General features: G+C 52.4%; 54 protein-coding genes (2 of these 54 running past the window's edge). 28 read left to right on the top strand and 26 right to left on the bottom strand.

The genetic code is table 11. From position 1 onward, the window contains the following. Window positions 1-569, top strand: the 3' portion of a protein-coding gene (locus tag ACLJQJ_RS10240) for a hypothetical protein (RefSeq protein ID WP_024797764.1). It extends 52 nt beyond the left edge of the window; the window shows 569 of its 621 coding nt (coding positions 53-621); its start codon lies off the left edge, out of view; it ends in the stop codon at window positions 567-569. Window positions 570-677: 108 nt separating this feature from the next. Here the strand turns inward: ACLJQJ_RS10240 and rplY are convergent, their stop codons facing one another. After that, window positions 678-962 (bottom strand): 50S ribosomal protein L25, encoded by a 285-nt coding sequence (gene rplY / locus ACLJQJ_RS10235; RefSeq protein ID WP_000494192.1) that lies wholly within the window; start codon window positions 960-962, stop codon window positions 678-680. 124 nt (window positions 963-1,086) lie between these two features. Beyond that, a complete protein-coding gene (locus ACLJQJ_RS10230) occupies window positions 1,087-2,847 on the bottom strand; it encodes a DEAD/DEAH box helicase (protein ID WP_063809698.1) in 1,761 nt (586 codons plus the stop codon). A 151-nt stretch (window positions 2,848-2,998) separates the two neighbouring features. On the opposite strand from ACLJQJ_RS10230, the gene rsuA reads away from it, so the two are divergent. The 3 genes from rsuA to ACLJQJ_RS10215 all read left to right on the top strand — a co-directional run bounded on the left by rsuA (window position 2,999) and on the right by ACLJQJ_RS10215 (window position 5,647). Further along, window positions 2,999-3,694 (top strand): 16S rRNA pseudouridine(516) synthase RsuA, encoded by a 696-nt coding sequence (gene rsuA, locus ACLJQJ_RS10225; protein WP_001234836.1) that lies wholly within the window; start codon window positions 2,999-3,001, stop codon window positions 3,692-3,694. Between the two features lie 27 nt (window positions 3,695-3,721). Next, a complete protein-coding gene (locus tag ACLJQJ_RS10220) occupies window positions 3,722-4,912 on the top strand; it encodes a Bcr/CflA family multidrug efflux MFS transporter (protein WP_000213349.1) in 1,191 nt (396 codons plus the stop codon). 390 nt (window positions 4,913-5,302) lie between these two features. After that, window positions 5,303-5,647 carry a YejG family protein gene (locus ACLJQJ_RS10215; RefSeq protein ID WP_001094639.1) on the top strand — a complete coding sequence of 115 codons (345 nt, stop codon included), beginning with the start codon at window positions 5,303-5,305 and terminating at the stop codon, window positions 5,645-5,647. A gap of 3 nt (window positions 5,648-5,650) precedes the next feature. On the opposite strand, the gene yejF is transcribed toward ACLJQJ_RS10215, so the two are convergent. The 9 genes from yejF to yeiP form a co-directional block, all read right to left on the bottom strand. After that, the gene (gene yejF / locus ACLJQJ_RS10210) at window positions 5,651-7,240 is read right to left on the bottom strand and encodes a microcin C ABC transporter ATP-binding protein YejF (RefSeq protein WP_000203619.1); all 1,590 of its coding nucleotides are present in this window, start codon (window positions 7,238-7,240) and stop codon (window positions 5,651-5,653) included. Window position 7,241: 1 nt separating this feature from the next. After that, the gene (locus ACLJQJ_RS10205) at window positions 7,242-8,267 is read right to left on the bottom strand and encodes an ABC transporter permease (RefSeq protein ID WP_001137761.1); all 1,026 of its coding nucleotides are present in this window, start codon (window positions 8,265-8,267) and stop codon (window positions 7,242-7,244) included. Next, window positions 8,267-9,361 (bottom strand): microcin C ABC transporter permease YejB, encoded by a 1,095-nt coding sequence (locus tag ACLJQJ_RS10200; protein WP_000501623.1) that lies wholly within the window; start codon window positions 9,359-9,361, stop codon window positions 8,267-8,269. Before ACLJQJ_RS10200 ends, ACLJQJ_RS10205 begins: the two co-directional genes overlap by 1 nt. Before the next feature lie 9 nt (window positions 9,362-9,370). Further along, window positions 9,371-11,176, bottom strand: a complete 1,806-nt coding sequence (locus tag ACLJQJ_RS10195) for an extracellular solute-binding protein (RefSeq protein ID WP_000561742.1) — start codon at window positions 11,174-11,176, stop codon at window positions 9,371-9,373. 106 nt (window positions 11,177-11,282) lie between these two features. Further along, complete coding sequence (locus ACLJQJ_RS10190) at window positions 11,283-12,839, bottom strand: cyclic di-GMP phosphodiesterase (protein ID WP_000957744.1); 1,557 nt, start codon at window positions 12,837-12,839, stop codon at window positions 11,283-11,285. 325 nt (window positions 12,840-13,164) lie between these two features. After that, a complete protein-coding gene (gene mepS / locus ACLJQJ_RS10185) occupies window positions 13,165-13,737 on the bottom strand; it encodes a bifunctional murein DD-endopeptidase/murein LD-carboxypeptidase (protein ID WP_000241015.1) in 573 nt (190 codons plus the stop codon). 413 nt (window positions 13,738-14,150) lie between these two features. Then, window positions 14,151-14,870 carry a phosphatase PAP2 family protein gene (locus ACLJQJ_RS10180; RefSeq protein WP_000178091.1) on the bottom strand — a complete coding sequence of 240 codons (720 nt, stop codon included), beginning with the start codon at window positions 14,868-14,870 and terminating at the stop codon, window positions 14,151-14,153. A gap of 29 nt (window positions 14,871-14,899) precedes the next feature. Then, entirely contained in the window at window positions 14,900-15,886 is a 987-nt protein-coding gene (locus ACLJQJ_RS10175) for a CobW family GTP-binding protein (protein ID WP_000169351.1), read from the bottom strand. Between the two features lie 212 nt (window positions 15,887-16,098). Next, window positions 16,099-16,671 (bottom strand): elongation factor P-like protein YeiP, encoded by a 573-nt coding sequence (yeiP, locus tag ACLJQJ_RS10170; RefSeq protein WP_001136822.1) that lies wholly within the window; start codon window positions 16,669-16,671, stop codon window positions 16,099-16,101. Window positions 16,672-16,994: 323 nt separating this feature from the next. On the opposite strand from yeiP, the gene ACLJQJ_RS10165 reads away from it, so the two are divergent. The 3 genes from ACLJQJ_RS10165 (at window position 16,995) to ACLJQJ_RS10155 (ending at window position 18,426) form a co-directional block, all read left to right on the top strand. Then, entirely contained in the window at window positions 16,995-17,249 is a 255-nt protein-coding gene (locus ACLJQJ_RS10165) for a YkgJ family cysteine cluster protein (RefSeq protein WP_001523448.1), read from the top strand. A gap of 387 nt (window positions 17,250-17,636) precedes the next feature. Beyond that, entirely contained in the window at window positions 17,637-17,759 is a 123-nt protein-coding gene (locus tag ACLJQJ_RS10160) for a membrane protein (RefSeq protein ID WP_001519564.1), read from the top strand. Window position 17,760: 1 nt separating this feature from the next. Further along, window positions 17,761-18,426 (top strand): GNVR domain-containing protein, encoded by a 666-nt coding sequence (locus tag ACLJQJ_RS10155; RefSeq protein ID WP_063809697.1) that lies wholly within the window; start codon window positions 17,761-17,763, stop codon window positions 18,424-18,426. Between the two features lie 64 nt (window positions 18,427-18,490). Here ACLJQJ_RS10155 and setB read toward each other — a convergent pair whose 3' ends face one another. Beyond that, complete coding sequence (gene setB / locus ACLJQJ_RS10150) at window positions 18,491-19,672, bottom strand: sugar efflux transporter SetB (RefSeq protein WP_000551926.1); 1,182 nt, start codon at window positions 19,670-19,672, stop codon at window positions 18,491-18,493. A gap of 369 nt (window positions 19,673-20,041) precedes the next feature. Between setB and fruB the strand changes: the two genes are divergently transcribed. From fruB to fruA, 3 genes are read left to right on the top strand one after another with little or no spacing between them, the layout of a single operon-like run. Then, window positions 20,042-21,172 carry a fused PTS fructose transporter subunit IIA/HPr protein gene (fruB, locus tag ACLJQJ_RS10145; RefSeq protein WP_000487287.1) on the top strand — a complete coding sequence of 377 codons (1,131 nt, stop codon included), beginning with the start codon at window positions 20,042-20,044 and terminating at the stop codon, window positions 21,170-21,172. Further along, window positions 21,172-22,110 (top strand): 1-phosphofructokinase, encoded by a 939-nt coding sequence (gene fruK, locus ACLJQJ_RS10140; protein ID WP_000091249.1) that lies wholly within the window; start codon window positions 21,172-21,174, stop codon window positions 22,108-22,110. Before fruB ends, fruK begins: the two co-directional genes overlap by 1 nt. A gap of 16 nt (window positions 22,111-22,126) precedes the next feature. After that, the gene (fruA, locus tag ACLJQJ_RS10135) at window positions 22,127-23,815 is read left to right on the top strand and encodes a PTS fructose transporter subunit IIBC (protein ID WP_000854408.1); all 1,689 of its coding nucleotides are present in this window, start codon (window positions 22,127-22,129) and stop codon (window positions 23,813-23,815) included. Between the two features lie 64 nt (window positions 23,816-23,879). Here fruA and nfo read toward each other — a convergent pair whose 3' ends face one another. Both nfo and ACLJQJ_RS10125 read right to left on the bottom strand, forming a co-directional pair. Continuing rightward, the gene (gene nfo, locus ACLJQJ_RS10130; RefSeq protein WP_063809696.1) at window positions 23,880-24,737 is read right to left on the bottom strand and encodes a deoxyribonuclease IV; all 858 of its coding nucleotides are present in this window, start codon (window positions 24,735-24,737) and stop codon (window positions 23,880-23,882) included. Between the two features lie 78 nt (window positions 24,738-24,815). After that, window positions 24,816-25,865, bottom strand: a complete 1,050-nt coding sequence (locus ACLJQJ_RS10125; RefSeq protein ID WP_000137966.1) for a YeiH family protein — start codon at window positions 25,863-25,865, stop codon at window positions 24,816-24,818. 120 nt (window positions 25,866-25,985) lie between these two features. Between ACLJQJ_RS10125 and yieE the strand changes: the two genes are divergently transcribed. The 3 genes from yieE to cirA all read left to right on the top strand — a co-directional run bounded on the left by yieE (window position 25,986) and on the right by cirA (window position 30,846). Continuing rightward, window positions 25,986-26,849, top strand: a complete 864-nt coding sequence (gene yieE / locus ACLJQJ_RS10120) for a DNA-binding transcriptional regulator YeiE (RefSeq protein WP_000548316.1) — start codon at window positions 25,986-25,988, stop codon at window positions 26,847-26,849. A 189-nt stretch (window positions 26,850-27,038) separates the two neighbouring features. Next, window positions 27,039-28,508, top strand: a complete 1,470-nt coding sequence (lysP, locus tag ACLJQJ_RS10115) for a lysine-specific permease (RefSeq protein ID WP_000534999.1) — start codon at window positions 27,039-27,041, stop codon at window positions 28,506-28,508. Window positions 28,509-28,854: 346 nt separating this feature from the next. Continuing rightward, window positions 28,855-30,846, top strand: coding sequence for a catecholate siderophore receptor CirA (cirA, locus tag ACLJQJ_RS10110; protein WP_000488252.1), 1,992 nt, complete (start codon window positions 28,855-28,857; stop codon window positions 30,844-30,846). A 43-nt stretch (window positions 30,847-30,889) separates the two neighbouring features. Here cirA and ACLJQJ_RS10105 read toward each other — a convergent pair whose 3' ends face one another. Beyond that, on the bottom strand, window positions 30,890-32,212 hold the full coding sequence (locus tag ACLJQJ_RS10105) for an MFS transporter (RefSeq protein ID WP_000023807.1): 1,323 nt from the start codon (window positions 32,210-32,212) through the stop codon (window positions 30,890-30,892). Window positions 32,213-32,244: 32 nt separating this feature from the next. After that, window positions 32,245-33,132, bottom strand: coding sequence for a phosphoserine phosphatase SerB (gene serB / locus ACLJQJ_RS10100; protein ID WP_000022914.1), 888 nt, complete (start codon window positions 33,130-33,132; stop codon window positions 32,245-32,247). 216 nt (window positions 33,133-33,348) lie between these two features. Between serB and ACLJQJ_RS10095 the strand changes: the two genes are divergently transcribed. Then, window positions 33,349-34,716, top strand: coding sequence for an L-serine ammonia-lyase (locus ACLJQJ_RS10095; RefSeq protein WP_063809695.1), 1,368 nt, complete (start codon window positions 33,349-33,351; stop codon window positions 34,714-34,716). A 4-nt stretch (window positions 34,717-34,720) separates the two neighbouring features. Continuing rightward, the gene (locus ACLJQJ_RS10090) at window positions 34,721-35,110 is read left to right on the top strand and encodes a helix-turn-helix domain-containing protein (protein ID WP_000876817.1); all 390 of its coding nucleotides are present in this window, start codon (window positions 34,721-34,723) and stop codon (window positions 35,108-35,110) included. Here the strand turns inward: ACLJQJ_RS10090 and fghA are convergent. Further along, a complete protein-coding gene (fghA, locus tag ACLJQJ_RS10085) occupies window positions 35,099-35,956 on the bottom strand; it encodes an S-formylglutathione hydrolase (protein ID WP_000425488.1) in 858 nt (285 codons plus the stop codon). The genes ACLJQJ_RS10090 and fghA overlap by 12 nt on opposite strands. Window positions 35,957-36,285: 329 nt before the next feature. Between fghA and folE the strand changes: the two genes are divergently transcribed. From folE to mglC, 6 genes are all read left to right on the top strand, one after another. After that, a complete protein-coding gene (folE, locus tag ACLJQJ_RS10080; RefSeq protein WP_001139611.1) occupies window positions 36,286-36,954 on the top strand; it encodes a GTP cyclohydrolase I FolE in 669 nt (222 codons plus the stop codon). A gap of 14 nt (window positions 36,955-36,968) precedes the next feature. Further along, a complete protein-coding gene (gene yeiB / locus ACLJQJ_RS10075; RefSeq protein ID WP_001518079.1) occupies window positions 36,969-38,111 on the top strand; it encodes a DUF418 domain-containing protein YeiB in 1,143 nt (380 codons plus the stop codon). Between the two features lie 149 nt (window positions 38,112-38,260). Further along, the gene (galS, locus tag ACLJQJ_RS10070) at window positions 38,261-39,283 is read left to right on the top strand and encodes an HTH-type transcriptional regulator GalS (RefSeq protein WP_000628631.1); all 1,023 of its coding nucleotides are present in this window, start codon (window positions 38,261-38,263) and stop codon (window positions 39,281-39,283) included. A gap of 498 nt (window positions 39,284-39,781) precedes the next feature. Further along, a complete protein-coding gene (gene mglB, locus ACLJQJ_RS10065; protein WP_001036937.1) occupies window positions 39,782-40,780 on the top strand; it encodes a galactose/glucose ABC transporter substrate-binding protein MglB in 999 nt (332 codons plus the stop codon). A gap of 133 nt (window positions 40,781-40,913) precedes the next feature. Further along, the gene (mglA, locus tag ACLJQJ_RS10060) at window positions 40,914-42,434 is read left to right on the top strand and encodes a galactose/methyl galactoside ABC transporter ATP-binding protein MglA (RefSeq protein WP_063809090.1); all 1,521 of its coding nucleotides are present in this window, start codon (window positions 40,914-40,916) and stop codon (window positions 42,432-42,434) included. A gap of 15 nt (window positions 42,435-42,449) precedes the next feature. After that, window positions 42,450-43,460, top strand: a complete 1,011-nt coding sequence (mglC, locus tag ACLJQJ_RS10055) for a galactose/methyl galactoside ABC transporter permease MglC (RefSeq protein ID WP_001275101.1) — start codon at window positions 42,450-42,452, stop codon at window positions 43,458-43,460. A gap of 74 nt (window positions 43,461-43,534) precedes the next feature. Here the strand turns inward: mglC and preA are convergent, their stop codons facing one another. From preA to ACLJQJ_RS10015, 8 genes are all read right to left on the bottom strand, one after another. Next, window positions 43,535-44,770, bottom strand: coding sequence for an NAD-dependent dihydropyrimidine dehydrogenase subunit PreA (gene preA / locus ACLJQJ_RS10050; protein ID WP_000956095.1), 1,236 nt, complete (start codon window positions 44,768-44,770; stop codon window positions 43,535-43,537). After that, window positions 44,764-46,005 carry an NAD(P)-dependent oxidoreductase gene (locus ACLJQJ_RS10045; RefSeq protein ID WP_063809091.1) on the bottom strand — a complete coding sequence of 414 codons (1,242 nt, stop codon included), beginning with the start codon at window positions 46,003-46,005 and terminating at the stop codon, window positions 44,764-44,766. Before ACLJQJ_RS10045 ends, preA begins: the two co-directional genes overlap by 7 nt. 204 nt (window positions 46,006-46,209) lie before the next feature. Continuing rightward, window positions 46,210-46,455 (bottom strand): DUF2542 family protein, encoded by a 246-nt coding sequence (locus ACLJQJ_RS10040; RefSeq protein ID WP_000605187.1) that lies wholly within the window; start codon window positions 46,453-46,455, stop codon window positions 46,210-46,212. Further along, window positions 46,452-47,171 carry an outer membrane permeability protein SanA gene (sanA, locus tag ACLJQJ_RS10035; RefSeq protein WP_000920081.1) on the bottom strand — a complete coding sequence of 240 codons (720 nt, stop codon included), beginning with the start codon at window positions 47,169-47,171 and terminating at the stop codon, window positions 46,452-46,454. The genes ACLJQJ_RS10040 and sanA overlap by 4 nt, the downstream gene beginning before the upstream one ends. 176 nt (window positions 47,172-47,347) lie before the next feature. Continuing rightward, the gene (gene cdd / locus ACLJQJ_RS10030; RefSeq protein ID WP_000553526.1) at window positions 47,348-48,232 is read right to left on the bottom strand and encodes a cytidine deaminase; all 885 of its coding nucleotides are present in this window, start codon (window positions 48,230-48,232) and stop codon (window positions 47,348-47,350) included. Window positions 48,233-48,385: 153 nt separating this feature from the next. Beyond that, entirely contained in the window at window positions 48,386-49,081 is a 696-nt protein-coding gene (locus ACLJQJ_RS10025) for a CidB/LrgB family autolysis modulator (RefSeq protein ID WP_000989296.1), read from the bottom strand. After that, window positions 49,078-49,476, bottom strand: coding sequence for a CidA/LrgA family protein (locus ACLJQJ_RS10020; RefSeq protein ID WP_000045719.1), 399 nt, complete (start codon window positions 49,474-49,476; stop codon window positions 49,078-49,080). Before ACLJQJ_RS10020 ends, ACLJQJ_RS10025 begins: the two co-directional genes overlap by 4 nt. Window positions 49,477-49,607: 131 nt before the next feature. Further along, complete coding sequence (locus tag ACLJQJ_RS10015; protein WP_000024658.1) at window positions 49,608-50,516, bottom strand: LysR substrate-binding domain-containing protein; 909 nt, start codon at window positions 50,514-50,516, stop codon at window positions 49,608-49,610. 125 nt (window positions 50,517-50,641) lie between these two features. On the opposite strand from ACLJQJ_RS10015, the gene ACLJQJ_RS10010 reads away from it, so the two are divergent. The 6 genes from ACLJQJ_RS10010 to dusC all read left to right on the top strand — a co-directional run bounded on the left by ACLJQJ_RS10010 (window position 50,642) and on the right by dusC (window position 56,674). Further along, window positions 50,642-52,000, top strand: a complete 1,359-nt coding sequence (locus ACLJQJ_RS10010) for an MFS transporter (RefSeq protein WP_000194218.1) — start codon at window positions 50,642-50,644, stop codon at window positions 51,998-52,000. 11 nt (window positions 52,001-52,011) lie between these two features. Further along, the gene (gene gtdA / locus ACLJQJ_RS10005) at window positions 52,012-53,049 is read left to right on the top strand and encodes a gentisate 1,2-dioxygenase (protein WP_001289857.1); all 1,038 of its coding nucleotides are present in this window, start codon (window positions 52,012-52,014) and stop codon (window positions 53,047-53,049) included. A gap of 15 nt (window positions 53,050-53,064) precedes the next feature. Beyond that, the gene (locus ACLJQJ_RS10000; protein ID WP_000170621.1) at window positions 53,065-53,766 is read left to right on the top strand and encodes a fumarylacetoacetate hydrolase family protein; all 702 of its coding nucleotides are present in this window, start codon (window positions 53,065-53,067) and stop codon (window positions 53,764-53,766) included. An 8-nt stretch (window positions 53,767-53,774) separates the two neighbouring features. Further along, a complete protein-coding gene (gene maiA, locus ACLJQJ_RS09995) occupies window positions 53,775-54,419 on the top strand; it encodes a maleylacetoacetate isomerase (RefSeq protein WP_000781195.1) in 645 nt (214 codons plus the stop codon). A gap of 14 nt (window positions 54,420-54,433) precedes the next feature. Next, complete coding sequence (locus ACLJQJ_RS09990; protein ID WP_000150103.1) at window positions 54,434-55,627, top strand: 3-hydroxybenzoate 6-monooxygenase; 1,194 nt, start codon at window positions 54,434-54,436, stop codon at window positions 55,625-55,627. 108 nt (window positions 55,628-55,735) lie between these two features. After that, on the top strand, window positions 55,736-56,674 hold the full coding sequence (dusC, locus tag ACLJQJ_RS09985; protein ID WP_050067737.1) for a tRNA dihydrouridine(16) synthase DusC: 939 nt from the start codon (window positions 55,736-55,738) through the stop codon (window positions 56,672-56,674). 57 nt (window positions 56,675-56,731) lie between these two features. Here the strand turns inward: dusC and yohP are convergent, their stop codons facing one another. Beyond that, a complete protein-coding gene (yohP, locus tag ACLJQJ_RS09980; protein ID WP_000698460.1) occupies window positions 56,732-56,815 on the bottom strand; it encodes a small membrane protein YohP in 84 nt (27 codons plus the stop codon). A gap of 317 nt (window positions 56,816-57,132) precedes the next feature. Here yohP and mdtQ point away from each other — a divergent pair, with 317 nt between their 5' ends. After that, on the top strand, window positions 57,133-57,483 hold the beginning of the coding sequence (gene mdtQ, locus ACLJQJ_RS09975) for a multidrug resistance outer membrane protein MdtQ (protein ID WP_001081453.1). It continues 1,086 nt past the right edge of the window; 351 of the gene's 1,437 nt are visible here — the first part of the coding sequence; the start codon lies at window positions 57,133-57,135; its stop codon lies beyond the right edge, outside the window.

Here is a 57,483-nt window from a genome sequence, read left to right as displayed (position 1 = left end):
AGGTTTTGTATGCGCACATTGTCGCATTTTTGATGATGTTGGTGCTCGGGATGGTGTTCACCGTTCTCTCGTTGGTACTGTTTTATACTTATGGCGCCAACTGGTTACTGAGCTTGTTCATATGCCCGCTGTTCTTGTTAAGTGGTTTATTCATTACTGGATTTGCTTTTAAATCAACCTGGTCCAGCATACGTTACTATTATGACAAGGGGCAGTTGAAACGGTATGGACTCAATCTTGATGCAACTTTGACGCATAAAGAGAAGGTGGAAATATGCATCGATAATGCAAAGCGTCAAGTGCGTGTAGATGAACTGGAGCTCCATGTCTTATTTGATTTTCAGTTTGATAGCAAGACATGGAGCTGCGGCGACTTACTGACCAATGAAAAGGTATTTGATGCGTTGAATGACGGGCAAACGATACCAATACGAATTTTGCCATGGAAACCAGAAAGTGCCAGCGTTCGTCAACGGGCATTATTCAATCGGCTTAAAGGTATGAATACCGCGGCGGAAACTACAGATCCTCGATTAGGGGAGGCGCTAATTGAATATGGCGAGGTGTAAGAAAGCAGAAAAGCAAAGTGGGTTCTCGTTGCTCTGCATGTCGTCAAATTCAATTACACGCATAAAAAAACCCCGCCGGGGCGGGGTTTTTCTTCAACTTCCAGGCGATTACGCGCGAACGAAGTCGATGTGAGTCAGCTTCGGTTTGTAAGCGTGACGCTGTACAGCCTGAGCTTTAACTTTTACTTCTTTACCGTCAACAACGAGGGTCAGAACTTCGCTGTAGAATTCAGCTTTAGCTTGCATGTTCATCACCTGGTCGTGGTCCAGTTCGATAGCAATCGGGGCTTCAGAACCGCCGTAGATGATTGCCGGGAACTTGTTAGCGGCGCGCAGGCGGCGGCTCGCACCCTTACCCTGCTCTTTACGTACTTCTGCGTTGATAGTAAACATTTAAATCTCTCTTTAATAATTCCTGCTACAGGCGACCCAGCAACAGGTAAGTGATCTGCTTTGCGTATGCAAAGGCGGGCGGGATTCTATACTCAAATCGCCGTTACATCAATGAAAAGTACAATTAACCACGTAATTCGTGCGCCCGGCGGAAGCGGCCTTCATAGTCGAACACTTTTTCACGCACCTGCCAGTACTGGCCTTTCATCCGCGCGACCACAAAATCGGGATGCCGCAACAGCGCCTGCTGCGCGACAATATCCGCCGCCGTGATCCAGCGTAAAGGAACGCCGGGCGTGCGGGTATGCGGGCGAATAAATAGCTGTTCGAAAGCGGTACGCTGGGCGGGCGTGTGCAAGCGGAAGCGCTCACTAACATCCGCGCCGTCCTCGTCATAGTAAGTGATTTTCAGCCATTCGCCTTTCTCATCCTGCCCATGCTGCATCGTCATTCCGCTACAGCGCAGGACTAACGCATCCTTGAGCCTGAGCGCCGCTTTTAACATATCGTCCGGGTCGACCAGAATAGCGTCACATTCCCGGCAGCGTCGGGCGGCAATATCGTTTTCGGCATTACACTGCGGGCAGTTTTTGAAGCGAAAGCGAAAATCGCACTGCTCGCGATGGCCGTCGTCATCCTCAAACCAGCCCTGGCAGCGACGGCCAAAGTGTTCAATCAGCGTGCCGTCGGCAGTGGTTTTCCCCCAGAAGGTGTTGGCAAAGCCGCAGGCCGGGCAAAATACCTGGACAGGGACGTTATCGCTTTTTCCCTTCGGGCTACCGACCTCCGGGGCATACAGGTCGTGCGGGTTGCCTGCGTAATCAAGAATCAGGCAATCGGTCTTTCCCGGCGCAAGGCGCAGACCACGCCCGACAATTTGTTGGTAAAGACTAACTGACTCCGTGGGACGTAGAATCGCGATGAGATCAACGTGTGGGGCGTCAAAGCCGGTGGTCAGCACCGAGACGTTAACCAGATAGCGAAAACGCTGCGCCTTGAAATTATCAATCAGCGCATCGCGCTCGGGCCCTGGCGTATCGCCGGTAATCAGCGCCGCGTCTTCCGCCGGAAGCAGACCGACAATCTCTTTCGCATGTTCGACCGTGGCGGCGAAAATCATCACGCCTTTGCGCGTTTGCGCAAATTCCATAATCTGGCTGATGATGTGCGGCGTAATCCGCTGCTGCTTTTTCAGCTCGCGGTTCAGGTCGGCTTCGCTGAACAGCCCATTGCTTTGGGCCTGCAGGCGGCTGAAATCGTATTGGACCACTGGCATATCAAGCCGCTCAGGCGGCGTCAGATAGCCGTGTTTAATCATATAGCGCAGCGGCAGTTCATAAATACAGTCGCGAAACAGAGCGTTGTCGTCGCCGCGCACCATACCGTGATAATGAAATTGATAAATCCAGCCTTTTCCGAGGCGAAAAGGCGTGGCGGTGAGCCCAAGCAGACGTAAGTGAGGATTAACTTTACTCAGGTGAGTGAGGATTTGCTGATACTGACTGTCTTCATCGTCACCGATGCGGTGGCATTCATCGACAATCAACAGCGAAAACTCCTCCTGGAAGGCGTCAAGATTACGCGCCACCGACTGTACGCTGCCGAACACGACTTTGCCCTGACTCTCTTTACGTTTGAGTCCGGCGGCGAAAATATCCGCTTCCAGCCCCAGCGCGCAATATTTGGCGTGGTTCTGCGCAACCAGCTCTTTCACATGCGCCAGCACCAGTACCCGTCCGCGGGCGACGCGCGCCAGTTCGGCGATCACCAGGCTTTTACCTGCGCCGGTCGGCAGAACAATCACGGCGGGCGTACGGTGGCGGCGAAAGTGGCTGAGCGTGGCGTCTACGGCTTCTTGCTGGTAGGGGCGGAGTGTAAAAATCATGGTCTCACTACGTTAAACGGTTCCGGGAATAGTATGCCATGAATCATTTCCCTTGAGGGATATAGTTAGCCCGCTATACTGAGCGGATAGCAATTCCCTTTTTTCGGGTAGAATGCCCGATTTCCGTATTATTACAGGCTAAATCACACACATGCGACTTGATAAATTTATCGCTCAGCAGCTTGGCGTCAGCCGCGCTATTGCCGGGCGTGAAATCCGTGGTAACCGCGTTACCGTCGATGGCGACATCATTAAAAATGCGGCCTTCAAACTGCTCCCGGAACATGCGGTTGCGTATGACGGCAATCCCTTAGCGCAGCAACACGGGCCACGCTATTTTATGCTTAACAAGCCGCAGGGATACGTTTGTTCAACCGATGATCCCGATCATCCAACGGTGCTGTATTTCCTGGATGAGCCGGTGGCGTATAAGCTGCATGCCGCAGGACGTCTGGATATCGATACTACCGGTCTGGTGTTAATGACAGATGACGGTCAGTGGTCGCACCGCATTACGTCGCCGCGCCATCACTGTGAAAAAACCTATCTGGTGACCCTGGAGTCGCCGGTGGCCGACGATACGGCAGCGCAATTTGCGAAAGGCGTGCAGTTGCATAATGAAAAAGATCTCACTAAACCCGCTACGCTGGAGGTGATAACGCCTGTGCAGGTCCGTCTGACCATCAGCGAAGGCCGTTATCATCAGGTGAAGCGGATGTTTGCCGCAGTAGGCAATCGCGTTGTGGAACTGCACCGCGAACGGATTGGCGCCATTACGCTGGATGAGAATCTGGCTCCCGGCGAGTACCGCCCGTTGACTGAAGAAGAAATCGCCAGCGTCGGCTAACTATCTCGTTAAATTCAGGAGTTCGATGTGACCACCCGGCAGCACTCTTCCTTTGCCATTGTCTTTATCCTTGGCCTGTTGGCCATGTTAATGCCGCTGTCGATTGATATGTATCTTCCAGCGCTGCCGGTGATTTCTGCGCAATTCGGCGTGCCTGCCGGTAGCGCGCAGATGACGCTCAGCACCTATATTCTGGGGTTTGCGCTGGGTCAGCTTATCTATGGACCGATGGCGGATAGCCTCGGGCGTAAGCCGGTCATCCTGGGCGGGACGCTGGTATTTGCTGCTGCGGCGGTCGCCTGTGCGTTGGCGCAGACTATCGATCAACTGATCGTGATGCGTTTCTTTCACGGTTTGGCGGCCGCGGCGGCAAGCGTCGTCATCAATGCGCTGATGCGGGATATTTATCCAAAGGAAGAGTTTTCGCGCATGATGTCATTTGTCATGCTGGTCACTACGATAGCGCCGTTAATGGCGCCCATTGTCGGCGGCTGGGTGTTGGTATGGTTAAGCTGGCACTATATCTTCTGGATACTGGCCATTGCGGCGATTCTGGCGTCAGTCATGATCTTTGCTCTGATTAAAGAGACGCTGCCCGTTGAGCGGCGTCAGCCTTTTCATATTCGTACCACAATAGGTAACTTTGCTGCGTTGTTTCGCCACAAACGCGTACTGAGCTATATGCTGGCGAGCGGGTTTAGTTTTGCCGGTATGTTCTCTTTTTTGAGCGCGGGGCCGTTTGTCTATATCGAAATTAATCATGTTCCGCCGCAGGATTTCGGCTACTACTTCGCGTTGAACATCGTATTTCTGTTTGTGATGACGATTATCAACAGCCGTTTTGTCAGACGGGTAGGGGCGCTAAACATGTTTCGGGCCGGGCTATGGATTCAGTTTGCGATGGCGGTGTGGATGGTTTTCAGCGCGCTGATGGGCATTGGATTCTGGGCGCTGGTGGTCGGCGTTGCGGCGTTTGTCGGCTGTGTGTCGATGGTTTCGTCCAATGCGATGGCGGTCATTTTGGATGAGTTTCCGCATATGGCCGGAACGGCGTCTTCGTTGGCGGGCACTTTCCGCTTTGGTATTGGCGCTATCGTCGGCGCGTTGCTGTCGCTGGCTACCTTTACCAGTGCGTGGCCGATGATTTGGTCGATTGCGCTTTGCGCCGCCTGTTCCATTCTGTTTTATCTCTACGCCAGCCGTCCCAAAAAACGGTGACGGGCGCGCTGTCCCTCAATGGCGCCGAAGAATGCGCAGGCGGCGTTGGGGGACGCTATCCGCTACACGATGGCAAAGCCAAACGGCTTTCATAGTTGATGTATATCAATTACCAATTCATCATTTTCCTCCTTTATGTTTATTTTATGTAAAATCCATTTATGTAAAAAGTCACATCATTGTAGTTAAAAAGGTTGAGTTAGATCGCAGAAACGGGTACATATAGCCCGCCGCTATCTCCGCGTCGGTAAAACTATTTTAACTCCCGCTTGCTGTAGAGCCACTGACGGAGAGAAGGGCGTTAGCAATCTGTTTAAGGACGGATTGTCAATGATGTGTTAATATAAATGTAAGTAAATTGTGAAGTAATTGTGCTTCCGGGGAAAGAAAGTGAATACATTACAGCTCTCAATTGTTCACCGTCTGCCGCAAAACTATCGCTGGTCGGCGGGTTTTGCGGGGTCAAAGGTTGAACCGATTCCGCAAAACGGGCAGAGCACCGAGAATAGTCTGGTGGCGCTTAAACTGTTGAGTCCGGCAGGCGATAGCGCGTGGTCAGTGATGCATAAGCTCAGCCAGGCGCTAAGCGATATTGAAGTTCCTTGCTCCGTGCTGGAGTGCGAAGGGGAACCGTGCCTGTTCGTTAATCGTCAGGATGAGTTTGCCGCCACCTGTCGGCTGAAAAATTTCGGCGTGGCGATAGCGGAACCTTTTTCTAACAATAATCCTTTTTAGGCGTCAGCTTAACGCGAGTAGCTGACGCGTATAGGCCTGTTGCGGTGCGGTAAACACGCGCTCGCATTGCCCCTGTTCAACCACCTCCCCCTGCCGCAGCACGATAACCTGATGGCACAGCGCGCGTACTACATGCAGATCGTGGCTAATGAAGATATAGGCCAGACGGTGCTTTTGCTGTAGCGATTTCAGGAGGGCAAGAATCTGCGCCTGAACGGTTTTATCCAGCGATGAGGTCGGTTCATCCAGAATAATAAGCGACGGTTTTAAAATCAGCGCCCTGGCGACGGCGATACGTTGACGCTGGCCGCCGGAAAACTCAGCGGGGTAACGATGCCGTGTTTCCGGGTCCAGGCCGACTTCCATCATGACCGCTTTCACCTGCTGTTCGCGCTGCGCGCCTGAAAGCGTAGGCTGGTGGACGCGCAGGCCTTCTTCGATAATTTGCAACACGTTTAAACGCGGGTTTAGCGATGAGTTCGGGTCCTGGAATACGACCTGGATACGGTGGCGAACAGGTAAAAGCTGGCGGCGGTTTAACGTATCCAGCGATTGACCGTCAAACACGATGCGGCCTTCGGAGCGGATAAGCCGTAACAGCGCCAGACCGGTGGTGCTTTTTCCCGAGCCTGACTCGCCGACCAGACCCAGCGTTTCGCCTGGATGCAGGGTGAAACTGATATTGTTAACCACCACATTATGATCTACGACGCGCTTCAGAATGCCTTTGCGGATCGGGAAGGCGACGCGCAGCCTGTCCACTTCCAGCAACGGCGTCTGCCCGGCGGGGAGCGGAACCGGATCGCCAGTGGGTTCGCTGTTGAGTAGTTTTTGCGTGTACGGATGGGTCGGCGCGGAGAGCAGCGTGTCGGCGCGTTGGTTCTCTACGCACTTGCCGTGTTGCATTACCGCCACTGAATCCGCCAGTTTTTTTACAATGCTGAGGTTATGGGTGATAAACAGCAATCCCATATTGAGCTCGCGCTGGAGTTCCCGCAGTAGAGATAAAATCTGCGCCTGTACGGAGACGTCGAGGGCGGTGGTCGGCTCATCGGCGATCAGTAATTCCGGCCGTGTTAACAGCGCCATGGCTATCATGACGCGCTGGCGTTCGCCGCCGGAAAGCTGATGCGGATAATCGCGCAGACGCTGGCTCGCCTGGCGGATACCGACCCGATCCAGACAACCGATCATCTCCGCCCTTGCCGCCTCCCGACGCATTCCCCGATGGAGCGACAGCACTTCATAGAGCTGTTTTTCCAGCGTATGCAGCGGGTTAAGTGAAACCATCGGTTCCTGAAAAATCATGGCGATTTTATTGCCGCGCACGCCGCGTAGCGTCTGCTCGCTGGCATGAAGCAATGATTCGCCGTGAAAGCGAATATCGCCGGAGAGGTAGACGGCGGGAGGGGTAGGCAAAAGACGCAGAATGGAAAGCGCCGTCACGCTTTTTCCTGACCCGGACTCGCCGACCAGCGCCAGCGTTTCCCCGGCGTTCACCTGTAACGAAATGGCGTTAACGACAGGACGCACGTGCTGTTGCTGACGGAAACCTACCGATAAATTTTCAATCGCAAGCAATGGAGATGTCATCTTATACCGCCTTAGCAGGATCAAAGGCGTCGCGTACCGCTTCGCCGATAAAAATCAGCAGCGATAGCAGAATGGCGACAGACAGAAAGGCGGCGATCCCCAGCCAGGGAGCCTGTAAGTTGTTTTTCCCCTGTAAAAGAAGTTCGCCGAGAGAAGGGGAGCCAAGCGGCAGACCAAATCCCAGAAAATCCAGCGACGTCAGGGTGGTGATGGAGCTACATAAAATGAACGGTAAAAATGTCAGGGTAGCGACCATCGCATTAGGCAACATATGGCGCAGGATAATGTCACGATCGCTGACGCCAAGCGCCTGCGCGGCGCGGATATAGTCAAAATTGCGGGTCCGTAAAAACTCGGCGCGCACCACGCCCACCAGACTCATCCAGCCAAACAGTACGGTTATGGCCAGCAGCCACCAGAAGTTAGGCTGCACTACGCTGGAAAGTAAAATAATCAGAAACAGGGTCGGCATCCCCGACCAGACTTCGATGAGACGTTGTCCCCATAAATCGACTTTGCCGCCATAATAGCCCTGTAGCGCGCCCGCCAGTACACCCATGACGCTGGAGCAAATTGTTAACATCAGACCGAATAAAATAGAAATGCGGGTGCCGTACAGGATGCGGGCGAAAACGTCGCCGCCATTCGCATCGGTGCCCAGCCAGTTCTTCGCCGAAGGCGGGGAGGGGAAAGGCTGCGTGGTGGCAAAATTAATGGTATTGGCGCCAAAGCGTACGGGGGCCCACAACACCCAGCCCCGATTCTCAAGCTGCCGTTGTAGCCAGGGGTCCTGATAATCTGCCGTTGTCGCCAGCGGGCCGCCGAAATCGCGCTCGCTGTAATTTTTTACCAGCGGAAAATACCACTGGCCTTCATAGCGCACCAGCAATGGCTTATCGTTAGCAATCAGTTCCGCGCATAAGCTCAGGCTGAACACGACCAGGAAAATCCATAGTGACCAGTAGCCCCGGCGATTATGGCGGAAACGCGCCCAGCGGGCCTGATTGACCGGGCTTAATCGCGGCATTATCGTCCCTCAAAATCAATGCGTGGATCGACCAGCGTATAGCTGATATCGCTCAGGATATTCAGTAATAAGCCAATCAGGGTAAAGATATAAAGCGTACCGAACATCACCGGATAGTCGCGCGAAACGGTTGCTTCATAACCCAGCAGCCCCAGGCCGTTGAGCGAGAACATGACTTCAATTAGCAACGAGCCGGTGAAAAACATACTGATAAAAGTGGCGGGAAACCCGGCGATCACCAGCAGCATGGCGTTACGAAAAACATGTTTCCAGAGAATGTTTTTTTCACTCACGCCTTTAGCGCGAGCGGTAACGACATACTGTTTACGCACCTCGTCGAGAAACGAATTTTTCGTCAGCATCGTCAGGGCGGCAAAACCGCCGATGACGGTCGCCAACACCGGTAGCGTAATATGCCACAAATAATCGGTGATTTTTTGGTACCACGGTAATGTGTCAAAGTTGGCGGAGACCAGGCCACGTAGCGGAAAGATATCGTAGTAGCTGCCGCCGGCAAAAAAGACGATTAATAAAATAGCGAACAGAAAGGCGGGGATCGCATAACCGATAATGATAAACGCGCTGCTCCACACATCAAAGCGACTGCCGTTATGGACGGCTTTGCGGATCCCCAGCGGGATAGACACCAGATAAATAATCAGCGTGCTCCATAATCCCAGGGTAATGGAGACGGGAAGGCTATCTTTGATCAGCGTTAGTACGGATGCGCTGCGAAACAGACTGTCGCCGAAGTCAAAAGAGAGATAGTCCCGTAGCATCTTGAAATAACGCTCATGCAGCGGTTTGTCGAAGCCGTAGCGATGGGTGATCTCCGCGATCACCTCCGGATCGAGTCCCCGGCCGCCGCGATAATGGCTGTCGCTGATATTGCCGACGCCGGTTTGCGCATGACTGGCGCGAACGCCTTCGCCGCTGGCACCGGGCAACGCGCCGCCCTGGCCAAATTCAATCGCGGCAATAGCCTGATCAACAGGGCCGCCGGGAGCGATCTGCACGATAAAAAAGTTAATGGTAATAATGGCCCATAGCGTGGGGATCACCAGTAACAGACGGCGGATAAGATAGGCGCCCATTGATTATTACTACCTCCTGGCTGCCGGTAGCTTGGCGGCTTTGTTGACATCATACCACCAGGTATCTAACCCGATGGTATATACCGGGCGAATCGCCGGATGGGAGAATTTATCCCACCAGGCGAGCCTGTCTTGCGCCATATACCACATCGGCAGCATGTAATAGTTCCAGGTCAGCACGCGATCCAGCGCCCGTCCCAGCGGCACCAGTTTCGCTTTATCACCCTGCGCTGCGATAATTTGCGCGATCAGTTTATCCACCACCGGGCTTTGTACGCCGGGAGCGTTATAACTGGAGTCAATGTATTCCGACGCCCATGAGATTTGTAGATCGGAGCTGGGCCAGGGCATCGCCCGCCATAGCCTCGGCATCATGTCATAGTCGCGGCTACGCATCCGGTTGGTGAGTTGAGAATTATCAACCTGACGGATAGTCATCGTAATGCCCAGACGCTGAAGATTATGCTGGAAGGGCAGAACCCACTGGCTATTACTGCTGGCAGGAAGGAGAAGTTCAAACGTCAGAGGCTTACCGGTGACGCTATTGACCCGTTGCTGTCCGTTGATCACCCATCCGGCCTGCGTCAACAAGGCGTCAGCTTTAAGAAGATTTTCGCGATCGTAGCCGTCGCCGTTAGAGACCGGCGGCTGATAGATCTGGGTGAAGACTTCAGGAGGAAGATCTTTTTTCATCGGCGCGAGTAATACCAGCTCATCGGCGTCAGGGTAATTTCTGGCGGCGTACTCGGTATTCTGGAAGTAACTGTTGGTTCGGCTCCAGGCATTATAGAACAGCGCTTTATTCATCCACTCAAAATCGAAGGCCAGGGTGACAGCTTCACGTACCCGCCGGTCTTTAAATACCGGGCGCTGAATATTAAAGGCCAGCCAGCGTGTGTCCTGCGCCGACTCGTTTTTCTGCTCTTCTTTAATGATGTAATGATTATCGAAATTTTTACCGATATAGCGCGTTGCCCAGTTTTTAGCGTCGTTTTCCAGCCGTAGATCAAATGCGCCCGCTTTAAACGCCTCGAAAGCGACATTGTCATCAAGGTAGTAATCGTAGCGGATAGTGTCGAGGTTAAAACGTCCACGATTGACCGGCAGATTAGCCGCCCAGTAGTTTTTGACGCGTGAATAGACAATGTACTGGCCCATTTTCCACTGAGTAATCCGGTATGGCCCGCTGGCTAAGGGCGGCGTTGAAAGTGGATCGCTGAGTTTGTGATTTTTCCAGAATTTTTCGGGCATGATCGGTAGTGAAAACAGACTAAGCATGTCTTCTTTACCAGGCTTCGCCAGCTCAATTCGCACGGTTAAAGGCGCAATCGCCTTCACGGTAGTACCTTTATAGACCAGACGGAACTGCGGTACGCCTTCGGTCATAAACTTATGAAAGGTAAAGGCCACATCGCGGGCGGTAATGGGCGTGCCATCGTGAAAACGAGCGCGGGGATTAATCGAGATTTCCACCCAGGAATAGTCGGCGGCATAGCGGGCATGGTCGGCAATCAGCGGGTAATAGCTTCCGGGTTCATCATCCGAGGTGGTAAAAAGCGTATCGTAAAGGGCTTCGGTACGTACGCCGGGATTGCCGCGCAGCGAATAGCGATTGAAATTATCGAACGTACCAATGGCGGAAAGCGTCATCTGACCGCCTTTCGGCGCAGCAGGATTCACATAATCAAAGTGATCAAAGTTAAAAGCATACTTAGGTTCGCCGAGTACGGCGAAAGCGTAGCTTTCTTTGATTTCCTGGGCCTGGGCGCCAGCGCTAACCAGTGCGACAAGCAGAAGCATTACGCGCGCAATCATCTGAAGGCGGTTTCCTTATCGTATTGCCCGCTGCAAACCGGCAGGCGTTTCGCTGAATAATAAGTGACGTTGCGTCTGATGTGAATCCGTTAAAACCGTAAGGGGACTACCATTCAGGCACGGAAGGCGCCGACATCCACAGCACGAAATCTTTTAGGGGTAAAGGACGGCTAATCCAGTATCCCTGCAAGTAATTAACACCGTGATCGCGTAGCCAACGGGCCTGCTCCGGCGTTTCAACGCCCTCGGCCACCGTCAGCATATTCAGGCGTCTGGAGAGCGTCAGCACGGTATCCAGAACCGGAGACGTGACGGTTTCCGTGCCGATCGCCTGGATAAAGCCGCGATCGATTTTCAGATAATCTAAAGTAAATCGCTCCAGATAAATCAGGGCGCTATGGCCTGTACCGAAATCATCTATAGCGATTTCAAACCCGGCGGAATGCAGCCATTCGAACAGTTTGGCCGCTTCATACTGCTGGAGCATATCGCGTTCAGTGATTTCCAGCACGATATGAAAATGGTGCGCGGGCAGGGCGTCCCTGAGCCGGTGCATATCCTCTTTAAAACTGTCGCTGTGCAGATGTTCCGGCGCGATGTTAATGCCAAATTTGGCACCGACGGGCATCACCTTCTGTAGCGTGGGAGCGTCGCGGGCGATCAGCTCGAACAGATGCTGCGTTAACGGTACGATAAGTTGTTGCGCTTCGGCATAGTGGATAAAGGCATCCGGCGGAATCTCGCCTGCCGTAGGGTGACGCCAGCGCAGTAAGACTTCAAGCCCGGTGACGCTCAGCGTACGAGTATCGACGACGGGCTGATAAACCACATAAAACTGCTCGTGTTTGATCGCCGTTAAAATCTCTTTGCCCGGTCGCGTCCGGAGGGCATAGATAAAGTAACAGATAAACCCTGCTACGATGCCGCTAATGCAGCCCAGCATCAACGCATACCACAAGTCATTGTAGGTCCAGCTATCGGCATAAAGCTGTATTTTAAGCGGCAGGCCGTTGATAGTTGCCTGTCGTGATGGCGCGCCCGGCAGCTCCGCGACGGTCAGCAGACGCGAAGAAAAGGTCGACAGCGCGGTATTGCCGACAATCAGCGCGATGCCGTTAAAATCGTCCTGGCGCGTGGTATAGAGTAAGTAAGGCGTCAGGTTAATATTCAGCGATGTGAATACGCCGCTGTCATTTAATAATGGGTTCCGATACCAAATCACCATTGTCGGTTTGTTGGGCATCATTGGCGTGCCGGGCAGAATCGCCATAGCAACGTCTTTGCGGATATCTATATCCGGTACCAGTTGCTGAAGCGGCATATTCATGGCGCCAGTGGCGGAAGAGCAGAACACTTTTTTATCTTTAATCAATAAGAAGGCGCGGACATTAAGGCTAAAAGCGGCTCTTGAGGTGAGTTCTGCGCCAACCTGCTGACAGGTGTTGATCGTCAACGGCTGAAGAATATCGGTGGTGGCTTTCAGGTCGGCGAAATAGCTGGCCAGGTAATGTTGTACATCAGAAAGGAGCGTATTGTATTTAACATCCCGTTTATGCCACGACAGGAAAAATTGCAGGCTACCAATAAGTAATGCTGCCGCTATCCCCGTAATGATACAGGTAAGCAGGATTTTCCGACCGGAAGAGGAGTCGCGTGTAAGCATAATTCCTGGTGTGACCTGAAAAGGTGGATGCCGGTTAAACTGGTTGATTTATAAGACTATAGCCTGGATTACCCCGGATAGTCATGCTTTTCTGTGATGCGCAGGAAAGCGTATTGTCGCAGTAGGCGTTGGCGGAAACGACCTGAATGTCTGATGGCGCTATGTTTATCAGGCCTATGTTCGTGTGTTGTAGGCTGGATAAGAGGCGACACGTCGCTATTCGGTAAAACGGGTTCAGAAGGGATAATAAGCAAAAGCACTGCCGAAGCAGTGCTTTTTATGTCGTCTCATCAGGTAAGCCAAGGGAGGTGCTGCCTGATGAAGATTAACTGCGGCTCAGAACTCGACGCGCTTCATTGTAGCGTTTTTTCCAGTACGGTTCGTTCATACTGGAGATAATGACGCCGCTACTGGTAGACGCATGGACAAACTGGTTATTGCCGATATAAATACCGACATGACGACCAGTGGAACCGGCGCGGAACAGAACCAGATCGCCCGTACGCAGGTTATTGCGTGAAACCGCTTTGCCCATTTCCTGCTGTTCATAGGTTGAACGCGGAAGCTCTAAACCAAACTGTTCACGAAAGGTGCGCTGTACAAAGCTGGAACAGTCGACGCCTTTCTTAGTGCTGCCGCCCAGGCGGTAACGCACGCCTTTCCAGTCAGCATACTGATCCATAATCCGCGACTTAACGTCGAGGTTACGCACCATATTTTCAAATTCATCCTGAGAGGCTTGCAGTGAAGAGCTATCGCTATTGCCCACAGCATGCGTCTCAGAATGCATATTCTTTGCGGTATTGGTGGTTGTGCTACAAGCAGAAAGCAGAACCGCAACTGCAATCGCAGGAATCCCGCGCAAAATATATCTCAAAATCGGTTGAGATTTGACCATGTTGTTTGTTTTCCCTTGAAGTCCTTAACGATAAATATCGTTATAAAAATGCCAAACGTGATGAGACTAATTACCTGCACAGCTTGAGACAATTCTTTGTGCACAAATCTGTGGCGGAACGCACAAATTTATTCGCAATGAGAATAATTATCTGGCGAGGCAAAACGAGTTTGAGATTACCCGATTGTTGCTGTCATTGCGAGCGATTTCGCGTGATTTTTTATAAGAATTTATGATACGAAAAGTGAACTATCAGCACGGGTCAAATTAAGCGCAAATCGTTTAAAAATCGGGCAAACTGTTCATTTTGCAGAGGAATAATATGACCGAAAAATGATGGGCTGGGGGAATATCATCATAAATTACCTTCAACGATGTAAAACTATCGCTGAAGGTAATGTTAATTACATAGGTTATTTGTTTAAAATTTGTTTATTCCCGCCCGGAAGATAATTCTCAAAAAGCGCTATCGCCCGGTCGCTGAGCGGGGTCATCAGCCACCAGGGGAGGCCAATCAAAATAACCGTGAGTGACCCGACCACAATATCGGTGAACCAGTGAGCGCCAATCATAACGCGCGGAAACGCGAAAACCACAAATATAATAAGGGCGATAATCCCCGCCGTTTTGCCGAAATAACGCAGCATAAAGGCGGAAAATATCAGCAGCATCATACCGTGATCGCCTGGGAAACTGTCTTTTGACGCGTCTTTTGTCGGGATATGCAGCAACTCGCTGACGCGATAAATATGCTCAAAAGAGAGCGTTGGGCTGGCGCGCTTGACGGGGATCAGCGCCTGACCGAGTTGGTTAAGCACCACCGCTGTTAGCAGCATGACCAATCCGATTATCACAATGCGCCGCCGGCCCGACGCGTCTTCTTTTAGCCAGAAACTGAGCATCAGTCCGCCCATCGCCAGCAGCGAACAGCCGTCAAACGCCCGATTATTGGTAATAGCGACCCACCAGAGGAACGCGTGGCTTTCCACCAGTTTCTGGTTAAAGAAGTGGAATATGCCGGAATCAATGGTGAACCAGAAGCCGTGATTGACGGGAAGATACCATGACAAAAACAGCGCCAGACCGGCGGCATTAAGCAGAATTATCAAGGAATAGCGGGTTTTCATCGTCATTTCGCCATAGTTTTTAAACGGTGGCAACCTTACGCGTGCGTCGCTAAACGAAGCTTCAACAAGGCCGTCTGTAACGTATTCCAGTCGGTTTCTGTGCTTGAGATAAGTTCAACCCGGCTATCCGGCGGCGCGACACTCTGTGTTTCGATGTGCAGGTCATCGCCCTGGCGATTGATGCGTACCAGCCCCTCTTGTATGCGCATAACGCCTTTCACCCGGCCCACCGGCGCCAGACGAGCCCATTCGAGGAGACCAATGGTGTCAAACACGGTATCGGCATCGAAAATCCAGCCGCAGGCCTGATGACCTTGTCCGCTATTGAGGCTGCGTCGCCAGCGCTGCTGGGCGGGCAGATTTAGCGCGGCGAGTCCTTTTTTACTGGCATGAGTGTGAGAATGCGCGGCGCTGGCCGGCAGTTCCGCCAGATTTTGTCGTGGTAAATCAAGAAGCTTACCGTCTATCTGTCCATGTTCGGCATGAATCAGTTGACGATCGCCGCCGTACTGTCGCCACCACTGTTGCAGGGCGGCATCGCTCTGCGCCGTGGCGCGATCGGTCTTATTGGCGATGATAATATCGGCTGAGGCGAGCTGATCGCGGAAATTTTCATTGGCGACGCTCTGTTGGTCCAGTAGCAGGCGAGGGTCAAGGATGCAGAGCGTAGCGCGTAAATCAATCCACGGCTCATAAACCGGCGCAGTTAATAAATCCAGAATCTGTTTTGGGTGCCCCAGTCCGGTTGGTTCAATCAGCAACCGGTCAGGTTTGCCCTGGCGTAGCAGCGTGTTGAGCCCCACCTGCATAGGCAATCCATTGACGCAGCACATGCAGCCGCCGGGGATCTCTTTTAGCAGTGCGCCGCTGTCGGCAAGCAGTGCGCCGTCAATACCCACTTCGCCAAATTCATTGACCAGGACGGCCCACTTTTCAGCCGGATCTTTATGGGCTAATAAATGAAGGATAGAGGTGGTTTTTCCGCTACCGAGAAATCCAGTAATAAGATTGGTTTTGGTCACGTCAGCTCCAGAATATTGATACAACATAACAACTTTTAATAATCCTGGCGAATAAACGTGAAAAAGAGAAGCGCTGAGTTGACGAAGTCGTGCTTCTGCCATCTTAAGAGCAGAAAATGTTAAATTTTTAACGTTTCTCTTTCCGGGCGCAGAACAGTCAATAAAGAAAAGGGGCAGACTGCGCCCTGGGGCGCAGCCGAAAAATACGAAACTTAATCCGCGCGCCCCATATAACGGCGCTCTTCGATATGAATGCGGATTTTCTCACCTGCGCTCAGGTATTCGGGAACCTGAATCACCAGACCGGTGCTTAATGTCGCGGGTTTGTTACGTGCGCTGGCGGACGCTCCTTTAATACCCGGCGCGGTTTCGACGATTTCCAGATCCACGGTCTGCGGAAGCTCTAGCGCCAGCAGTTGGCCGTCCCAGGTCAGAACCTGCATATCCGGCATTCCGCCTTCAGGCATAAACAGCAACTCTTCTTCAATCTGATCTTTGGTGAAGGTATACGGCGTATAGTCTTCTTTATCCATGAACACATATTCGTTGCCATCGACATAAGAAAAGTCAACGCCGCGACGGCTCAGGGTGACGGTATCAACGATATCGTCGCCTTTGAAACGTTCTTCCACTTTCAGACCGGTGCGGACATCGGAAAAACGCATTTTATACAGTGTGGCGGCGCCACGGGCGGTAGGTGACTGAATGTCGATATCTTTCACAATCAGCAATTTGCCGTTGTAGTTCAGTACCATACCTTTTTTGATTTCGTTCGCTCTTGGCATCGAGGAGATCCTGTTGTAGAGATTATCTAAAATATCGCGTAAAACTACTCGCGCCGGGCCGTCCAGGCAAGTGGAATTGTCACTTTTGCTGGTGCAAAAAAGGTGATACTGTTCGCCCGCTTTCCGCTCCGCGTTCAACGAGAATAGGCGATGGCATGTCGCCCGGAGGGGGGAAGTGTGCTGTGTTGTCCCTTCTGTTTCCAGCCTTGTCTTCGGAATGTCTGAGGGCAGGTCTGATCATGATGACGTCCACATTTTAAATCTGGATTTTTCTTTGGACAAATTCTGTTATCTTTCATTTGGTTATAAATAGAGGGCTGAGCATGGACTGTCGTAGCGGTTGTGGCGCTTGCTGTATTGCGCCTTCAATTTCGTCGCCGATACCCGGAATGCCGAATGGCAAGCCGATGAATACCAGATGCGTGCAGCTTTCGGAAGATAACTTGTGCCTTATCTTTGGCTCGCCTTTACGCCCAAAAGTGTGCTCTGGTTTGCAACCGACAGGGGATATGTGTTTAACGACCCGGGAAGAGGCCATTATTTATTTGCTGGAACTCGAACAGAAAACCTTACCATGAGCTATGCCGTTTTTGATAAACGTGCAGGGGCTTACGTTATATCCCGAAATAGTCTGCAAAAGCTGCGCATCAAATTACCTCCTTTTACCATTAAATAGCGTAATACATGATTCCCTTATTTCGTGGCTTCTGAAGCGGTAGATGTCGCCGCTCAACCCCGTTGGTGCCTGAACGTGTACCGAATGAACCGTCACATAAAACAAAAACGATCAATTTTATTTATATGATAGTTTTTATCTATTAAAAAGAGGAATTTTGATCGATTTTAATTATTTATAACGATCGATATCATGAATTTGATAGTTTATATCTATCATTGATGTATTTACCGATCGATATAACCAGTGTGAATGTGTTGTTATTTTCCTTTAAAATACTCGAATTCTTATGTGTGGGTTTTATCTTATGAAGAAATATACGTTCGCAGCCAGGGCGTTTATTTTTACGCTGGTGTTGCTTTTTGTTATTTCAGTATTCGGGTTGACTATTAGCGTTTTAAAAGGGATGTGAAATGCGGGGAGAAAATAGTGAAATTGATTTAGTCGACGTTTCCTTATTCCTTATAAGAAAATGGCTAAGTATCATGATCGCTACCTTTATTTTTGTTGCCATTGGCTATGTTTTTGTGAGCGTGCAGCATGATACAAAGGTTGTGAGTATTACGATCAAACCTAATCTGGATACGCCTGCTACCTATGCGTTATGTGGCTATACTAATGATATTCAATGTAAAACAACGGTTATCCTTAACCAGTTTAGCCGTTTCTTGCCTGCGGAATATAAAAATAAAATAAGTTTTGACGCGAAAAAACAGCTTGTCCTTTTTAAGGCGCAGGGGAGGGAAGAAAGTGTCAATAATATTATTTCCACCCTGAAAAATAGTGTCGATAAAATGGCAGCATGGTATATCGATGATGGTGACATTAAACGTTATAGCGTGCATAAAAATATGTTACAAACGGAAACATATGCAAAGCTATCATTGTTGTCGGAGGCGGTTAAAAATAATGCTAACATTGAAGTGATAGATGTTGCTGTTACACCAAAATATAAGATGCGGCTGGTGCTGGCTCTTTGTGGACTGATGGGCGTAATTTTCTCAATAACCGGTCTTTTATGTAGGAGGGCGCTAACAGAATATCGTATTGAGAAAAAGACAATGAATGACCGCGCATGAACATTGCGCAGAGATAAACTCTGCGCTGAAATGTGTCGAAGAGTAAAAGTATCAGGCTTGCAAGTTAAACATCTTTAATACGCGCCAGGCAGAACATGGTGGCGACAATCATGACTAACGCAAACCAGAAGACCGCATGGTAATTCCAGATTTCTGCGGCGATTCCCGCCAGCGAACCGGCAATGATCCAGCCGACGCGAATGGTATTGGTATACAGCGTGGTGGCTGAACCCGCCTGGCCTGGCATGAGATCCTGAAAATAGAGCATGCCAATCCCGCCAAGAATGCCGATGTAAATCGCGTTCAGCAACTGCAAGCCGAGCAACGTCGCCGGCGCGTGCGCCAGCAACATACCCGCATAAAAGCACAGTCCGGCGACAACGGCGATGCACATTAACAGGCGTTTTCCCAGCCGTTTGGCGAAGTAACCTGCAATCAGCATTGTGGGAATCTCCAGCCCGGCGGCGGTGCCCATCATCACGCCTGCAAGTTTTTCCGGAAGATGCAGCTCATTGATGATAAACAGCGGCATATTAATGATATACAGGCTGTTAGTTCCCCACATTAACGTACAGATGACAAACAGCAACAGCGTATCGCGGCGATTACGACGCGGTGCTTCCAGCGTGCCGGTCGCCAGCGGCGCATCTTTGCGCATTGACGGTAAAAAGAACCACACTATGACGCCGCAGACGATAAAAGCTACCGCCGCGCTCAAATACATCACCGTAAAGCTAAAACCCATCGCCAGCGCATAGGCCAGCGGCGGCCCAATGACCCAGGCCAATGAGACCTGGGCGCGGAGGATTGAGCTGAACATCACCGCTTCACGACCTGTACGATCGGCATGTTCACGGGCGAGCGCAAACATCTGCGGGTTGGCGGTAGAGCCGAAGCTACTGAGAAAGACGCCGATAAACAGCAAAATAAAGTAGTTGCGGTTCCAGGCAAACAGCACGCAGGCCAACATGCCCAGCACGCAACAGAAAACGATCAGTTTTTTGCGATCGCCTTTTTTATCTGAGCGACCCGCCAGAAACTGGCTCACGATAATGCCGATAACCGCGCTGCCGGTAAAAAAGAATCCCACCATGCCGGGACGGGCGTGAACCTCATCCGTCAGAAAAATACTGAGCGTCGGCGCCTGTAGCGCACCGGCAATACCGGTGAGAAAAGCGACGATCAAAAAGGCGGTAGACGCCAGGTCAAACGATTTAGGCGCAGCGGCGGCGGGACTGTTGTGCATGTTTCTATATCAGTGGTGTGAAGAGAGGCGGAGTTTACGCTGCCCGTCAGAAAATAAACAGGCGTCTGAATCAAAATCGACACGAAAAATCAAAATAGCATTCCAGTTTGTTACCAGGGGGGTGCTGACGCAAGCTGAAAGAAAAAAGCTGAAGCCTTTTATGCGTCAGCTATTGAGGGTCTGTTGGAGAAAAAATGTGCTTCACCTCAAAAAATTGCTACAAAACCGGTAACTTTTCTTGCGTGCTGAAGCAGAAAGATCCAGACTTCTTGAAACGTTTCAGCGCGATCTGGTTTTTTTGATAACTCAGATTGGCGCTTTTTTTCTCATAGTGGCTGAATCGTTTCAATTCAGCAGGAGAGGAGACACATGTTCCAGTTATCGGTTCAGGACATTCATCCGGGCGAGCAGGCCGGAAATAAAGAAGAGGCCATTCGGCAAATCGCCGCCGCGTTAGCGCAGGCGGGGAATGTGGCGGGCGGCTATGTTGACGGTATGCTGGCGCGCGAACAGCAAACCTCGACCTTTCTTGGCAATGGTATTGCGATTCCCCATGGCACAACAGACACGCGCGATCAGGTGCTGAAAACCGGCGTCCAGGTCTTTCAATTTCCGCAGGGCGTTACCTGGGGAGAAGGCCAGGTCGCCTACGTGGCGATTGGTATTGCCGCCAGTTCGGACGAACACCTTGGCCTGCTGCGTCAGCTGACGCATGTGCTGAGCGATGACTCCGTGGCTGAACAGCTGAAATCCGCGACAACGGCGGAAGAGCTGCGCGCATTGCTGATGGGCGAGAAGCAAAGTGAACAATTAAAACTTGATAACGAGACGATGACGCTGGATGTCATCGCCAGCTCGCTGGTCACATTGCAGGCGCTAAATGCGGCGCGTCTGAAAGAGGCGGGAGCGGTTGATGCGGCGTTCGTCGCAAAAACGATTAACGATAGTCCGATGAATCTGGGACAAGGCATCTGGCTGAACGACAGCGCGGAAGGCAATTTGCGCAGCGCTGTTGCGGTAAGCCGTGCGACCCAGGCGTTTGACGTAGAGGGTGAAAAAGCAGCCTTATTAGTCACTGTCGCGATGAACGACGAGCAGCCGATTGCCGTGCTAAAACGCCTCGGCGACCTGTTGCTGAACAATAAAGCCGATCGTCTGCTGAGCGCCGACGCCGCGACGCTGCTGGCGTTGCTGACCAGTGATGATGCGCTGACGGATGACGTACTGAGCGCGGAATTTGTAGTGCGTAATGAGCATGGTCTCCATGCCCGTCCGGGCACCATGCTGGTGAATACGATTAAACAATTTAACAGTGAAATTACCGTGACAAACCTTGATGGAACCGGCAAACCGGCAAACGGACGTAGTCTGATGAAAGTGGTGGCATTAGGCGTGAAGAAAGGCCATCGTCTGCGCTTTACCGCGCAGGGTGAAGATGCTGAACAGGCGCTGAAAGCGATTGGCGATGCGATCGCCGCCGGTCTCGGGGAGGGCGCATAATGAGCAGGCGTGTCGCCACCATTACCCTTAATCCGGCTTACGATCTGGTTGGGTTTTGCCCTGAAATCGAACGCGGCGAAGTGAACCTGGTGAAAACCACGGGTCTGCACGCGGCGGGCAAAGGCATTAACGTTGCCAAGGTGCTGAAAGACTTAGGCATCGACGTCACCGTCGGCGGTTTTCTCGGTAAAGATAACCAGGACGGTTTTCAGCAATTGTTCAGCGAACTGGGCATCGCTAACCGCTTTCAGGTGGTTCAGGGCCGGACCCGCATCAACGTGAAGCTGACGGAAAAAGATGGCGAAGTGACCGACTTCAACTTTTCCGGCTTTGACGTGACCCCCGCAGACTGGGAACGCTTTGTTAACGACTCCCTGAGCTGGCTGGGCCAGTTTGATATGGTCTGCGTCAGCGGTAGCTTACCGGCTGGCGTGAGTCCGGAAGCGTTCACCGACTGGATGACGCGTCTGCGCAGCCAGTGTCCATGCATTATCTTTGATAGTAGCCGTGAAGCGTTAGTCGCCGGTCTTAAAGCTGCGCCGTGGCTGGTGAAACCGAATCGCCGCGAACTGGAAATTTGGGCGGGTCGTAAGCTCCCGGAAATGAAAGATGTGATTGATGCGGCGCACGCGTTACGCGAACAGGGTATCGCCCATGTGGTGATTTCGCTGGGGGCGGAAGGCGCGCTGTGGGTTAACGCCTCAGGAGAATGGATCGCTAAACCACCGGCAGTTGACGTGGTAAGTACCGTCGGCGCAGGCGATTCCATGGTTGGCGGATTGATTTACGGCCTGCTGATGCGCGAGTCCAGCGAACATACGCTGCGTCTGGCGACGGCGGTTGCCGCGCTGGCGGTCAGCCAGAGCAATGTGGGTATTACCGATCGTCCTCAGTTGGCCGCAATGATGGCGCGTGTCGACTTACAACCGTTTAACTGACAGCAGGAGAGGCATAATGAAAACGCTGCTGATAATTGACGCTAATCTCGGCCAGGCTCGCGCTTACATGGCGAAAACCCTGCTTGGAGCGGCGGCGCATAAAGCAAATCTGGAAATTATCGACAATCCGAATGATGCTGAACTGGCGATCGTGCTGGGCGAATCTCTGCCGAACGACAATGCTCTGAACGGCAAAAAGGTTTGGCTGGGGGATATTGGTCGCGCCGTCGCGCATCCGGAACTGTTTCTGAGTGAAGCCAAAAGCCATGCGACCCCTTACAGCGCCCCTGCTGCGGCTGCTCCTGCGGCGAGCGGCGGTCCGAAACGCGTGGTCGCGGTAACGGCCTGCCCGACCGGCGTCGCCCATACTTTTATGGCGGCTGAAGCCATTGAAACAGAAGCGAAAAAACGCGGCTGGTGGGTAAAAGTCGAAACGCGCGGCTCCGTGGGGGCCGGCAATGCCATCACCCCGGAAGAGGTGGCGGAAGCGGATTTAGTGATTGTGGCGGCGGATATCGAAGTGGATCTGGCGAAGTTTGCCGGTCTCCCGATGTACCGCACGTCGACCGGCCTGGCGCTGAAAAAGACGGCGCAGGAGCTGGATAAAGCCGTAGCGGAAGCGACGCCGTATCAACCGGCGGGTAAGGCATCGCAAGCGGCGACCGAAGGGAAGAAAGAGAGCGCTGGCGCATACCGGCATCTGTTGACGGGCGTTTCTTACATGCTGCCTATGGTAGTTGCCGGGGGACTGTGTATTGCGCTTTCCTTCGCCTTTGGTATTGAAGCCTTTAAGGTGCCGGACACGCTGGCGGCGGCGCTGATGCAGATTGGCGGCGGTTCGGCGTTTGCGCTGATGGTGCCGGTACTGGCGGGTTATATCGCTTTCTCCATCGCGGATCGCCCAGGCCTTACGCCAGGTCTGATTGGCGGTATGCTGGCGGTTAGCACCGGTTCCGGTTTTATCGGCGGGATCATTGCCGGCTTCCTTGCCGGGTATATGGCGAAGCTTATCAGTACCAAATTGAAACTTCCGCAAAGTATGGAAGCGCTGAAGCCAATCCTGATCATCCCGTTAATTTCCAGTCTGGTGGTGGGGCTGGCGATGATTTACCTGATCGGTAAACCGGTTGCCGGGATTCTGGAAGGGCTCACTCACTGGCTGCAAACCATGGGAACCGCAAACGCAGTGCTGTTGGGCGCGATTCTCGGCGGGATGATGTGTACCGACATGGGCGGCCCGGTGAACAAAGCGGCGTATGCGTTTGGCGTTGGTCTGCTGAGTACGCAAACTTACGCGCCGATGGCGGCGATCATGGCCGCAGGTATGGTACCGCCGTTAGCGCTGGGTCTGGCGACGATGGTGGCGCGTCGTAAGTTCGACAAAGCGCAGCAGGAAGGTGGTAAAGCGGCGTTGGTGCTGGGGCTGTGCTTTATCACTGAAGGCGCTATTCCGTTTGCGGCACGCGACCCGATGCGTGTACTGCCGTGCTGTATCGTTGGCGGCGCGTTGACCGGGGCTATTTCTATGGCGGTAGGCGCAAAATTGATGGCGCCGCATGGCGGTCTGTTTGTTCTGCTTATCCCAGGCGCAATTACGCCGGTATTGGGATACCTGCTGGCAATTGTGGCCGGTACGCTGGTGGCAGGACTGGCTTATGCCGTCCTGAAACGTCCGGAGACGGAAGTCGCGGCAAAAGCGGCGTAAGAGAAACACGCTAAAAAAGGCAGAGCGCGCTCTGCCTTTTTTATTGCCTGAAGAACATTGAGCTTCAGGCCATCGCTTCGGCAATTTGCTGGGCTTTTAACCACGCAATCTCTTCCGCCCAGATATCAGGATTGATGGTCTCCAGTATCAGCGGAATACCGTCAAAACGCCCATCCTGCATAATCCAACGAAACGCATCGTGGCCGATATTGCCTTCACCCAGGCTGTGATGACGGTCAACGCGGCTACCGAAGGCGCTTTTGGCGTCGTTAAGATGCATTCCGCGCAAATACTGAAATCCGACAATTTTCCCGAATTCGGCGAACGTTTTTTCGCACGCCTCTGGCGTACGCAGATCGTATCCGGCGGCAAAGGCATGGCAGGTATCGATACAGACGCCAACGCGCGACTTATCTTCCACGCCCTCGATGATGGCGGCTAACTGTTCAAACTCAAACCCCAGATTACTGCCCTGACCGGCTGTATTTTCGATAACCGCCGTAACGCCCTCGGTCTGCGCGAGGGCAATATTGATGGATTCCGCGATCCGCGCCAGGCAATCCTCCTGTGCAATCTGCATCAGATGGCTACCGGGATGAAAATTAAGCAAGGTTAAGCCGAGTTGTTCACAGCGCTGCATTTCATCGAGAAAGGCATCGCGTGATTTTTCCAGCGCTTCACTGACCGGATGGCCCAGATTAATCAGGTAACTATCGTGGGGAAGAATTTGCGCCGCCGAGAAATGATACTTTTCACAGGCGATTTTAAAGTCATCAATGACCTGGGGAGTAAGGGGGGCGGCACGCCACTGACGCTGGTTTTTTGTGAAAAGCGCAAAGGCCGTTGCGCCAATTTCAGCCGCGCGGGCAGGGGCGTTAGCCAGACCGCCAGCAGCGCTGACGTGCGCTCCGATGTATTTCATAAAAGACTCCTGTTAAACCCGCTAACGGTTCATTACGAACGCTATGATAACGGGTTAACAGGCGTGAAACGTAATAATTTATGCGATAAGGCTATGGATTAGGACGTTAATGGCGCCACCGCCAATAATCAGCCAGGCGAATAATGCCAGCGCCATCAGCAGCGGTTTCGCCCCCGCTTTTTTCAATGCGCTAACGTGAGTGGTCAGACCCAACGCCGCCATCGCCATCGCCAGCAGCACCGTGTCCAGCGTCACCAGCATATCCACCACGGCTTTCGGCAGCAGGTGGAAAGAGTTGAAGATCGCCACTACGATGAAGAAAATAGCAAACCACGGAATGGTAATTTTGCTTTTTTCCGCGCCGGTCGCCGGTGAAAGCTGTTTAACACGTGCCGCCAGAATGATCAGGAACGGCGCCAGCATCATGACACGCAGCATCTTAGCGATAACTGCCGCATTTTCCGCATCCGGGCTAACGGCATGACCCGCTGCGACCACTTGCGCGACTTCATGCATGGTTGAGCCGATATAGATGCCGTAAGTTTCCGGGCTGAACCAGTGCGCCAGCAGCGGATACATTGCCGGGTAAAGGAAAATAGCGATGGTGCCGAAAATAACGACAGTCGCGACGGCTACAGTAACCTTACTGGCTTCCGCTTTTACCACCGGTTCTGTCGCCAGTACCGCCGCCGCGCCGCAGATACTGCTACCGGCGCCAATCAGCCAGCTGGTGTGCCTGTCCAGACCAAAGACTTTTTGGCCTAAGAAGCAGGCCAGCATGAACGTGCTGGAAAGCGTTAATACGTCAATCACAATGCCGCTAATGCCCACGTCGGCGATTTGTGAAAAGGTAAGGCGGAAGCCGTAAAGGATAATCCCTAAACGCAGCAGATGTTGTTTTGCAAACAGCACGCCGCCGTCGCATTGTTTCCATATTTGTGGATAGACGGTATTCCCGATAACCATACCCAGCAGGATAGCCAGGGTCAGGGCGCTGAACCCCGCGCCTGCAACGGCAGGGATAGCGCCGCCCCACAGGGCGACTCCTGTAATGACGGCGCTCAGAGCGAGCCCCGGTATAAAATGCCACATTGTACGACGATGATTCTGCAAGGTGAGTTCTGTCATAACCTTCTCCTGTATATGGACAATAAGGTTACGGTGATCTGGTTTAAAAATAAAATTGATTATATATTTATAATTAATCTTTATAAGTGGTAAGTGAAACGCTATCGGTGGGATACGACTATGCATATTACGCTACGACAACTTGAAGTGTTTGCTGAAGTACTGAAAAGCGGTTCAACAACCCAGGCGTCGGTCATGCTGTCATTATCGCAGTCCGCCGTTAGCGCCGCGCTCACCGATCTGGAAGGTCAGCTCGGCGTACAGTTGTTTGATCGGGTGGGGAAACGGCTGGTGGTCAACGAACATGGGCGCTTGTTATATCCGCGCGCGCTGGCATTGCTGGAGCAAGCGGTAGAAATTGAGCAGCTATTTCGTGAAGATAACGGCGCGATACGGGTTTATGCCAGTAGCACCATCGGCAATTACATTTTACCCGCCATGATTGCCCGCTATCGCCAGCATTATCCGGCCTTACCGCTGGAACTCAGCGTGGGAAACAGCCAGGACGTGATTAACGCGGTGCTGGATTTTCGGGTTGATATCGGCCTGATTGAAGGGCCGTGTCACAGTACAGAGATTATCTCTGAGCCGTGGCTGGAAGATGAGCTGGTGGTCTTTGCCGCGCCGTCCTCGCCGCTGACGCAGGGGCCGGTGACGCTGGAACAGCTTGCGGCATCCCCATGGATTTTACGCGAGCGCGGTTCCGGTACGCGGGAAATTGTCGATTATTTGCTGTTGTCGCATTTGCCGCGCTTTCATATGGCGATGGAGTTGGGGAATTCAGAGGCGATCAAACATGCGGTGCGTCATGGACTGGGGATAAGTTGTTTATCGCGCCGGGTGATTGCTGAACAACTCCAGGCGGGAACCCTGGGCGAAGTCGCGGTGCCGTTACCGCGCCTTGTGCGCACGTTGTGGCGTGTTCATCATCGGCAGAAACATCTTTCTAACGCGTTGCAGCGTTTTTTGAGTTACTGTGAATAAAGGTGAAGAGGAGGGCTGCCCGGGCGGCATCGCCATTTTTAGTATCCGCTTACGTATACGTTATTCTCTGCTTTACTTATAATCCGTGGCCGGTCATGAAGGTCTCTTATAACCGCGCATTTGTGTCGGAAGGATAGTATTTCGTCTGTTACAATCGCGCCTCATTTTTTGGATGGATAGCATTTTCACATGGGTTCCAAAACTAAAACCACAGAAGCGCCCGCGCTACGTCGCGAATTAAAGGCGCGTCACCTGACGATGATTGCCATTGGCGGCTCCATCGGGACAGGTCTTTTCGTTGCATCTGGTGCGACAATTTCTCAGGCGGGGCCAGGCGGCGCGCTGTTTTCTTATATTCTGATTGGTTTGATGGTCTACTTCCTGATGACCAGTCTTGGCGAGCTGGCGGCCTATATGCCAGTATCTGGCTCGTTTGCGACATATGGTCAGAACTATGTGGAAGAAGGCTTTGGTTTCGCGCTGGGCTGGAACTACTGGTACAACTGGGCGGTGACTATCGCTGTTGACCTGGTTGCCGCGCAATTGGTGATGGGCTGGTGGTTCCCGGACACGCCGGGCTGGATCTGGAGCGCGCTATTCCTCTGCGTCATTTTCTTGCTGAACTACATTTCCGTGCGCGGTTTTGGCGAAGCGGAGTACTGGTTCTCGTTAATTAAAGTCGCGACCGTTATTATCTTCATCATCGTTGGCGTAGCGATGATTATCGGTATCTTTAAAGGTGTTGAGCCGGTCGGCTGGAGCAACTGGACGACGGGCGATGCGCCTTTTGCTGGCGGTTTTGCGGCAATGATTGGCGTCGCGATGATCGTGGGCTTCTCTTTCCAGGGAACCGAGCTGATTGGTATTGCCGCCGGGGAATCTGAAAACCCGGAGAAGAATATTCCGCGCGCGGTGCGTCAGGTATTCTGGCGTATTCTGCTGTTTTATGTTTTCGCGATTTTGATTATCAGCCTGATCATTCCTTATACCGATCCAAACCTGCTGCGTAACGACGTCAAAGACATTAGCGTCAGTCCGTTTACCTTAGTGTTCCAGCATGCGGGCTTGTTGTCTGCGGCGGCGATAATGAATGCGGTTATCCTGACGGCGGTACTGTCTGCGGGTAACTCCGGGATGTATGCCTCGACCCGTATGCTCTACACCCTGGCCTGTGACGGTAAGGCCCCGCGTATTTTTGCGAAATTGTCCCGTGGCGGCGTACCGCGCAATGCGCTTTATGCCACCACCGTGATTGCCGGTCTTTGCTTTTTGACCTCAATGTTCGGCAACCAGACGGTCTATCTGTGGCTGTTGAACACCTCCGGTATGACGGGCTTCATCGCCTGGCTGGGGATTGCCATTAGCCATTATCGCTTCCGTCGCGGTTACGTGATACAAGGGTATGATGTGAATGATTTGCCGTACCGTTCCGGGTTCTTCCCGCTGGGGCCGATTTTCGCCTTTGTACTGTGCCTGATTATTACGTTGGGGCAGAACTATGAAGCGTTCCTGAAAGATACCATCGACTGGGGCGGCGTCGCGGCGACCTATATCGGTATTCCGCTGTTCCTGCTTATCTGGTTCGGCTACAAGCTGATAAAAGGTACGCATTTCGTGCGCTATAGCGAAATGCACTTCCCGGAACGCGTTAAAAAGTAACGTAGTATTCTCGTCATAGGCCGGATAAGGCTTTATGCCGCCATCCGGCACGGACTGCCTGAACCTGACCCTTCTAACCCTCTCATTCGAGAGGGTTTTTTGTTTTTTCTTTATGATTGGTTCAAATGACATAATTATTAACAATTAAATTGATAATTATTATCGTTTGCTTTATCGTTACGCTCGAAATCAGAAAGGATGAAGATTCGGGCGCGACCGTCACTCATGAGCCCGACTCGCCTGCATAAAAAGAGTTCGCCGTGATAACCGTTATCGCAGGCGAAACGTAATGCGTTGTGAGCGATAACCGATTTTTTTTGTCGTATTTACCTCATGGAGAAATGGAATGTTTAGGTTTAACCCTTTCGTTCGGGTAGGGCTTTGTATGTCCGCAGTTACGTTGGCCTGGCCGGTTGCCGCGGCAACGGATGATGGTGAAACCATGGTCGTTACCGCGTCCGCCATCGAACAAAATCTGAAAGATGCGCCAGCAAGTATCAGCGTCATTACCCAACAAGATTTACAGCGCAGGCCCGTGCAAAACCTGAAAGATGTCCTGAAAGAGGTGCCGGGCGTACAGCTCACTAACGAAGGGGATAACCGTAAAGGCGTGAGTATTCGTGGTCTGGACAGCAGTTATACGCTGATCCTGATCGACGGTAAGCGCGTTAACTCCCGTAACGCGGTCTTCCGCCATAATGATTTTGATCTGAACTGGATACCGGTTGACGCTATCGAACGCATTGAAGTGGTGCGTGGCCCCATGTCCTCGCTGTATGGCTCCGATGCGCTGGGCGGCGTGGTCAACATTATCACCAAAAAAATTGGTCAGAAATGGCACGGCAGCGTCACGGTTGACTCCACTATTCAGGAACATCGCGACCGTGGCGATACTTATAACGGTCAGTTCTTTACCAGCGGTCCGCTGATCGACGGCGTGCTGGGAATGAAAGCCTACGGTAGCCTGGCGAAACGCGAAAAAGACGAGCAGCAGAGTTCCGCCACCACCGCTACGGGTGAAACGCCGCGCATTGAAGGATTTACCAGCCGGGATGGAAACGTCGAGTTTGCCTGGACACCAAACGAAAATCATGACGTTACCGCAGGCTACGGTTTTGATCGCCAGGACCGGGACTCCGACTCGCTGGATAAAAATCGTCTGGAACGGCAAAACTACGCGTTGAGCCATAACGGACGTTGGGATCTCGGCAACAGCGAGCTCAAGTTCTACGGCGAAAAGGTGGAAAACAAAAACCCCGGCAACAGTAGCCCTATCACGTCAGAAAGCAATTCGATTGACGGGAAATACGTTCTGCCGTTAGCGTCTGTCAACCAGTTCCTCACCTTCGGCGGCGAATGGCGTCACGATAAACTGAGCGATGCGGTGAACCTGACCGGCGGTTCCAGTACTAAAACCTCCGCCAGCCAGTATGCTCTGTTCCTTGAAGATGAGTGGCGCATCTTCGAACCGCTGGCGCTGACCACCGGTATTCGTATGGATGACCATGAAACCTATGGCGATCACTGGAGCCCGCGTGCTTATCTGGTCTATAACGCAACGGATACCCTGACGGTGAAAGGTGGGTGGGCCACGGCCTTTAAAGCGCCGTCGCTATTGCAATTAAGTCCGGACTGGGCGACCAACTCCTGCCGTGGCGGATGCCGCATTATCGGTAGCCCGGATCTGAAACCTGAAACCAGTGAAAGCTGGGAGCTCGGCCTTTATTACCGTGGCGAAGAAGGCATACTGGAGGGCGTGGAAGCGAGCGTTACCACGTTCCGTAACGATGTGGACAATCGCATCAGCATTAGTCGTACCCCTGACGTTAACGCCGCGCCCGGCTATTCCAACTTTGTCGGTTTCGAAACCAACAGTCGGGGACAGCGCGTTCCGGTCTTCCGTTATTACAACGTGAATAAAGCGCGTATTCAGGGCGTGGAAACCGAGTTGAAAGTTCCGTTTAACGAGGCGTGGAAACTGTCGTTGAATTACACCTATAACGACGGACGCGACGTCAGTAATGGCGGGAACAAGCCGCTTTCCGATCTGCCGTTCCACACCGCGAACGGTACGCTGGACTGGAAACCGGTGCAGCTCGAAGACTGGTCATTCTACGTATCAGGGAATTATACCGGGCGTAAGCGGGCCGACAGCGCAACGGCGAAAACGCCGGGCGGGTACGTGGTCTGGGATACCGGCGCGGCATGGCAGGCGACGAAAAACGTTAAACTGCGTGCGGGCGTTTTGAACGTGGGCGATAAAGATCTCAAACGCGACGACTACGGTTATACCGAAGACGGACGTCGTTACTTTATGGCGGTGGATTACCGTTTCTGACAGAGACTGGCGACAGCCGCGTTTTGCCGCTGTCGCCAGAATGTTATAACCGATGCAGTCTGGAGAGCAGCGCCAGCGACAGAGTCGTTAGCAGAATGGCGATCACCGCATAGATATAAACGCCCGACCACGCCCAGCTATTTTTCACCATAATTACCGGCACACCGGCCATTGCCGCGCCGACATAGCTGAACAATCCCCGAAAGCCGGTAATCGATCCCGCCGCATCCTTATGGGTCACATCCAGACAGCCGACGGCAAAAAGCATATGCGGTCCGTATAAGGCGAAACCCATGATGGTGAACAGAATCGCGGTGAGGGTGTAAGAGGTATCCTGAACCAGCGGCACCAGCACGATGCATATGCACAGCGCTAACGCGAAGATTAACCCGGTCATCCAGCGGTTACTTTTGAACATAAAGTCAGACAAGTAGCCTGCCAGCAACCCACCTGCCAGTCCGCCCGCCTCAAACCAGGAAATAATCGAGTTCGCTTTTATCAGACTCCAGCCGTGAACCTGCGAATAGTAAATCTGCGGCCAGTCGTTAAGAATAGTGCGCGCAATATAAACCGACATATCACCGATAATAATGATCCATACCAGTGGATTGGTCAGGATATATTTCACAAAAATCTGCCAGAAGCTCAGGTTGACCGGGCTGGCCTTGACCTGGGCCAGTTCCGTCGGGTCGTTACGCCACTGCCCCACGTTGGGCAAACCTAACGTACCGGGACGATCTTTAATGGTAAATAGCGCCACTATCCCCATCAGCAGCGAAATGGCGCCGGGAACATAAAACCCCATTTTCCAGCTACCGCTAAAGGCGATAGCAAAACTGGTCAGCAGCGGCGCGAGGCTGCCGCCGATATTGTGCGCCGCTTCAACGATAGCCCACCAGCGTCCCCGTTCGTTTTTCGAAAACCACGAGGCCATAATTTTCGCCATCGGCGGAAAGCTGGTGCCCTGTAAGATCGCGTTGAGACTGTACAGCACGTAGAATGCCGCCACGCTGTCGGAAAAGCCGAACAGAATATTTACAATCCCCACGCCAATCAGCACCGGGCCGGTCATGGCTTTCGGGTTAATTTTATCGACCAGCATCCCGCCGACAAACTTCATCGCACCATAAAGAATGTAAAAAATAGAAGACATAATGGCGAAGTCTTCTGCGGTCAGCGACGTTTCCGTCAGCATGGCCGGCATCGCGGCGGAGAAGTTTTTACGGGTAAGATAAAAGACGGCATAAGAGATAAAGACCGAGGCGATAATCTCAAAACGAAATTTTTTATAGGTCTGGTCTATCTCTTTTTTCTCTTTTACAATCGGCTTATCGGGCTGGCTGAAAATAAATGTTTTTATACTCATTTTAAAATTCCCTTCCGGCGAGGTGAGTCGCGTTATAATTCATCTTCAATAAGAAAAAGAAGCAATTCGAAACCGTGATAATTAATCTGATGGTGGATTTTTTCTCGTACAACCGGCTTCGCTTTCCAGGCAATACCGGTGCCAGCATGTTCTAACATCGGCAGATCGTTGGCGCCATCACCGCAGGCAATAATATTCTCCGTGGCAATATTTAACCGGGCAGCCAGGTCAACCAGCGTCTGTTTTTTGTTTGCGGCATTCATAATCGGCAAAGTAATGTTATCCGTCAGAACGTTATCGCGTATTTCAACCGTATTCGAAAAGGCATAATCCAGTTGATACCGTTCTTTTAGACGCTGGGTGAATATATCCAGTCCCCCGGAGATAATCGCGGTTTTAAATCCTTTGGCCTTGATGACTGGCAGAATAGTTAACAGGCCTGGCGAAAGGGTCATGCGATCGCATACGGCGTTCAGCACTGCTTTCGGTGTGCCTTTCAACATTCCGATACGTCGGGTAAAACTGGCGTTAAAATCAAGCTTGCCCTCCATCGCCTGTTGGGTAATGGCGGTGATTTGCGTCGACATGCCAAGCTCGCGGGCAATTTCATCCACGCCTTCTTCCGCAATAAATGTCGAGTCCATATCAAACGCGATAATACCGTTAGCAGGCAGTGGCTGCGGCTTAATAAAAAAATCAAACTGCCATTGCAATGAGAGTTCGCGTAAATAGCGATAAAATTCAGGCGTCAGACATTCCGCTGGCAGCGTAAGCTTTAAATAAGCGGTATTGATAAGCGCGGCATAACGTTTATCAAATAATAGCGGAAACGGCATGGTGACGGCATTAAATAACGTTTCCTGTAATTTTTTCTGAAACGTATCGATATCCTGTGTAGTAATAAAATAAATAATGCTCATATGATAACTCCCTTAATTTACGGGTATTATAATGGCTCTTTTGCGGCGTGGAATCTCGTGCTATCACAGATATCACAGCCAGAAAAGGGCTAAAAAAGCGTTGTTTTTGATACCAGGTAAAGTTCAGACACAAAAGGTATCACTTTTGATATGCCAACTGTGCGAGGATGTTATTTATTACTGAACGCGAATGAGACTGAAAGGATTGATATAACGATGGAGAGTTGCCTTGATATATTCAAAATAGTAATAGGTCCATCCAGCTCACGTACCGTAGGGCCGATGCGCGCCGCCTGTCACTTTATTTCATTGCTCAGAGAACAAGAGACGTTGCCGCTAATTCGGGAAATTGAAATCGAGCTGTATGGCGCGTTATCGTTAAGCCGCAAGTGCCACAATGTGGATACCGCCCTGTATCTTGGGCTGCTGGGTTGCCAGCCGGAGAATGTCGATCTCCGTTCGCATATGGCGGTGATTAAGCGTGCGGAAAATGAAAACAAAATCGAACTCGCGCTCTCCGACGCGGGCGGAATCACGATAAAAGTCAAGATTATCGCCAATCACCAGGCGCATCCAGGCCATCCTTATGCCATGACGTTTCGCGCCAGAGATGATTATTTCACGGTGTATGAAGAGACCTGGTTTTCGACCGGCGCCGGGCAGGTCCGCAAACATGGCGAGCCGCTGACGCCATCGCTTCCTTTGCGTACAGTGTCGCCCTTTGAATTTAGTCATGCCGCGCAGTTGCTGGCGCTGTGTCGGCGTAACGGCCTGTCCGTGGCGGCGCTGATGATGAAAAATGAGCTGTGCCGCCACTCGCCACAGACGTTGCAGAATTATCTGGCGCAAATATGGGACGTGATGCAGCAGGCGGTTTATCGCGGCCTGCATACTGAGGGGGTATTACCCGGCCCCTATCAGGTACCGCGGCGCGCCTGTGCGTTACATAAGACGTTACAGGCTAACCGCTCCGCCAGCGATTTTTTAACCGCGCTGAACTGGGTCAATGCCTTCGCGATTGCGGTAAGCGAAGAAAATGCCAGCGGCGGACAGATTGTTACCGCGCCAACCAATGGCGCGTGCGGCATCATTCCGGCAGCGCTCTGCTGGTATGATAAATTTGTCACGCCGCTGGAGCCCGGTGCTCTGACCCGTTTCTTCCTGACCGCCGCCGCTATCGCGATGTTGTTTAAACAAAACGCCTCTATTCTGGGATCTGAAGTTGGCTGTCAGGGGGAAATCGGCGTGGCGTGCTCAATGGCGGCGGCGGGCCTGGCTGAACTGATGGGCGCATCCGTGGAGCAAACGCTGAGCGCCGCTGAAATTGCCATGGAACATCATCTGGGATTGACCTGCGATCCGCTGGGCGGGCAGGTACAAATTCCCTGCATAGAGAGAAACGCCATCTCTGCCGTGAAAGCGATAAACGCGGCGACGATGGCGATGAGTCGCGTAAGCGAACCCTGTATTTCGCTCGATGAGATCATTGCTGCGATGTACGAGACCGGTAAAGACATGAGCGCTAAATACCGTGAAACGTATCATGGTTCGCTGGGGAAAATTCAGCCGCGCAAGAGAGGGTAACAGCGTGAAATACAATACGATGAATAACGACGAGATTATCCTGTCGTTGTGCGCCCGCTTAAAGGAGACGCGCCTGTCTCTTTCGATGACCCAGCAGCAGCTTGCCGATCGCGCGCACGTTGGTATTGCCACCATCAAGCGTATCGAGAAGGGGGGAGGGCTCAATCTTGATACGTTAATTTCTCTCCTGCGGGCGCTGGATAAGTTGCATAATCTTGATGCGGTGCTGTTTGAATCCGAGCTGCGTAATTTTCACGAAAGTTATGAAGGCGGAGAGGGCAGCGGCCGCCTTCAGGTACGCCAGCAGGCCGCGGATTTAAATAATAAATCTTCCGCGCCGCAGTCGGAGGAGGTGAACTACAGCGCGGCGCTGGAAAATTCATTATGTTGGTGACGTCTCACGCTCGTCCCGTAAATACCGGGCATGAAAGCGCAGATGGTCCTCGATGAAGGACGCAATAAAATAATAGCTATGATCGTAGCCAGGCTGGATTCGTAGCGTCATCGGCCAGGCGGTTTGCCGCGCGGCTTCCGCCAGTACGGCGGGCTGAAGCTGATCGGCGAGGAATTGATCGCTGTCGCCCTGATCGATGAGCACAGGAATGGCGTCCTGCGGCTGGCTGGCCAGCATTAATTCGCAGCTATCCCACTCAGTCCAGGCTGATTCATCTTCGCCGAGATAAGCGGTAAGCGCTTTGATTCCCCACGGCACGCGGCTGGGGTTGACGATAGGCGCAAAAGCAGAGACGCTGGTGTATTTGCCCGGATTTTTCAGCGCCATGATTAATGCGCCGTGGCCGCCCATCGAGTGCCCGCTGATGGCGCAACGGTCGCTGACGTTAAACTGTGTCTGGATAAGCGCCGGAAGCTCATCGCGCAGGTAATCGTACATGCGATAATGGCTGGCCCAGGGCGGCTGTGTGGCATTGAGATAAAACCCGGCGCCGTGGCCTAAATCGTATCCGCTATCGTCGGCGACCTGTTCACCGCGTGGACTGGTATCCGGCATCACCAATACAATGCCCAGTTCTGCTGCGATACGCTGCGCGCCTGCTTTGGTGGTAAAATTCTCATCATTGCAGGTCAACCCGGACAACCAGTACAGTACCGGAGGCGGTTCATTATCCTGAGTCGGCGGAAGAAAAATGCTGAATGTCATGGCGCAGTTTAGCGTGGCGGCATGATGACGCCAGCGCTGCTGCCAGCCGCCAAAACATCGGTGCTCTTCGAGCATTTCCATGCGGGGGCTCCTTTTATGGTGAACCTGATAAGGTATGCAGATTCTTCATAATACAGATTACTCACCGCGTTGTGAGTAACTTTCACTTCCGTAATACATAAACATGCTTCATCATTTAAATAACGTTGCGTTAACAAATATGCCCTTTGTCCTGCCAGCATTCTTGCACCGGAAAAGATGTCATGAAAGGCAGCGACAATTTCAACAATTATGGGCGTGAATACTGGATTATGTGCGCTACCTCACGCACAATAATCACACTGTCACAATATTGACAAACTTTGCCCCATGCAGGGCAGAGGCGCCACACCTGCAGGAGAACACGATTAATGCCATCACTCAGTAAAGAAGCGGCCCTGGTTCATGACGCGCTGGTTGCCCGGGGGCTGGAAACGCCGCTGCGCCCGCCTATGGATGAACTGGATAATGAAACGCGAAAAAGCCTTATCGCAGGGCATATGACTGAGATTATGCAGTTGCTGAATCTCGATTTGAGCGATGACAGTCTGATGGAAACGCCGCATCGTATCGCTAAGATGTACGTTGACGAGATTTTCGCCGGCCTCGACTATGCCAATTTCCCGAAAATTACCCTCATTGAAAATAAAATGAAGGTGGATGAAATGGTCACCGTCCGCGATATCACGCTGACCAGCACCTGTGAACATCACTTCGTGACCATTGATGGCAAAGCGACCGTCGCGTATATCCCCAAAGATTCCGTGATCGGCCTGTCGAAAATTAACCGCATCGTGCAATTCTTCGCCCAGCGTCCACAGGTTCAGGAACGTTTGACCCAACAAATTCTGACGGCGCTGCAAACCTTGCTCGGCACCAATAATGTAGCGGTATCGATTGATGCGGTGCATTACTGCGTGAAAGCGCGCGGTATTCGTGACGCAACCAGCGCCACGACGACGACGTCGCTGGGTGGATTGTTTAAGTCCAGCCAGAATACGCGCCAGGAGTTTCTGCGTGCCGTTCGCCATCATCCATGATTAAGGCGGAGACGATGGAGCGTAATGTCACGCTGGATTTTGTACGTGGCGTCGCTATCCTCGGTATCCTGCTTCTTAACATTAGCGCCTTTGGATTGCCGAAGGCGGCTTATCTCAATCCCGCCTGGTACGGCGCGATCGTTCCCGAAGACGCCTGGTCCTGGGCGATTCTCGATATTGTGGCGCAGGCTAAGTTTCTTACGCTGTTCGCGTTGTTGTTTGGCGCGGGGCTACAAATGCTGCTTCCGCGTGGTAAACAGTGGATTCAGTCGCGCTTAACGCTATTGGTACTGTTAGGTTTTATCCATGCGTTATTCTTTTGGGACGGCGACATTCTGCTGGCCTACGGTCTGGTCGGGTTAATTTGCTGGCGACTGGTACGCGACGCGCCTTCGGTAAAAAGCCTGTTCAATACCGGCATACTCCTTTATCTGGTCGGGATTGGCGTGCTACTGCTGCTGGGCGTGGTATCGAGTAGCGAAACCAGCCGCGCCTGGACGCCGGATGCGTCGGCAATATTGTATGAAAAATACTGGAAGCTGAACGGCGGCATGGAGGCTATCAGCAACCGGGCAGAGATGCTGTCGAATAGTTTACTGGCGCTCGGCGCGCAGTATGGCTGGCAACTGGCAGGTATGATGCTGCTGGGCGCCGCGCTAATGCGTAGCGGCTGGCTGAAAGGTCAGTACAGTCTGCGGCACTATCGCCGTACCGGGGTTCTGCTGGTGGCGTTAGGGCTAATGATCAACCTGCCTGCGGTCATTTTACAATGGCGGCTGGACTGGGCGTACCGCTGGTGCGCCTTCTTATTGCAGGCGCCGCGCGAACTGAGCGCGCCGTTGCAAACGCTGGGCTATGCCGCGCTGATGTTTGGCTTCTGGCCGCAGCTTAGCCGATGCAGACTGACGCTTGCCATTGCCTGCGTAGGGCGAATGGCGCTGACCAATTATCTGCTGCAGACGATCATCTGTACCACGCTGTTTTATCAGTTTGGCTTATTTATGAAATTCAATCGACTGGAACTCTTGTTCTTTGTCGTTCCGGTATGGGCAATAAACCTTCTCTTTTCCGTCATCTGGCTACGTTTCTGGCGACAGGGACCGGTCGAGTGGTTATGGCGTCAACTCACGTTGCGCGCGTCAGGATCGCTCAGATAACGATCTGGATCACATTCATTAACAAAATGGCTGTAACCGTTTCCATCCCTGTGATGTTTCTCACGCAGCCCTGGGCAGGGTGCTGACAAAATAGCCGCCTGCTAACGGGGCATTTGTGAGCATTTTTGAACTCAAACAGGGCAGTGAATATGATCACCATTCGTGATGTAGCGCGCCAGGCTGGCGTGTCTGTAGCGACCGTTTCCCGCGTACTGAATAACAGCGCGTTGGTCAGTCCCGACACCCGTGACGCCGTTATGCAGGCCGTCACCCTGCTGGGATATCGGCCAAATGCGAATGCGCAAGCGCTGGCCACCCAGGTGAGCGATACCATCGGCGTCGTGGTCATGGATGTTTCCGATGCCTTTTTCGGCGCTCTGGTGAAAGCCGTAGATCTGGTCGCGCAGCAGCACCAGAAATATGTTCTCATTGGCAACAGTTATCATGAGGCGGAAAAAGAGCGTCATGCGATTGAAGTCTTGATCCGTCAGCGTTGTAACGCATTGATTGTTCACTCAAAAGCCTTAACCGATCGCGAGCTGAGCGACTTTATGGATCAGATCCCCGGTATGGTGCTGATTAACCGTATCGTGCCGGGTTATGCGCATCGTTGTGTCTGTCTCGACAATGTGAGCGGTGCCAGAATGGCGACCCGAATGTTGCTGAATAATGGACATCAACGCATCGGCTACCTGGCTTCCAGCCACCGTATTGAAGATGACGCGATGCGCAGAGAAGGGTGGTTACACGCGCTGCAAGAGCAGGGGATTGCTGCGTCGGAGAGCTGGATAGGCACCGGCACGCCGGACATGCAGGGCGGCGAGTCGGCAATGGTTGAGTTGCTGGGACGCAATCTGCAACTGACGGCGGTATTTGCCTATAACGATAACATGGCGGCGGGCGCGCTGACGGCGTTAAAAGATAACGGCATCGCCATTCCCTTGCATCTGTCTGTCATCGGTTTCGACGATATCCCTATTGCTCGTTATACCGATCCTCAGTTGACTACCGTGCGCTATCCTATTGCTTCTATGGCGAAAATCGCGACCGAGCTGGCGTTACAGGGGGCCGCAGGCACGCTGGATATCACGGCGACGCACTGCTTTATGCCGACCCTGGTGCGGCGCCATTCGGTGGCGTGGCGACAGAATGCGGTACTGATCACTAACTGATTACGCCCCGCATGTAACCGTTTTCAATCTGTGAGTAAATTCACAGTTTATTAACATTGTGATAGCTATGATGACAACGTTTGTCGCACTGTAACTAATGTGTAACAGTTAGTTGTCAGTTTTGCTGGGGTATTTCGCTTATAAAAACCGTTATCACAATATCCCGCGACTACCGGACAAAAATAAAGAGTTGAATAAGAGCTTATCCCATTAGGGCTATTTTACTTGCCATTTTGGACCTGGGCAGTGCTCGCCAAAACGCGTTAGCGTTTTGAACGCCGCTTGCGGCGGCCCGAAGGGCGAGCGTAGCGAGTCAAACCTCACGTACTACGTGTACGCTCCGGTTTTTGCGCGCTGTCCGTGTCCAAACTGGCTGCGCCAATAACGCCTGGTGGGATAGGCTCTAAATACGCTTCGGCGTTCAGTAACACGCGTTAACGTGCTGAACAGCCGGGCATTTTTTTACGCTATACCCTACATAATAAAACCGGAGCTACCATGAATAAGAAGGTACTGACCCTTTCTGCCGTGATGGCAAGTCTGTTATTCGGCGCGCACGCGCACGCGGCTGATACTCGTATTGGCGTGACGATTTATAAATATGACGATAACTTTATGTCTGTGGTGCGTAAGGCTATTGAAAAAGATGGCAAATCCGCGCCGGATGTTCAGCTACTGATGAATGACTCGCAAAACGATCAATCTAAACAGAATGATCAAATTGACGTTTTATTGGCGAAAGGGGTTAAAGCTCTGGCGATTAACCTGGTCGACCCGGCAGCCGCCGGTACGGTGATTGAGAAAGCGCGCGGGCAAAATGTGCCGGTGGTGTTCTTTAACAAAGAGCCTTCCCGCAAAGCGCTGGACAGCTATGACAAGGCGTATTATGTCGGGACTGACTCTAAAGAATCCGGTGTGATTCAGGGCGACTTGATTGCCAAACACTGGCAGGCGAATCAGGGTTGGGATCTGAATAAAGACGGTAAAATTCAGTATGTTCTGCTGAAAGGCGAGCCGGGGCACCCGGATGCTGAAGCCCGTACGACGTATGTGGTGAAAGAGTTAAATGCTAAAGGTATTCAGACCGAGCAACTGGCGTTAGACACCGCCATGTGGGATACCGCGCAGGCAAAAGATAAGATGGATGCCTGGCTGTCTGGCCCGAACGCTAACAAGATTGAAGTGGTTATCGCGAATAACGATGCGATGGCGATGGGCGCGGTAGAGGCGCTGAAAGCGCATAATAAATCGTCGATTCCGGTCTTTGGCGTCGATGCGTTACCGGAAGCCCTGGCGCTGGTGAAATCGGGCGCGATGGCCGGTACGGTACTGAATGACGCCAACAATCAGGCGAAAGCGACATTCGATCTGGCGAAAAACCTCGCCGAAGGCAAGGGCGCGGCTGACGGTACCAACTGGAAGATTGAGAACAAAATCGTGCGCGTGCCTTATGTCGGCGTGGACAAAGACAATCTGAGCGAATTTACCCAAAAATAACTTTTCCGTCTGTGGGCGCAATTTTGTTGCGCCCTGAAACCGTGGAAGGGTGACGTGCCGCAGACCGGATAACGTATTTCTTTTGCCATCCGGCGCGGATAGTCATAATTAAAAAGGCCGACAGGGTATCATTATGGGCAGCACGATCTCTCCGTCGTCGGGTGAATATTTGTTGGAAATGCGTGGCATTAACAAATCATTTCCCGGCGTGAAAGCGCTTGATAATGTCAACTTAAACGTTCGTCCGCACTCTATTCATGCATTAATGGGCGAAAACGGCGCAGGCAAATCAACATTATTAAAATGTCTTTTTGGTATTTACCAAAAAGATTCCGGCAACATTGTATTTCAGGGAAAAGAAGTGAACTTCCATTCGGCGAAAGAAGCGCTGGAGAATGGGATTTCGATGGTACACCAGGAGTTAAATCTGGTATTGCAACGTTCGGTCATGGATAACATGTGGCTGGGACGTTATCCCACCAAAGGTATGTTTGTCGGCCAGGATAAAATGTACCAGGATACCAAAGCGATATTTGATGAACTGGATATCGATATTGACCCGCGCGCGCGCGTAGGAACATTATCCGTTTCGCAAATGCAGATGATCGAAATTGCGAAGGCGTTTTCCTATAACGCTAAGATCGTTATTATGGATGAGCCGACCTCATCGTTAACTGAGAAAGAGGTTAATCATCTGTTCACCATTATTCGCAAGCTGAAAGAACGCGGCTGCGGAATTGTTTATATCTCGCATAAAATGGAAGAAATTTTTCAATTGTGCGATGAAATTACTATTTTGCGCGACGGTCAATGGATTGCCACCCAGCCGCTGGAAGGGCTGGATATGGATAAGATCATTGCGATGATGGTCGGGCGTTCCCTGAACCAGCGCTTTCCGGATAAAGAAAATAAGCCGGGCGATGTGATTCTGGAGGTTCGTCACCTGACCTCGCTGCGCCAGCCTTCCATTCGCGATGTCTCCTTTGATTTGCACAAGGGCGAAATTCTGGGCATTGCCGGTCTGGTTGGGGCAAAGCGTACCGATATCGTCGAAACGCTGTTTGGCATTCGTGAGAAGTCGTCCGGGACAATCACTTTACATGGCAAGAAAATTAATAATCACACTGCGAACGAAGCGATTAACCACGGTTTTGCGCTGGTGACGGAAGAGCGTCGTTCCACCGGAATTTATGCCTATCTGGATATCGGATTTAACTCATTAATTTCGAATATCCGTAATTATAAAAATAAAGTGGGGTTACTGGATAATTCCCGGATGAAAAGCGACACCCAATGGGTCATTGATTCCATGCGGGTAAAAACGCCGGGGCATCGCACGCAAATTGGTTCGCTTTCCGGCGGCAATCAGCAAAAGGTGATCATTGGTCGCTGGCTATTAACGCAGCCGGAAATATTAATGCTGGACGAACCGACCCGCGGCATTGATGTCGGCGCAAAGTTTGAAATTTATCAGCTTATTGCGGAACTGGCGAAAAAAGGCAAGGGGATCATCATTATCTCTTCTGAAATGCCGGAGCTGTTAGGGATTACCGATCGTATCCTGGTGATGAGTAACGGTCTCGTTTCCGGCATTGTCGATACTAAAACAACAACGCAAAACGAAATTTTGCGTCTTGCTTCTTTGCACCTTTAAGATCAGGGGCTCCTTATGAGTGCGTTAAACAAGAAAAGCTTTTTGACCTGGCTGAAAGAGGGCGGAATTTACGTCGTTCTTTTAGTGTTGCTGGCGATTATTATTTTCCAGGACCCGACTTTTTTAAGTTTGCTGAATTTAAGTAATATTCTGACGCAATCTTCGGTACGTATTATTATCGCGCTGGGCGTGGCGGGACTCATCGTCACCCAGGGGACAGACCTGTCGGCGGGGCGTCAGGTAGGGCTGGCGGCGGTCGTGGCGGCAACATTACTGCAATCAATGGAAAACGCCAATAAAGTGTTTCCGGAAATGGCGACCATGCCGATTGCGCTGGTCATCCTGATTGTCTGCGCGATTGGCGCGGTGATTGGCCTGGTGAACGGCATCATCATTGCTTACCTGAACGTGACGCCGTTTATTACCACGCTTGGCACGATGATTATCGTTTATGGGATCAACTCCCTTTACTATGACTTTGTCGGCGCTTCGCCCATTTCCGGCTTTGACAGCGGCTTTTCCACCTTTGCACAGGGCTTTGTGGCGATGGGCAGTTTCCGGCTCTCATACATCACCTTTTACGCTCTGATTGCGGTAGCGTTTGTCTGGGTGCTGTGGAATAAGACCCGTTTTGGTAAAAACATTTTTGCTATTGGCGGCAACCCGGAGGCGGCGAAAGTTTCTGGCGTAAACGTGGCGCTGAACCTGCTGATGATTTATGCGCTCTCCGGCGTGTTTTATGCCTTCGGCGGCTTACTGGAAGCAGGGCGTATTGGTTCTGCCACCAACAACCTCGGCTTTATGTATGAACTGGATGCGATTGCCGCGTGCGTGGTCGGGGGCGTATCGTTTAGCGGCGGAGTGGGGACGGTCTTCGGCGTGGTGACCGGCGTCATTATCTTTACCGTCATCAACTATGGCCTGACCTATATCGGGGTAAACCCGTACTGGCAGTACATCATCAAAGGCGGCATTATCATTTTCGCCGTGGCGCTGGACTCGCTGAAATACGCGCGTAAGAAGTAGTTATCCAGACGTATTACCTTGCTTATCAGATAACCCGGCGCAGCGAAACTGCGCGCCGGGCTTCATACCGTGAGCTACAGCGTTAACGCGTGTTCTTTTTCGCCTTTTTTAAATTTGACCTCGCCTAAATCAATACAGGCGACCGGGCAGACATGACCGCACAGCAGACAACCGACGCATTTTTCCGTATTGCAATGCGGCGTGCGGCTGTGTTCATCCCACTCCATCGCCTGATGGCCGCCGTCATAGCAGGAGATATAGCAACGTCCGCAGCCGACGCATTTCTCCTGATTAATCCGCGGATAGACGATATAGCTGCGATCCAGGTCTTCCGCCGGGATAATATTGCCATTCGCCAGCCCGATCATCTCCTGTAATGAGGCAAATCCCTGATCGGCCAGATAGTGGCTGAGGCCGCTCGCCATATCTTCTACAATGCGGTAACCGTATTGCATAATGCCTGTCGTCACCTGTAGGGTCGCCGCGCCCAGCAGCAGAAATTCGGCAGCGTCTTCCCAGGTTTCAATGCCGCCGATACCGCTAATCGGGAAATCGCGCAGTTCAGGGTGCATTCGCAACTGCTGGATAAAACGCAGCGCAATGGGTTTCACCGCTTTTCCTGAATAACCGGAGATGCTGGATTTACCGTTAACCACCGGCATCCCGATTTTGCGGTTCAGGTCGATGTTAGTAATGGATTTCACGGTGTTGATGGTGGCGATACCGTCGGCCCCGCCGCGTTTGGCGGCCAGCGCGACTTCGCACATATCGCCAATATTCGGCGTCATTTTCGCCAGCATTGGCAAAGATGAACCGCGTTTTACGGCGCGGCAGTATTTTTCAACCAGCTCCGGGCTTTGCCCTACATCGCTTCCCATGGCGTGCGAGGTCATCTGCGGGCAAGAGAAGTTACACTCAATCATATCCGCGCCGGCTTCTTCAACCAGACGCGCCAGTTCTTGCCACTGCTGCTCATTTTCCCCCATGATGGAAGCAATCAGCACCTTATCCGGATAATCCTGTTTTAACCTTCGAATGGCGGCCAGGTTCTCTTCCAGCGGATGCTCAGCAATTTGCTCCATGTTTTTGAAACCAATAAAACCGGTATCTTCTTTCGTCAGGTGATCAAAACGTGGAGAGACTTCGTTGGCAATAAAAAAACCAATGGTTTTAAAAACGATCCCGCCCCAGCCGGTATCATAGGCTTTGGCACACATCTCATAGCAATTGCCTACCGGAGAAGAAGAGAGACAAAACGGATTGGGAAACTTAACGCCGCAAAAGGTAACAGACAAATCTTTTGTTAACATGAGCAGGCCTCCTCTAAATAATGATGAATAGCCTGAGCGGCTTCTTTTCCGGTTTTTACCGCATAAACGACGGTCTTATCACCTTTAACAATATCGCCAGCGGCAAAGATCGCCGGGTCGTCGGTTTGATAATTGTGCGTGTCGATAATATTATGCTGCGCTTTTATCTCCGCAAAGTTATCCAGTCGTGCGTGCTGCCCCACGGCCAAAATAATATTTTCCGCTTCCAGCGTCAGTTCTCCTGAGTGGCGTACATGGTGGAAGGTCACTTTATTTCCGCTGACGGCGACAGGCGTAAAACCATCAATAATCGATACGCCTAATGCCTGCGTGCTGGTAAATTCTTTTTCGCTGGCGGGAAATTGGGCTAATTCTTCCCGCGCCACGCAGGTGACGGAAGGACAGCCGAGAATTTTTAACGTACTGGCGACATCCATCGCTACGTCGCCGCCGCCAATAATTAATGCGCTACGCGGAACGCTAATATCGCCGTCGGCCTGACGGGCGCGCTGTAAAAAATCAACGGCAATCTCTACGTGACTGGCTTGCTCAAATAACGGTAAATCAGAGCCACAGGACATCCCGACGGTCATCAGCACGGCGCGATATTCGGCTTTGAGTTGCGCAAGCGATAGCGACCCGCCCACCTCACAATTACATTTAATATTGACGCCCATTTCTACAATGCGGGCAATTTCCTGATCGAGAACGCTTTGCGGCAGACGAAATGCCGGGATGCCGTGACGCAGCCATCCGCCGGGCTGCGGCTGTTTTTCGTAAATGGTGACGTCATAGCCTAAATGCGTGAGCGTCACGCTTGCCTGCAAACCTGCCGGACCCGCGCCAATAATCGCTACTTTCCCGCGTGTTTTACTCCCGGGCTGATAAATCTGCATGGCAGTCTGCTGTTCAAAATCGGTAATAAAACGTTGCAGGCGTGCAATATCAATAGGTTTATCTATTCCGGAACGTGTACATCCGCGCTGGCATAATTTTTCCGTCGGACAGACTCTGGCGCAGACGGCGCCAAGCGCATTATTTTCCCGGATAGTTTCCGCTGCGCCTTTAAAATTGCGAAAGTAAATAGAACGAATAAATTTCCCCGGATCGGTTTGCGCCGGGCAAGCCTGACTACAGGGCGCATCGTGACATAATAAACAACGTGAAGCCTCTTTTATTGCCAGTAATGGCGTAAAACCAGGCGTGAGTTCATCCAGATAATTTTGTTGCGGCATATAATCTTCCTTAATGCTTGAATAAATTAAGGCGAAACGCAAATAACGCGTTTTAATGATCCAAAATCTACCGCCACCCTAAGCATTGAAAGAAGGGTATTCTGTGAAAGAATTCACAAAAAAATGAAACCAGAATGCAAAACAGCATTTGTTCCTTATATCATAATAATAACTATTCTCAATTTTAAAGGGATAATAAATAGATTAACGATAAAAAAGAAGATAAATAATCATTCCAGTAAATAAAAAACCGCAACCGGTATAAAGAAAAAGATAAGACCAATATTGTACGGGATCGGCATGGCGATAGACATAAACCGGTTTTCGCGCATTTTTGACAACTTTATCTACCGCGCCGGTTCGCCAGCCTTTCCAGGCCTCACGGAAGCAAAAAAGCGGGAGTAGCAGAAAGGCTAATATGACAAATATCGTCTGTACATCCATGATCATTTCCCTTTTTTCTTTTCCAGTTCAAGCAATTGTTCCGGTGTAACTGCCGGATACCCCTGGGCGTCATTCGGCACCTGATGCTGCGTGGGAATAGGTACCAGCGGGCCTAAAAAACGCGGTTCGCGTTTAAAAATATAGAGATCCGCCAGCGCGCTAAAGCGGGCGCCAAATTCGCGCAGGCGCACTGTCAGCATATTTTTGGGCGAAGGTACCGCGTAACACTGCGCCTGAATGCCCATATGCAGCGCAATAAACAAGGCGCGTTCGCAGTGGAAGCGCTGAGTGATGATAATAAAGTCGTTGGTATCAAACACTTTGCGGGTACGCACAATGGAGTCAAGCGTACGGAAGCCAGCGTAATCAAGCACAATGTCCGCAGGATCGACGCCCGCCGCGATAAGGTCTTTGCGCATGGTCATCGGTTCGTTATAGCTTTGCAGGGCATTGTCGCCGCTGAGCAGCAGGTAATTGACTTTACCGCTATTGTAAGCGTTTAACGCGCCCTGGATACGATAACGATAGTACTGATTAATGACACCCTTGCGATAGTATTTGGCTGTCCCTAACACGACGCCAACCTGGCGGTAGGGGAGATCCTGTAGCTCGTCATAGATATAGGGCGCTGTTTTCCAGCTCATCCACCGATCGAGGCCAAGCACCGTCAACAGCAGCAAGCCTACCAGGACCAACAGGCTGTAAAACACGCGCTTTAACATGCAGGAAACTCGATACCAGGATGAAAGTACGATCAGGCTACTGTACCCGAAGACGTAGCGCAAGAAACCGCCGTCTGATTGCGGAGATTTTCAGCATGATTTCCCTTGTATCGGGTCGCGGGAGAGGAGAGTCAGGCCGGATAAGACGCCAGTGCGTCGCTATCCGGCACATTTGCTTAGCCGAGAAGCACGCGGTCAATATTATGGCAACCTAACGCTTTCAGCGTTGCGGCGGTGGCATCCCATTGAATTAATGCCGCATCGCCTTTTTCCGCCAGAATCGCACGCTGAATATCCGCATAGTCATAGCCATTGAGACTCAGCAGGTTTAGCGCGCCTTGCAGCGGGGGAAGCGTAGGGTTAAAGGCGGCGTTTTCCGCATAGCTGCCGGTGAAAATACGGCCATCTTTACATTCCAGCGCCACGCCGCTCGGTGAGTGGCTATAAGGCATATGGCTCTTATTGGCTGCCGTTATCGCCGCTTGCGTTAGCGTATCGCCCGTTAACGTAAAGCCATGATCCTGCTCGTCCATCAGCAGCGTTTTGATCTCCAGATCTTTTGGCCCGAAAGCGTCAGGCAGATAATCGCGTAACGTATGCGGCGCGCGGCCCGGCAGATGAATGCGCAGATCCAGACCGCTGTTCAGCTCGTTCATAAACTGGCGACAGTGGCCGCAAGGCGTGTAGTTAACGGTGACGGCGGCGAGCCCTTTTTCGCCGCGTAGCCAGGCGTGGCTAATCGCGCTTTGTTCAGCATGCACAGTTTGTTGCATGGTGGCGCCCAGGAACTCCATATTCGCGCCGAAATACCAGTTGCCGCTAACGCCGCGCGCAATCGCGCCAACGTTAAAATGGGACAAATCGGTACGGGCGCAGGCCGCCGCCAGAGGTAACAGTGCGAAAGCCAGCGCGTCTTCGTCCAGTCCCGCCGTATTTTTAAGCGTCGAGACCTGCTCTGCGGTCAGCATGGCGGGAAAATGGTGGTCCGCCAGGATAGGGGCCAGCGCTGATTGCAAATTATCCGCAAGCTGGGCAAAAGCAGTTTGAAAACGTGGATGCATGGCGTTGCCTCATAACAATGTAATGGAACCGTAGTTTACGGGCCTGCTATGTCTTAATATGTGATCTAAATCTCATTGCTTATGCAACTTGTGAAACTTAAATGAAAAATGCGCGACGTATCGCAAATTTTAACCCGGTCTTTTGTCCCGTCGTTAGCGCATTACCGCCAGAATGAGCGGAAACAAAAAGGGCGCTACCAGCGAGGTAATAATGCCGCAGATCACCAGCGCCAGGGAGCTAAACGCGCCTTCCTGGTAATCCAGCTCGGCGCAGCGCGCAGTACCGAGCGCATGTGAGGCGGTCCCCATTGCCAGCCCGCGTGCGGCTTTAGTACGGATGTGCATCGCGTTTAACAGCGTGTGGCCAAACACCGCGCCCAGAATACCGACAAAAATTACGCATACCGCGCTGATCGCGGGGATGCCGCCGATGCTGCCGCCCACCGCCATCGCGATAGGCGTAGTCACGGATTTAGGCAGTACCGATGCCGCGATTTCAGGCGTTGCGCCCATCAGCAAGGCAACGGATGTCCCGGTAATCATCGCTACCAGACTGCCGACAAAACAGATGCTAATAATGGATTTCCAACGCGCGCGAATCTGGTGCAATTGTTCATAAAGGGGATAGGCCAGTGCCACTACCGCCGGTTGCAGCAGATCGTTAAGTACTTCGCTGCCTTTGAAGTAGTGCTCGTAGGGAATACCGGTCAGCAACAGAAAAGGAATAATGACTACCATTGCCACCAGCAGCGGATTCAGCAACGGCATTTTAAAATGCGCCGCCAGTCTGCGGGCGGCGAAAAATACCGCCAGCGTCAGCGGTAACGACCACCAGATATATGTCATCATTTTTTCGTTCCCTTCTGCCCAACCACTTTACGCTCACCGTGTATCAGATGTGAACTCCAGCTTACGACCACAAAAACGACCAGCGTACTGATAGCGCAAGAGACCACCACCGGGCCGAATTGCGCGCGCAGTAAGTCAAAATATTGCATGACCCCAACGCCAATCGGCACAAACAGCAACGCCATATAACGAATCAGCACATAACAGCCGGGGTTAACCCACTTTGCCGGCAGAATTTGCAGCGCCAGCAATACAAACAGAATTAACATCCCGATAATGCTGCCGGGAATAGTGATAGGAAGCAGTGATGCAAGAAAAATGCCTGCGTACAAACAGGCATAAATCAATACAAAAGCGCGTATATATTGCCAGATAATATTCAGTGACTTACTCATGTTTAAAGCCCTTGATGAGATGAATTCATCATACAATTAAACGTTAAAACGTGCTACCGATCACATCATGAATTCTTAGCATAGTGGGTATAGACAGCAGGAACATCGGGCAATGCCCCTGGTCGGCGGTGTTAAACCTGGGCTAAAAAATACAAAAAGCGACTCAGGGCCAAAGACGGCGTCTCATTCTTACGCCAGAACATCCCTACGCTGCCTTTTTGCTCAATTTTTGGCAAGTTTAAAATCGCCAGTTGCCCCTGGCTGGCATAGCGTTGCGCCAGCCGTAAAGAAAGAATAGAGATCATATCGCTGCTTTGCAGCAAATTGGTGCTGACGTTCATTGACGCCGATTCAATGGTGTTTTCCGGGAGCATGACGCCGTTATCGACGAGGGCGTTATCAATACTGATGCGAATAGGGGTGCCGGTTGGCCAGACTATCCACCGCCAGTGCGCCAGATCGCTCCAGGCGATCTGCGCTCGCGCGGCCAGCGGATGGTGCGGACGCGCCACAAAGCAGACCGGCTCGGTATAAAGTACCTGATAATTAAGCGGCAGTTGCAGGGCGCGGCCGCCGACACGCCCTACCACCACATCCACCTGACCGGCAAGCAAATCGTGCAGCAGCGGCGTCATTACCTTCTCTTCAATATTCAGATGCAGCGTCGGCATTTCGTTAAGCAGGCTCAGAATCGCCTGTGATACGCAGTCAGTCGCCACGGGCGAACAGCCGATCTTCAGGCTGCCAACCAGGCCGCCCTGCTTGAAACGGGCGATTTCATACTGTGAACGCTCCAGATCGTTAATTAGGCGCTGGGCGTGCTGGAGCAGTAATTTACCGCCTTCCGAGGGCCGTAGCCCTTTACTGTGGCGCTCAAAAAGCGTGATGCCTATCTCATCTTCGAGTTGAGATAGCCACTTCGATAGCGCCGGCTGGGAGATATTCATCATCCGGGCGACGTGCGTCAGGTTGCCCTGTTCGCCCAGCGCAACCAGCGTTTGCAGGTGATGTAATTTCAATTTCTGCGCCCAGTTCGCCATTCGCTATAACCTCCAGGTTATGTCTCTGCCTGAAAAGCCATTGTACATTTTATCGCTCACTCTACAAACTCGTAACATAGCAAACATAAAAACAACATCTATCTCCCTGCACTGAGGCATTAGCTATGACTCAACGACGTGATCTACAAGCCCTTATTGATGCCGCGCCCGTCGGCAAAATGCAGTGGCGCGTTATCATCTGCTGTTTTCTGGTGGTTATGCTCGACGGTTTCGACACCGCTGCGATTGGCTTCATCGCCCCGGATATTCGTACCCACTGGCAGCTAAGCGCCAGCGAACTTGCGCCGCTGTTTGGCGCAGGGCTGCTGGGGCTTACGGCCGGTGCGCTGCTATGCGGGCCGCTGGCGGATCGCTTTGGCCGCAAGCGGGTCATTGAGCTTTGCGTGGCGCTATTCGGCGCATTGAGTCTGCTTTCCGCTTTCTCGCCGGATATAGAAACCCTGGTGTTGCTGCGCTTCTTAACCGGTCTGGGACTGGGCGGAGCGATGCCGAATACCATCACCATGACGTCGGAATACCTTCCCGCTCGTCGACGCGGAGCGCTGGTCACGCTGATGTTCTGCGGTTTTACCCTGGGGTCGGCGATGGGCGGGATTGTGAGCGCGCAACTGGTGCCGCTGATTGGCTGGCACGGAATTCTGGCGCTAGGCGGCATCTTGCCTTTGATGCTGTTTTTCGGCCTGCTGTTCGCGCTGCCGGAATCTCCCCGCTGGCAGGTACGCCGCCAACTACCGCAAGCCGTTGTCGCCCGGACGGTCAGCGCCATTACCGGCGAGCGCTATCACGATACGCAATTCTTTCTGCATGAGACGGCAGCCATCGCCAAAGGCAGTATTCGCCAGCTTTTTGCCGGGCGACAGCTTGTCATTACCCTGATGTTATGGGTGGTGTTCTTTATGAGCCTGCTCATTATCTATCTGCTTTCCAGCTGGATGCCGACGTTACTTAACCATCGCGGTATTGATCTGCAACAGGCGTCGTGGGTGACTGCCGCATTCCAGGTTGGCGGCACGCTTGGCGCGCTGTTACTCGGCGTGTTGATGGATCGGCTTAACCCGTTCCGGGTACTGGCGGTGAGCTATGCGCTGGGCGCGGTTTGCATTGTCATGATAGGCCTGAGCGAAAACGGCCTTTGGCTGATGGCGCTGGCGATTTTTGGTACCGGCATCGGTATTAGCGGTTCCCAGGTCGGGCTTAATGCTCTGACGGCGACGCTGTACCCCACCCAAAGCCGGGCGACGGGCGTGAGCTGGTCGAACGCCATTGGACGCTGCGGGGCGATTGTCGGTTCGCTCTCCGGCGGCATGATGATGGCCCTCAATTTCTCTTTCGATACGTTGTTTTTTGTCATTGCTATTCCGGCGGCTATCAGCGCGGTAATGCTTACCCTGCTGACGGTGGTTGTCCGCCTTTCGATTTCTGTACCTGACGACCTGCCGCGTGCCAGCGTCGTAAACGAATAAGGAGAATCTCCATGTCTGAAATAAATCAGAACGTAAAAGATAGCCGTCAGCAGTATTACCAGCATATTTCCGGGCAGAATCTGACGCCGCTGTGGGAATCGTTACATCACCTGGTACCGCAGACGCCAAACGCCAACTGCGCGCCGGCCTACTGGAATTATCAGGAAATTCGTCCGCTACTGATGGAAAGCGGCAATGTCATTGGCGCGAAAGAGGCGATCCGCCGGGTGCTGGTGCTGGAAAATCCGGCATTGCGCGGTCAGTCGTCGATCACGGCGACCTTATATGCTGGTTTACAGCTGATCCTGCCCGGCGAAGTCGCGCCGAGTCATCGCCATAACCAGTCGGCGCTGCGTTTTATCGTCGAAGGTAAAGGCGCATTTACCGCGGTGGACGGCGAGCGCACGCCAATGCATACCGGCGATTTTATCCTGACGCCGCAGTGGCGCTGGCACGATCATGGTAATCCGGGGTCAGAGCCGGTGGTATGGCTGGATGGTCTGGATCTGCCGTTAGTCAATCTCCTGGGCTGTGGTTTTGCGGAAGACTATCCCGAAGATCAGCAGCCGGTGACGCGAAAAGAGGGCGATTATCTGCCGCGCTATGCAGCGAATATGCTGCCGCTGCGCCACCAGCGCGGGAACTCGTCGCCGATTTTCAACTACCGTTACGACCGCAGTCGCGAGGCGCTGCACGATCTGACCCGTATGGGCGATCCGGATGAGTGGGAAGGTTACAAGCTGCGTTACGTTAATCCCGTCACCGGCGGTTATCCGATGCCGTCGATGGGCGCGTTCCTGCAACTGCTGCCAAAAGGCTTTGCCTCGCGTGTGGCGCGGAGCACCGACAGCACTATCTACCACGTCGTTGAAGGGGCAGGGCAGGTCACTATCGGCAACGAAACTTTTCATTTTTCCGCAAAAGACATTTTTGTGGCGCCGACCTGGCATGAGGTGTCGTTTCGCAGCAGCGAAGACACGGTGTTATTCAGCTTTTCGGACAAGCCGGTTCAGGAAGCCCTGGGGCTGTTCCGCGAAGCACGTTATTAATTAGGGAGAGAGAACATGACCAAATATGTATTCCAGCCGCAGGCCCCGGTGACAGTACCAGTGGCGGGCAGTGATGAGCAGTTTCCGGTACGTCGCGTTTACTGCGTGGGTCGCAACTATGCCGCCCATGCCCGTGAAATGGGCTTTGATCCCGATCGCGAACCGCCGTTCTTCTTTTGTAAACCAGCGGACGCTGTCGTCCCGGTAGCGGCGGGGGATACCCTGGAACTGCCGTATCCGGCGCAGACCGATAACTACCATTATGAAATTGAGCTGGTGGTGGCGATTGGTAAAAAGGGGAGCGATATTCCGCTGGAAAAAGCCCATGAATATGTCTGGGGATACGCCACCGGTCTGGACATGACGCGTCGCGATCGTCAGATGGAAATGCGTCAGATGGGACGCCCGTGGGAAATTGGCAAAGCGTTCGATCTCTCCGCGCCCATTGCGCCATTACACAAAGCCGCTGAAACGCATAATGTGGATAACGCCCCTATTTGGCTACAGGTTAACGGCGAAGACCATCAACGCAGCGATATTCGTCATCTGATTTGGTCGGTGAATGAAACCATCAGCTATTTGTCCGGCTTTTTTGAATTGCAGCCAGGCGATTTGATTTTCACCGGTACGCCAGAGGGGGTGGGCGCCGTGGTGAAAGGGGATGTCATCACCGGGAACGTAGAAGGTCTGACGCCGATTGCTGTGAAAATTGTCTGAGGTGAACGATGAAGCTGTACAGTTTCTTTAATAGTTCGGCGTCTTATCGTGTACGTATTGCGCTGGCGTTAAAGGGGATTGATTACCAGACGGTGGGCGTCAATATTCGTATCGGCCAGCAGAATGAGCTGGCCTACCGACGGATGAATCCGGTAGGCCTGGTGCCGACGCTGGTCACTGATGACGGCGAATCGTTGGGGCAATCGCTGGCCATCGTCGACTGGCTGGACCGACATTTTCCGCAAACGCCGCTGCTGCCGACGAGCGACCCGGCGCGCAGCCAGGCGCTGGAAATTGTCTACGCTATCGCCTGCGATATACACCCAATCAATAACATGCGCGTGTTGCGCTACCTGACCGATGAGCTGAAGGTTAGCGAAGAGGATAAAAAACGCTGGTACGCCCACTGGATACAGCAAGGGTTAAGCGCGGTAGAGCAGCTATTGCGTAAAAGTCAGTCCGGACGATTCTGCGTGGGCGACGCACCAGGACTTGCGGACTGCTGCCTGATTCCTCAGTGGGCGAATGCGCTCAGGATGGGCTGCGATTTATCAGGCTATCCGCGCTGTAAAGCCGTTTATGACGCCTGCGTACAGCTACCGGCGTTTATTGCCGCCGCGCCGGAAAATCAACAAGATAAAATCCCGGCCTGAAAAGGAGAATGACCATGACTCACGTGACAAGCGCAATTATTGTAGGTGGCGGAATCGGCGGCGCGGCGACCGCGCTGTCGCTGGCGCGCCAGGGAATAAAAGTCATGCTGTTGGAAAAAGCGCACGAAATTGGCGAGATTGGCGCGGGTATTCAGCTTGGGCCGAACGCTTTTTCGGCGCTGGATAGTCTCGGTGTGGGCGATGTTGCCCGCCAGCGTGCGGTGTTTACCGATCACATTACCATGATGGATGCCGTGAATGCCGAAGAAGTGGTATGCATTGAAACCGGGCAGGCGTTCCGCGACCATTTTGGCGGGCCGTATGCGGTAATTCACCGGGTAGATATTCATGCAACGGTATGGGAAGCGGTGCTGACGCACCCTGGCGTGGAGTATCGTACCTCGACCCATATTGTCGATATCCGCCAGACGCCGGATGACGTTACGGTGTTTGATGAGCAGGGAAATAGCTGGACGGCGGATATTCTTGTGGGCTGCGACGGCGTTAAATCGGTCGTGCGGCAAAGTTTACTCGGCGACGCGCCGCGCGTAACCGGGCATGTAGTCTATCGGGCGGTGATTGATTGCGACGATATGCCGGACGATTTACGTATTAATGCGCCGGTGCTGTGGGCAGGCCCGCATTGTCACCTGGTCCATTATCCGCTACGCGGAGGCCAACAGTACAATCTGGTGGTGACATTCCACAGCCGCCAGCAAGAAGAGTGGGGCGTGAAAGACGGCAGTAAAGAAGAGGTGCTCTCTTATTTTGCCGGTATTCATCCCCGCCCGCGCCAGATGCTGGATAAGCCGACCTCCTGGCGCCGCTGGTCGACCGCCGATCGCGAGCCGGTCGCGAAATGGGGAACCGAGCGTATCACTCTGGTGGGCGACGCCGCGCATCCGGTGGCGCAATATATGGCCCAGGGCGCCTGTATGGCGCTGGAAGACGCCGTCACGCTAGGCAAAGCGCTGGAACGCTGCGACGGCGACGCGCAGCAGGCATTTGCGCTGTATGAGTCGGTGCGTATTCCCCGCACGGCGCGTATCGTCTGGTCTACCCGCGAGATGGGGCGTCTCTATCACGCCGCCGGGGTGGAGCGTCAGGTGCGTAATCTGCTGTGGAAAGGGAAATCGCAGGAGGCGTTTTATCGCGGTATCGAATGGCTGTACGGCTGGAAAGAAGATAACTGTCTTGAGCCGCGTTGAGCGCCTTACGTGACGTAGCGTGGCGTTTGCGCCGCCACCCGGCAAAAAGTTTTGCTCATCGCAGAGAGGCGTTATGATAGCGCCTCTTTTTTTGCTGTGGATACCGATATGCGTGTTTTACTGGCGCCGATGGAAGGCGTGCTCGACGCGTTAGTGCGCGAGCTGCTGACCGAAGTGAATGATTACGATCTCTGCATCACCGAATTTGTGCGCGTGGTGGATCAGCTGCTGCCGGTAAAAGTGTTTCATCGCATCTGCCCGGAGTTGCATCACGCCAGCCGCACGCCGTCCGGCACGCCGGTGCGTATTCAGCTTCTGGGCCAGCATCCGCAGTGGCTGGCGGAAAACGCCGCGCGGGCGACGGCGTTGGGATCGTATGGCGTGGACCTGAACTGCGGCTGTCCGTCAAAAGTGGTGAACGGCAGCGGCGGCGGCGCGACATTGCTCAAAGATCCCGAACTCATCTATCAGGGCGCGAAAGCGATGCGGGCCGCGGTACCGTCGCATCTGCCGGTGACGGTAAAAGTGCGTCTCGGCTGGGATAGCGGCGATAGAAAATTTGAAATCGCCGATGCGGTGCAGCAGGCCGGCGCCAGTGAACTGGTGGTGCATGGCCGTACTAAAGCGCAGGGCTACCGCGCCGAGCATATCGACTGGCAGGCGATCGGCGAAATACGCCAGCGTCTGACTATTCCGGTTATCGCGAATGGCGAAATCTGGGACTGGCAGAGCGCGCAGGCATGTATGGCGACCAGCGGCTGCGATGCGGTGATGATTGGCCGTGGGGCGTTAAATATTCCTAACCTGAGCCGGGTGGTGAAGTATAACGAACCGCGTATGCCGTGGCCGGAAGTGGTAACGTTATTACAAAAATATACCCGACTGGAAAAGCAGGGCGATACCGGTTTATACCATGTCGCGCGTATTAAACAGTGGTTGGGATATTTACGTAAGGAATATATTGAGGCGACAGAACTCTTTCAGTCGATTCGGGCGTTAAACCGTTCGTCCGAGATTGCGCGGGTGATTCAGGCTATTAAAATCTAATCTCTACAGCGTCCAGAACGTGTGCCGGGCAGATACTATCGCTGCCCGGCGCAGGAATCAGAAAATCATCTTAAACACGCCCGTTACCACCAACAGCCCAATCAGAAAAATAATTAAGATTGCCCATAGAAGAATTTTCATTGTTTGTCCCTTTATTGGTAAATACAAACAAAGTATAGGAAAGTATTAAGCCATCTGCTGCTTTGTTGGGCGCGGCGACGTTTAACTCATGAAGGCTGCTGGCGCGTATTGCAGCAAAATCGTTCATTTATGAACGGGTTAGTGGGACTTTTCATTGAAGTATTACATCAAAAAATGTATCAGATGAAATTATTTGCTAATCATATAAATTTCAAAATATGTCTTTTGTTGTCTGATGATGTATTGCCACGCGTAACTAAAAAATAGATCGCCGTAAGACGTACTCTCTGCGCACCTTTTTTTATCAGAACACCTCCATGAATCGTAATTCTTTCCTTGCCGCGACAGCGAGCTTACCGCTTTTTATTTTGCTGGCGGGCTGCGCCCCCATGCACGATACCCGCCAGTCGCTGACCCAGCAGACGCCCTCTTCTCATGTTGATTCCAGCCTGCCGGCGGCATTGAAAAACGGTTGGCCGGATAGCCAGTGGTGGAAGGCGTATCACGATGCGCAGCTTGACGCGCTGATTGATAATGCCATACAGCATTCGCCGGATATGCAGGTGGCTGAACAGCGTATTCAACTGGCGGAAGCGCAGGCGAAAGCGGTTGAGGCGCAGGACGGCCCGCAGCTCGACTTTTCCGCTGACATTGAGCGCCAGCGAATG

The sequence above is a fragment of the Salmonella sp. SAL04202 genome (genome assembly GCF_046550775.1).
GTDB lineage: Bacteria > Pseudomonadota > Gammaproteobacteria > Enterobacterales > Enterobacteriaceae > Salmonella > Salmonella enterica.
The sequence above is the reverse complement of the archived record's forward strand: the minus strand, read 5'-3'. Positions and strand labels throughout refer to the sequence as shown.

Bases quoted from the DNA above. Each gene is read 5' to 3' on its own strand.
- yieE (WP_000548316.1), top strand. From the start codon at position 25,986: ATGCATATTACGCTACGACAACTTGAAGTGTTTGCTGAAGTACTGAAA.
- yejF (WP_000203619.1), bottom strand. From the start codon at position 7,240: ATGACATCTCCATTGCTTGCGATTGAAAATTTATCGGTAGGTTTCCGT.
- ACLJQJ_RS10015 (WP_000024658.1), bottom strand. From the start codon at position 50,516: ATGGCGAACTGGGCGCAGAAATTGAAATTACATCACCTGCAAACGCTG.
- mglB (WP_001036937.1), top strand. From the start codon at position 39,782: ATGAATAAGAAGGTACTGACCCTTTCTGCCGTGATGGCAAGTCTGTTA.
- nfo (WP_063809696.1), bottom strand. From the start codon at position 24,737: ATGAAATACATCGGAGCGCACGTCAGCGCTGCTGGCGGTCTGGCTAAC.
- galS (WP_000628631.1), top strand. From the start codon at position 38,261: ATGATCACCATTCGTGATGTAGCGCGCCAGGCTGGCGTGTCTGTAGCG.
- rplY (WP_000494192.1), bottom strand. From the start codon at position 962: ATGTTTACTATCAACGCAGAAGTACGTAAAGAGCAGGGTAAGGGTGCG.
- rsuA (WP_001234836.1), top strand. From the start codon at position 2,999: ATGCGACTTGATAAATTTATCGCTCAGCAGCTTGGCGTCAGCCGCGCT.
- ACLJQJ_RS10095 (WP_063809695.1), top strand. From the start codon at position 33,349: ATGGAGAGTTGCCTTGATATATTCAAAATAGTAATAGGTCCATCCAGC.
- preA (WP_000956095.1), bottom strand. From the start codon at position 44,770: ATGTTAACAAAAGATTTGTCTGTTACCTTTTGCGGCGTTAAGTTTCCC.
- sanA (WP_000920081.1), bottom strand. From the start codon at position 47,171: ATGTTAAAGCGCGTGTTTTACAGCCTGTTGGTCCTGGTAGGCTTGCTG.
- ACLJQJ_RS10230 (WP_063809698.1), bottom strand. From the start codon at position 2,847: ATGATTTTTACACTCCGCCCCTACCAGCAAGAAGCCGTAGACGCCACG.
- cdd (WP_000553526.1), bottom strand. From the start codon at position 48,232: ATGCATCCACGTTTTCAAACTGCTTTTGCCCAGCTTGCGGATAATTTG.
- ACLJQJ_RS10105 (WP_000023807.1), bottom strand. From the start codon at position 32,212: ATGAGTATAAAAACATTTATTTTCAGCCAGCCCGATAAGCCGATTGTA.
- fruA (WP_000854408.1), top strand. From the start codon at position 22,127: ATGAAAACGCTGCTGATAATTGACGCTAATCTCGGCCAGGCTCGCGCT.
- ACLJQJ_RS10205 (WP_001137761.1), bottom strand. From the start codon at position 8,267: ATGCCGCGATTAAGCCCGGTCAATCAGGCCCGCTGGGCGCGTTTCCGC.
- ACLJQJ_RS10045 (WP_063809091.1), bottom strand. From the start codon at position 46,005: ATGCCGCAACAAAATTATCTGGATGAACTCACGCCTGGTTTTACGCCA.
- ACLJQJ_RS10010 (WP_000194218.1), top strand. From the start codon at position 50,642: ATGACTCAACGACGTGATCTACAAGCCCTTATTGATGCCGCGCCCGTC.
- setB (WP_000551926.1), bottom strand. From the start codon at position 19,672: ATGCACAACAGTCCCGCCGCCGCTGCGCCTAAATCGTTTGACCTGGCG.
- gtdA (WP_001289857.1), top strand. From the start codon at position 52,012: ATGTCTGAAATAAATCAGAACGTAAAAGATAGCCGTCAGCAGTATTAC.
- mepS (WP_000241015.1), bottom strand. From the start codon at position 13,737: ATGGTCAAATCTCAACCGATTTTGAGATATATTTTGCGCGGGATTCCT.
- ACLJQJ_RS09990 (WP_000150103.1), top strand. From the start codon at position 54,434: ATGACTCACGTGACAAGCGCAATTATTGTAGGTGGCGGAATCGGCGGC.
- dusC (WP_050067737.1), top strand. From the start codon at position 55,736: ATGCGTGTTTTACTGGCGCCGATGGAAGGCGTGCTCGACGCGTTAGTG.
- ACLJQJ_RS10160 (WP_001519564.1), top strand. From the start codon at position 17,637: ATGTGTGGGTTTTATCTTATGAAGAAATATACGTTCGCAGCCAGGGCG.
- ACLJQJ_RS10025 (WP_000989296.1), bottom strand. From the start codon at position 49,081: ATGATGACATATATCTGGTGGTCGTTACCGCTGACGCTGGCGGTATTT.
- ACLJQJ_RS10190 (WP_000957744.1), bottom strand. From the start codon at position 12,839: ATGCTTACACGCGACTCCTCTTCCGGTCGGAAAATCCTGCTTACCTGT.
- yeiP (WP_001136822.1), bottom strand. From the start codon at position 16,671: ATGCCAAGAGCGAACGAAATCAAAAAAGGTATGGTACTGAACTACAAC.
- ACLJQJ_RS10200 (WP_000501623.1), bottom strand. From the start codon at position 9,361: ATGGGCGCCTATCTTATCCGCCGTCTGTTACTGGTGATCCCCACGCTA.
- ACLJQJ_RS10000 (WP_000170621.1), top strand. From the start codon at position 53,065: ATGACCAAATATGTATTCCAGCCGCAGGCCCCGGTGACAGTACCAGTG.
- yohP (WP_000698460.1), bottom strand. From the start codon at position 56,815: ATGAAAATTCTTCTATGGGCAATCTTAATTATTTTTCTGATTGGGCTG.
- ACLJQJ_RS10020 (WP_000045719.1), bottom strand. From the start codon at position 49,476: ATGAGTAAGTCACTGAATATTATCTGGCAATATATACGCGCTTTTGTA.
- ACLJQJ_RS10155 (WP_063809697.1), top strand. From the start codon at position 17,761: ATGCGGGGAGAAAATAGTGAAATTGATTTAGTCGACGTTTCCTTATTC.
- fruB (WP_000487287.1), top strand. From the start codon at position 20,042: ATGTTCCAGTTATCGGTTCAGGACATTCATCCGGGCGAGCAGGCCGGA.
- ACLJQJ_RS10195 (WP_000561742.1), bottom strand. From the start codon at position 11,176: ATGATTGCGCGCGTAATGCTTCTGCTTGTCGCACTGGTTAGCGCTGGC.
- serB (WP_000022914.1), bottom strand. From the start codon at position 33,132: ATGAGCATTATTTATTTTATTACTACACAGGATATCGATACGTTTCAG.
- folE (WP_001139611.1), top strand. From the start codon at position 36,286: ATGCCATCACTCAGTAAAGAAGCGGCCCTGGTTCATGACGCGCTGGTT.
- lysP (WP_000534999.1), top strand. From the start codon at position 27,039: ATGGGTTCCAAAACTAAAACCACAGAAGCGCCCGCGCTACGTCGCGAA.
- ACLJQJ_RS10040 (WP_000605187.1), bottom strand. From the start codon at position 46,455: ATGATCATGGATGTACAGACGATATTTGTCATATTAGCCTTTCTGCTA.
- fghA (WP_000425488.1), bottom strand. From the start codon at position 35,956: ATGGAAATGCTCGAAGAGCACCGATGTTTTGGCGGCTGGCAGCAGCGC.
- yeiB (WP_001518079.1), top strand. From the start codon at position 36,969: ATGGAGCGTAATGTCACGCTGGATTTTGTACGTGGCGTCGCTATCCTC.
- ACLJQJ_RS10165 (WP_001523448.1), top strand. From the start codon at position 16,995: ATGGACTGTCGTAGCGGTTGTGGCGCTTGCTGTATTGCGCCTTCAATT.
- maiA (WP_000781195.1), top strand. From the start codon at position 53,775: ATGAAGCTGTACAGTTTCTTTAATAGTTCGGCGTCTTATCGTGTACGT.
- ACLJQJ_RS10125 (WP_000137966.1), bottom strand. From the start codon at position 25,865: ATGACAGAACTCACCTTGCAGAATCATCGTCGTACAATGTGGCATTTT.
- fruK (WP_000091249.1), top strand. From the start codon at position 21,172: ATGAGCAGGCGTGTCGCCACCATTACCCTTAATCCGGCTTACGATCTG.
- ACLJQJ_RS10180 (WP_000178091.1), bottom strand. From the start codon at position 14,870: ATGACGATGAAAACCCGCTATTCCTTGATAATTCTGCTTAATGCCGCC.
- cirA (WP_000488252.1), top strand. From the start codon at position 28,855: ATGTTTAGGTTTAACCCTTTCGTTCGGGTAGGGCTTTGTATGTCCGCA.
- mglC (WP_001275101.1), top strand. From the start codon at position 42,450: ATGAGTGCGTTAAACAAGAAAAGCTTTTTGACCTGGCTGAAAGAGGGC.
- mglA (WP_063809090.1), top strand. From the start codon at position 40,914: ATGGGCAGCACGATCTCTCCGTCGTCGGGTGAATATTTGTTGGAAATG.